This is a genomic window from Pseudomonas fluorescens group sp., assembly GCF_020093335.1.
GTDB classification, from domain to species: Bacteria; Pseudomonadota; Gammaproteobacteria; order Pseudomonadales; family Pseudomonadaceae; genus Aquipseudomonas; species Aquipseudomonas petroselini.
Genome location: NZ_JAIOKW010000003.1, coordinates 230,330 through 285,044 on the forward strand (window position 1 = coordinate 230,330; position 54,715 = coordinate 285,044).

The following is a 54,715-nucleotide window of genomic DNA, read 5'->3' on the forward strand; positions in this document are numbered from 1 at the left end:
CATGGCCGGCTTGCAGAGCCAGGGCCAGCGCTTCGATTTCCTCGGCCAGCAGGGCCGCGCCGTAGAACTCGACCATTTGCAGCGCACCATGCACCTGATGGATGCCGGCCAGGCATTCGCTGATCGCGTCGCCGTCAGTGGTTTCGACGTACGCATCCAGCGCCGACCGGGCCTGTTGCAGGGTTTCGGCAATGTCGCCCTTGACCCATTCGAGGGCCACGTAGTCGTGCCGATCAACCATAACTGCTCCGCTTAGAATTCGTGGGTTGCTGGTGGTGCGAGATCTCAAGACAGATAGAGATCAAATTTGGGACGGGCTTGCCCCCTCCCACATTGGTACTGCATTTCAATCATCGACCTGTTTGGGTGGCGGCAAGGTAAACCCCGACACCGACCGGCGCAGCTGGCTGGCCATTTTCGCCAGGTTGCCGATGCTTTCGGCGGTGGCCGTGGAGCCCGACGAGGTCTGGGTAGTGATCTGCTGAATCACGTTCATGGTCAGGGAGATCTGCCCCGCCGACGAGGTCTGTTGCTGCGCCGCGTTGGAAATACTCTGGATCAGCGCCGCCAGGGTTTTCGACACGCCTTCGATCTCTTCCAGCGCCACCCCGGCGTCCTGGGCCAGCCGCGCGCCGCGCACCACTTCGGTGGTGGTCTGCTCCATGGAGATCACCGCTTCGTTGGTGTCAGCCTGGATCGCCCGCACCAGGGTTTCGATCTGCCGGGTGGCCGCCGACGAGCGCTCGGCCAGCCGTTGCACTTCATCGGCCACCACCGCAAAGCCGCGCCCGGCGTCACCGGCCATGCTCGCCTGGATCGCGGCGTTGAGGGCGAGGATGTTGGTCTGGTCAGCAATGTCGTCGATCAGGCTGACGATGTCGCCAATCTCCTGGGACGACTCACCCAGACGCTTGATGCGCTTGGCGGTGTCCTGGATCTGTTCGCGAATGTTGTCCATGCCGTGGATGGTGTTGTGCACCACCTCGTTACCCTTGTTGGCGATCTCCACCGAGCGCTCCGCCACCGCCGAGGACTCGGCGGCGTTGGCCGACACCTGGTCGATGGACTGGGCCATCTGGTTGATCGCCGTGGACGCTTCGGCGATCTGCTGGGCCTGGTGCTCCGACGCCTGGGCCAGGTGCATCGCGGTGGCCTGGGTGTCCTGCACCGCACCGGCGACTTGCCCGGCGGTGAGGTTGATGGTGGCGACCAGGTCGCGCAGTTGATCGACGGAGTAGTTGATGGAGTCGGCGATGGTGCCGGTGAAGTCTTCGGTCACCGAGGCCGTCACGGTGAGGTCGCCGTCGGCCAGGTCTTCGATTTCATCCAGCAGGCGCATGATCGCGTTCTGGTTGCGTTCGTTCTTCTCGGCGGTTTCATGCAACTGGCGGTTGGTCTCGCGCACCATCACCAGGCCGATCAGGATGATCGAGGTCAGCGCCAACAGCCCCAGCACATAACCGCCGATAGTGTCGAAACTGCGCCCGCTGGCCAGGTTTTCAAAACCGGTGGCCAGGTGCGAGGCTTCATCGAGCAGGGTTTGCGACAGGTTGAAGATATTGCTCGCCGAGGCGCGGACCTGGAACAGTTGCGGCGAGGTCTCGAGGATTTCATCCACGGAGCCGGAGACAAATTCGAACAGCTCGGCGATTTCCGCCAGCCGCGCACGGGCGTCGCGGTCTTCGACCTGGGTGATGCGCAGGCCGGGGTTGCCCTGGAGCATGCCGTTGAGCACCTGGCCGAAGCGGTTGGCGTCACGGCCAAAGGCGTCGGCGGCCTGCACGGCGGTTTCGTCGCCGGCCAGTACGGTGTTTACCGCGCCAAGGATCCGTTCGGCCAACAGTGACTGGCGCTGGGCCAAGGCCACCTGGCTGGCCGGGGCGCCACGCTGCAGGAGGATATCGACGACCTTTTCCGACTCCATCTGCAACTGCGGCACGGTTTCGGCCAACGTCGCGGCGACCTGATGCAAGGACAACACGGTCTGTTCGCTGGCGAGGATGGCGTCTGTGTTTTTCAGCAGCGCTTCCCAGTCGGTCTGCACCGCGCGCATTTCGGCGCGCACGGCGTTGGGCGCGGCAGGCAGGCCGGTTTCCGGGTCACCTTTTTTCAGGTAGCCCCAGCGCTGGGCGAAGTCGTTGCGCGCATCGCCCAGCAGCTTGAACGCGGCGGCCTTGCCGGCGGCGGCTTCGGTGGCGTTCTTGGCGATGCGCTGGGACAGCACGCGCAGCTCACCGGCGTGGCCGATGTACTGTTTGTCATAGGTGGACTGGGTGTTGAGGTACGCAAAGTTGGCGAACAGCAACATGATGAACACGATCAGTGCGATGAACAGCACGATGATCTGCGAGCGGCTGCGCGAGCCGGCCTGGGGTTTTGGCGTGGTGGCGGTGGTCATGCGGCAACATCCATGAAGCCTGGTGCCTGGGCCAGGGCGAAGGGGCTGAAGACCTGCCACTGCTGGTCGCCCTCGAACTGGCCCTGGATAAACGGAACACCGGGCGCGGCGCTCGCCAGCAGTGCGTCTTGTGCGAAATGCTGCATCCCCACCACCTCGTCCACCAGCAGCCCGACAAACAAGTCGTTGAATTCCACCACCAATACGCGCCGCTGTTTGCGCGCCTTGGACAGTTCAAGCCCGAGAAACCCACCCAGGTCCATCACCGGCAACAGGCGTCCACGCAGGTTAGCCACGCCCTTGACCCAGGCCTTGACCCCGGGCATCAGCGTGCAGCGCGGTTCATGCAGGACTTCGGCAACTTCGCCCATGGGTGCCACATACCAGTGCGGCCCCAGGCGAAAACCGATTCCGCTCCAACGTTGCAAGCGGGCTTCCTGGGACGGCAGGTCGGCGGCCAGCAGGCGGCAGCGCCGGTCGATGTCCAACAGCAGCTCGAAGGCGGTTTGCGACTCGGTCATGATGGCGAACCGTCAGCCGGCCAACACCTTGTTCAGGGTGGCGATCAGGGTTTCTTCATCCACCGGCTTGGTCAGGTAATCCTTGGCGCCCTGGCGCGCACCCCAGATCTTGTCGGTTTCCTGGTCTTTGGTGGTGATGATGATGATCGGGATGCCGTTGGTTTCCGGCTCCTTGGACAGTTGGCGGGTGGCCTGGAAGCCATTGAGGCCCGGCATCACGATGTCCATCAGCACGGCGTCGGGTTTTTCCTGGCGGGCCAGGGCCACGCCGTCCGCACCGTTTTCGGCCTTGAGAACCTGATGGCCATGCTTTTCCAGCATGCCGGTCAGTTTGTACATTTCGGTCGGCGAATCGTCGACGATCAGAACACGTGCCATGGTTTTCCCCGCTACATAAGTTCGCGCCGACCCTCGTGAGGCGACGTCAGTGTGCTTGTTCTACTGCGGCGAAGCCGGGCACGTAGGCCTTGATCGCACTCAGCAGTTCTTCCTTGCTGAAAGGCTTGGTCAAAAACTGATCGACGCCGACGATGCGCCCCTTGGCCTTGTCGAACAGGCCGTCCTTGGAGGACAGCATGATCACCGGGATCGACTTGAACGCCGGGTTGTTCTTCACCAGGGCGCAGGTCTGATAACCATCCAGGCGCGGCATCATGATGTCGACAAAGATGATGTGCGGGTGATGATCGACAATCCGGGCCAGGGCATCGAAACCGTCGATGGCCGTGATGACATCGCACCCCACGTTCTTCAACAAGGTTTCAGCGGTACGGCGGATCGTCTTTGAGTCGTCGATCACCATCACTCTCAAGGCGTTGGAATGCTGTTCCATATCTGCTCTGCCATCGCCACAGCGAATCGGTTTTCGGTGTGTACTGCCTGATGTTGCACAGGATGAGCGCCGCAAGCCTTGGAATTCAAGGGCTGCTGCGCCGTGGCAGTCTTTTTAGCACAGTCTCCGGGCGCAATCTATCGAGCAACCGGCCAGGTGGTTTTTCCTTGACCCACAACAGCCACAGCGCCACTCTGACGCCACTTTTATGCGCCCTAATTTGCTAGAGGAAATCCCCCATGAGCGTTCGCGTCGGCATTGTCATGGACCCTATCGCCAGCATCTCCTATAAAAAGGACAGCTCGCTGGCCATGCTCCTGGCCGCCCAGGCCCGCGGCTGGACGTTGTTCTATATGGAGCAGCGCGATCTTTACCAGGGTGACGGCGAGGCCCGCGCACGCATGCGTCCGCTGCAGGTGTTTGCCAACCCTGAGAAGTGGTTCGAGCTGTCGGACGAAATCGACAGCCCGCTGAGCGATCTGGACGTGATCCTGATGCGCAAGGACCCGCCGTTTGACATGGAATTCGTCTACTCCACCTACCTGCTGGAGCAGGCCGAGCGCGCCGGCGTGCTGATCGTCAACAAGCCGCAGAGCCTGCGCGACTGCAATGAAAAGCTGTTCGCCACCCTTTTCCCGCAGTGCACCCCGCCCACCGTGGTCAGCCGCCGCGCCGACGTGCTGCGTGAATTCGCTGCCAAGCACGGCGATGTGATCCTCAAGCCGTTGGACGGCATGGGCGGCACCTCGATCTTCCGTCACCGCGCGGGCGACCCGAACCTGTCGGTGATCCTGGAGACCCTGACCGCCCTGGGCACCCAGCAAATCATGGGCCAGGCCTACCTGCCGGCGATCAAGGACGGCGACAAGCGCATCCTGATGATCGACGGCGAGCCGGTGGACTACTGCCTGGCGCGCATCCCGGCGGCTGGCGAGACCCGCGGTAACCTGGCAGCCGGCGGTCGTGGTGAAGCACGCCCTCTGTCGGACAAGGACCGTTGGATTGCCGCCCAGGTTGGCCCGACCCTGCGTGAAAAGGGCTTGCTGTTTGTCGGCCTGGACGTGATCGGCGAGAACCTGACTGAAATCAACGTCACCAGCCCCACCTGCATTCGCGAGATCGACAACGCATTTGGCACGAACATCGGCGAAATGTTGATGGCTGCCATTGAGCGCAAGCTACAAGCCAAGTGACATAGAACAGCCGGACACACACCAACATTGCGTTATCATGCGCCACCTGTGAAACGCGCGATGTTGGTTTTTTTGTCATGACGCTCCCGTCCGAACTGCCCCCCGAACTCTCCCATAGCGGCGTGCGCCCGGCTGATCGGCTCGGATTTACCCTGTTCCTCGCTGCACTGATTCACCTGGCCCTGATCCTCGGCGTGGGGTTCACCCTGGTCGAACCCAAGCAAATCAGCAAAACCCTGGAAATCACCCTCGCCACGTTCAAGAGTGAAAAGAAGCCCGAGAAGGCTGACTTTCTCGCCCAGGACAACCAGCAGGGCAGCGGCACCCTCGACAAGAAGGCCGTGCCCAAGACCACTGAAGTGGCGCCGTTCCAGGACAACAAGGTGAATAAAGTCACCCCGCCGCCGGCGCCCAAGCCCGAGGTGAAGCAGGCCGCGCCCAAGGCTGCGGTGACCACCGTCGCGCCCAAACCGCAAAAAGCCCCGACCCAGCGCGAAAAAACCAAGACCGAACCGACGCCCGAGCCCGTGAAGCCCGCGCCGACTTTCGACAGTTCGACACTCTCCGACGAGATTTCCAGCCTGGAAGCCGAGCTGGCCAACGAACAGCAGCTGTACGCCAAGCGCCCGCGCATCTACCGGCTGAACGCCGCCTCGACCATGCGCGACAAAGGCGCCTGGTATAAGGACGAGTGGCGCAAGAAGGTCGAGCGTATCGGAAACCTCAACTACCCGGATGAAGCGCGACGCCAGCAGATTTATGGCAATTTGCGCTTACTGGTGTCGATCAACCGCGACGGCACGTTATATGAAGTCCAGGTGCTGGAATCGTCCGGCCAGCCGCTGCTGGACCAGGCCGCCCAGCGCATCGTGCGCCTGGCCGCGCCCTTTGCCCCGTTCAGCGGCGACTTGAACGACGTCGACCGCCTTGAAATCATCCGCACCTGGAAGTTCGCCAAGGGCGACCGCCTGTCCAGCAACTGACCCGGGGTCCCTGTAGAAGCTGGCTTGTTGTGGCGAGGAAGCTTGCTCCCGCTGGGCCGCGCAGCGGCCCCAAAAAATGGGACTGCTGCGCAGTCCAGCGGGAGCAAGCTCCCTCGCCACAGCCTCGTGTCTACAGATGATCAGGCTTGTCAGTTCGCCCCTCCACCGCCACACTAGCGGACATGAAAAATGTCAGCCCGACCTACCTCAAGCACCAATTCCTGATCGCCATGCCCCATATGGCCGACCCGAACTTTGCGCAGACCTTGACCTACATCGTCGAGCACACCGCCAAAGGTGCCATGGGGTTGGTCATCAACCGCCCGCAAGAGCTGAACCTGGCGGATATCCTTGAGCAACTGCGCCCGGAGGTCGACCCTCCAGCCCGCTGCCAGGGCGTGCCGATCTACATCGGCGGGCCGGTGCAGACCGATCGCGGCTTTGTGCTGCACCCCACCGGGCCGAAGTTCCAGGCCACGGTCGACCTGGAAGGCGTGTCGCTGTCCACTTCACAGGACGTGCTATTCGCCATCGCGGACGGCGTGGGCCCTGAGCAAAGCGTGATCACCCTCGGCTACGCGGGTTGGGAAGCCGGCCAACTGGAAGCCGAGCTGGCCAGCAACGCGTGGCTGACCTGCCCCTTTGACGCCGAAATCCTGTTCAACACCCCCAGCGAACTGCGCTTGGAGGCAGCCGCGGCCAAACTGCGCGTCAACCTCAACCTGCTGACCAGCCAGGCGGGGCACGCCTGATGGCTTTGCGCTTAATCCTCGGTTTTGACTACGGCACCAAGCAGATCGGCGTAGCCGTCGGCCAGGTCATCACCGGCCAGGCTCGCGAACTGTGCACCTTGAAAGCCCAGAACGGCATACCGGACTGGAACCAGGTCGAGGCCCTCATTAAAGAGTGGAAGCCCGACGCCGTGGTGGTCGGCCTGCCCTTGAACATGGATGGCACGCCCAGCGACATGTGCCTGCGCGCGGAAAAATTCGCCCGACGCCTCAATGGCCGCTACAACATCCCCTTCTATACCCACGACGAACGCCTGACCACCTTCGAAGCCAAGGGTGAGCGCCGCGACCGTGGAGGCCAGAAGGGCAGCTACCGCGACAACCCCGTGGACGCCATCGCCGCCGCGCTGCTGTTGCAGGGTTGGCTGGACGAAAACACCGCTTTATTTGAATCCTGACTGACGCGGCTTGCCGCGTCTTTTTACGTTTGAGCCCGGACCTTGCCTGCGCCAAGGTCCTGAAGGAGCCTGCATGAGCTTGCCGAACCCCGCCGAACTGATCAGCCAAATGGCCAAAAACCTCACGGCCCATCTGCAACACCGTGCCATCAGCGAGCCACGTTTCATTGGCATTCGCACCGGTGGTGTGTGGGTGGCCCAGGCGTTGCTGGAAGCGCTGGGCAGCGACTCGCCCCTCGGCACCCTGGATGTGTCCTTCTACCGCGACGACTTCAGCCAGAACGGCCTGCACCCGCAAGTGCGTCCGTCGGCGCTGCCTTTCGAAATCGAAGGCCAGCACCTGGTGCTGATCGACGACGTGCTGATGAGCGGTCGCACCATCCGCGCCGCCATGAACGAATTGTTCGACTATGGCCGCCCGGCCAGCGTGACGCTGGTGTGCCTGCTGGACCTGGACGCCGGTGAGTTGCCGATCAGCCCGGATGTGGTCGGCGCCACCCTGTCGCTGCAAGCCCACCAACGGGTAAAATTGTCCGGTCCCACGCCGCTCGAACTCGAACTGCAAGACCTCGCCCTTTAAACCGCCTTGTAAAGAGTCCCCGCGATGACGCCTCTAGATGCCAAGCGCCCGCTGCAGCTCAATGCTCAGGGTCAGTTGCAACACTTCTTGTCCCTCGACGGTTTGCCCCGCGAACTGCTGACTGAAATCCTCGACACCGCCGACTCGTTCCTCGAAGTCGGTGGCCGCGCGGTGAAGAAGGTCCCGCTGTTGCGCGGCAAGACCATCTGCAACGTGTTCTTCGAGAACTCCACCCGCACCCGCACCACCTTTGAACTGGCGGCCCAGCGACTGTCGGCCGACGTGATCACGCTGAACGTGTCCACCTCGTCGGCGAGCAAGGGCGAAACCCTGCTCGACACCCTGCGCAACCTGGAAGCCATGGCCGCCGACATGTTCGTGGTACGCCACGGCGACTCCGGCGCCGCGCACTTCATCGCCGAGCACGTGTGCCCGCAGGTAGCGATCATCAACGGCGGCGACGGCCGTCACGCCCACCCGACCCAGGGCATGCTCGACATGCTCACTATCCGTCGGCACAAAGGCAGCTTTGAAAACCTCTCGGTAGCCATCGTCGGCGACATCCTGCACTCGCGGGTGGCACGCTCGAACATGCTGGCCCTGAAAACCCTGGGTTGCCCGGACATCCGCGTGATCGCGCCGAAAACCCTGCTGCCGATCGGTATCGAGCAGTACGGCGTGAAGGTCTACACCGACATGGCCGAAGGCCTCAAGGATGTGGATGTGGTGATCATGCTGCGCCTGCAACGCGAACGGATGTCCGGTGGCCTGCTGCCGAGCGAAGGCGAGTTCTACCGCCTGTTTGGCCTGACCACTGCACGCCTGGCCGGCGCCAAGCCGGATGCCATCGTGATGCACCCTGGCCCGATCAACCGTGGCGTGGAGATTGAGTCGGCGGTGGCCGACGGTAACCAGTCGGTGATCCTCAACCAGGTGACCTACGGCATCGCCGTGCGCATGGCGGTGTTGTCCATGGCCATGAGCGGGCAAACCGCGCAACGTCAATTCGAGCAGGAGAACGCCCAGTGAAGCTCAGCATCCTCGGCGCCCGCGTCATCGATCCGGCCAGTGGCCTGGATCACATCACCGACCTTCATCTGGAAGCCGGCAAGATCATCGCCATCGGCGCCGCGCCCGCAGGCTTCAGCGCCAGCGAGACCCTCGACGCCAAAGGCCTGGTGGCCGCGCCTGGCCTGGTCGACCTGAACGTCGCCCTGCGCGAGCCAGGCTACAGCCGCAAGGGCAACATCATCAGCGAAACCCGCGCCGCTGCGGCCGGTGGCGTGACCAGCCTGTGCTGCCCGCCGCACACCAAGCCGGTGCTGGACACCTCGGCGGTGACCGAGCTGATCCTCGACCGCGCCCGTGAGGCCGGCAATTGCAAAGTGTTCCCTATCGGCGCCCTGAGCAAAGGCCTGGAAGGCGAACAACTCGCCGAGCTGATCGCCCTGCGTGACGCCGGTTGCGTGGCCTTCGGCAACGGCCTGGAAAGCTTTCGCAGCACCCGGACGCTGTTACGCGCCCTGGAATACGCAGCCACCTTCGACCTGACGGTGATCTTCCACTCCCAGGACCGCGACTTGGCTGAAGGCGGCCTGGCCCATGAAGGCGCCGTGGCCAGCTTCCTCGGCCTGCCGGGCATTCCGGAAACCGCCGAAACCGTGGCCCTGGCCCGTGACCTGCTGCTGGTGGAACAAAGCGGTGTGCGTGCGCACTTCAGCCAGTTGACCAGCGCCCGAGGCGTCGCCCTTATCGCCCAGGCACAGGCTCGCGGACTGCCGGTCACGGCGGATGTGGCGTTGTATCAGTTGATCCTGACGGATGAGGCGCTGATCGACTTCTCCAGCCTGTACCACGTGCAACCGCCGCTGCGCACCCTGGCCGACCGCGAAGGTTTGCGTGCGGCGGTCAAGTCCGGTGTGGTCTCGGCGATTTCCAGCCATCACCAGCCCCATGAGCGGGATGCCAAGCTGGCACCGTTTGGCGCGACAGAGCCGGGCATCAGCAGTGTCGAACTGTTGCTGCCGCTGGCGATGACACTGGTGGAGGATGGATTGCTGGACTTGCCGACACTGCTGGCACGCCTCAGCGCAGGCCCGGCTGAGGCATTGCGCCTGCCGGCGGGTAAGTTGGCGGTGGGTTCGGCGGCGGACTTGGTGCTGTTTGACCCGGCCCGCTCCACGGTTGCCGGGGAGCACTGGCTGTCCAAAGGTGAAAACTGCCCGTTCATCGGCCATAGCCTGCCGGCGACGGTGCGCTACACCTTGGTGGATGGGCGGATCAGCTACCAGGCCTGAAAAATCCCACATCTAATGTGGGCATGATCAATGTGGGAGGGGGCTTGCCCCCTCCCACATGTTGATCTCCACCAGAAGTTAAAGATCAGCGGCCGCTGTTGCGCTCGGCATTGCGGATCGATATCTGTGTATTCAACGTCCAGAAGTCATACAACACCCCCACCAGGAACAAACCGCCGGTCAGCAGGTAGATCAGGCCGGTGATCCATTTGCCTTGGTACATGCGGTGCACGCCAAACACCCCGAGAAACGCCAACAGCACCCAGGCCACGTTGTATTCGATCGGCCCGGCGGTAAAACGCAGGTCCGCTTCACGGTCCATGGCCGGGATCAGGAACAGGTCGATCAGCCAGCCTATACCCAGCAAGCCAAAGGTGAAAAACCAGATCGTGCCGGTCACCGGTTTACCGTAATAGAAGCGGTGCGCCCCAGTAAAACCAAAAATCCACAGCAGGTAACCGATCACCTTGCTGTGGGTGTCTTGCTGCGAACCAATCTGCTGATAGGTGTTCATCGCGTACCTCTTTTGCCTCGATAGATAAATTTTTTCACTTTCTTTGTGACTTTTTTACAGGCGCCCGACGTACGGCAAATGGTATCTTCCCTGCCCTGAAAGCCTTATGCCACCTGACTTGTGTAGGACAATTGCGGCGAATCGTCGCGTTTTTCCTGATTTTGACGTCAAGGTTCAGTCGACAAACGGCCTGAGGACGACACAAAAAGCTGTTATAAAGTTGCGCGCAAACCCATAAGAGCCACGCCTAATGCGACCATTTTTCAAGACATGGCTAACCATTTGCCTATTAATGCCACTGGCCGCCCACGCCACCAATCGTGAGCAACGACTTCCTAACGTTAACGGTTTCACCCCTAAAGTTCACAGCACACCTAGCACGGCCAAATCGGTAAAGCTGACCGTCAACCGCCCGACTCAACTGAGCAAGGCCCACGGTAAAGCAAACCAGGCCCTGATGGCAGTCAACACCAAACAGAGCAGCACCGTCCTCAGCCGCGCCGTGAACGTGCTCGGTACTCCTTATCGTTGGGGCGGCAGCAGCCCAAGTAAAGGGTTCGACTGCAGTGGTTTGGTGAAATATGCGTTTAACGACGTAGCGGCCGTGGATTTGCCGCGCACCTCCAACGCCATGGCCGCCGGCCACGGGCAGAAGGTTGACCGCAAGGACCTGAAACCGGGTGACCTGCTGTTCTTCAAACTGAAGAGCCGCCAGGTGAACCACGTTGCCATCTACCTGGGCAACGACCGTTTCATCCACGCACCGCGCCGTGGCAAGGCGGTCAGCATCGACACGCTGAAGAAGCCGTTCTGGGACAAGAACTACGTGATCGCCAAGCGGGTGCTGCCGAAAGAGCAGAACAATCTGCGGGTCGTCCAGCGCTAAGCCTGCCGCAAAGCTATAGGCGGCTTGTTGTAGTGAGCGGGCTTCTGTGGTGAGCGGGCTTGCCCCGCGCTGGGGCGCGCAGCGGCCCCAATGAGGCCACCGAATTTCCGCAGATACAACTCGTCGCCTGGTTTTTGGGGCGGCTTCGCCACCCAGCGCGGGGCAAGCCCGCTCACCACAACAAGCCCGCTCTCATATATCTGCTGGCACCCTCGCCTTCTCCCGTGCGTCTTCACGACTGATCACCCCCTCCCCGACCAGCGCCTTCAAGCTCATATCCAACGTCTTCATCCCCAACGCCCCACCGGTCTGGATCGCTGAGACCATCTGCGCCACCTTGTCCTCGCGGATCAGATTGCGGATGGCCGGCGTGCCCAGCATGATTTCATGGGCCGCCACGCGCCCGCCGCCGACCTTCTTCACCAGGACCTGGGACACCACCGCCTGCAACGACTCCGACAGCATCGAGCGGACCATGGCCTTTTCCCCCGCCGGGAACACGTCCACCAGCCGGTCTACGGTCTTTGCCGCAGACGTGGTGTGCAGGGTGCCAAATACCAGATGCCCGGTCTCAGCCGCTGTCAGCGCCAGGCGAATGGTTTCCAAGTCGCGCAATTCGCCTACCAGGATTACGTCCGGGTCTTCACGCAGCGCCGAGCGCAGGGCGGTGGAAAAACTGTGAGTGTCACGGTGCACCTGGCGCTGGTTGATCAGGGCGGTCTTGGGCGTGTGGATAAACTCGATAGGGTCTTCGAGAGTGAGGATGTGCTGGCGCCGATGCTGATTGAGAAAATCGATCATCGCCGCCAGGGTGGTGGACTTGCCCGAGCCGGTCGGGCCGGTCACCAGCACCAAGCCTCGTGGCAGCAGGGCGATACGCCGGAACACTTCGCCAAGGCCAAGGCTTTCCAGGCTCTGCACCTCGCTGGGAATCGTGCGAAACACCGCCCCCATGCCACGGTCCTGCGTGAACACATTGGCCCGGAAGCGCGCCACGCCAGGCAGTTCGAACGCAAAATCCGTTTCAAGAGATGTTTCGAAATCCTTTTGCTGGTGCTGATTGAGCAACGGGCTCAATAAGTCCGCCACTTGCCGGGGTGAGAGTACCGGCCAATCCAACGGCCACACCTCGCCATCCACCCGCAACATCGGCGCCAGGCCGGCCGACAGATGCAGGTCGGAGGCGCCACGGCTTACGCTGGCCGCCAGCAATTCAGTGATATCCATAGGGCTTTCCATTTCCAGTAGAATGCCGCGGACTCCATATCCACGGGCGCATCTTGAATGTCGACGATAGCAGACAACATCGGCCAGGTTAGCCAGCGCATCCGCGCCGCAGCCGACGCCGTGCAACGTGACGCAAGCAGCATCCACCTGCTGGCCGTGAGCAAGACCAAACCCGCGCCAGCCGTGCGCGAAGCCTATGCCGCCGGAATGCGCGACTTTGGCGAGAACTATCTGCAGGAAGCCTTGGGCAAACAGGCCGAATTAACCGACCTGCCCTTGAGTTGGCACTTCATCGGCCCCATTCAATCGAACAAGACGCGCGCTATCGCCGAGAACTTCGCTTGGGTGCATTCCGTGGACCGCCTCAAAATTGCACAACGCCTGTCCGAACAACGCCCGGCCGACCTGCCACCGCTGAACATCTGCATCCAGGTCAACGTCAGTGGCGAAGCCAGCAAGTCCGGCTGTACGCCCGCCGACCTGCCGGACCTGGCCAATGCGATCAGCGCCCTGCCGCGCCTGAAGTTGCGTGGCCTGATGGCGATTCCTGAGCCGACTGAAGATCGCGCCGCGCAAGATGCAGCGTTTGCCGCTGTACGCGACCTGCAAAACAGCCTGAACCTGCCGCTCGACACACTTTCCATGGGCATGAGCCACGACCTTGAGTCGGCCATCGCCCAAGGCGCCACCTGGGTGCGGATCGGTACCGCCCTGTTTGGCGCCCGCGACTACGGCCAGCCATGAAATGGCTGACTTCCATCTGAGTAAGGACCTGTCATGAGCAACACGCGTATTGCCTTTATCGGCGCCGGTAACATGGCGGCCAGCCTGATCGGTGGCCTGCGGGCCAAGGGCCTGGGCGCCGCGCAGATCCGCGCCAGCGACCCCGGCGCCGACACCCGTGCCCGCGTCAGCGCCGAGCACGGTATTGAAACCTTTGCCGACAACGCCGAGGCCATCCGTGGCGTCGATGTGATCGTGCTGGCGGTGAAGCCGCAGGCCATGAAGGCCGTGTGCGAAAGCCTGCGCCCGAGCCTGCAACCGCAGCAACTGGTGGTGTCCATCGCCGCCGGCATTACCTGCGCCAGCATGAATAACTGGCTGGGCGCCCAGCCGATCGTACGCTGCATGCCCAACACCCCAGCGCTGGTCAGCCAAGGCGTGAGCGGCTTGTACGCCACCGCCGAAGTGAGCGCCGAACAACGCAACCAGGCGCAAGCGCTGCTGTCCGCCGTGGGCACCGCCCTGTGGTTGGAACACGAGCAGCAGCTGGACGCGGTCACCGCCGTGTCCGGCAGCGGCCCGGCGTATTTCTTCCTGTTGATCGAAGCCATGACCGCCGCCGGGGTGAAGCTGGGACTGTCCAAGGACGTTGCCGAGCAACTGGCCGAGCAGACCGCCTTGGGCGCCGCGCACATGGCGGTTGCCAGCGATGTGGACGCGGCCGAGTTGCGCCGTCGCGTGACCTCCCCCGGCGGCACCACACAGGCGGCCATCGAGTCGTTCCAGGCCGGGGGCTTTGAAGCCCTGGTGGAAAAAGCATTGAGTGCCGCTGCGCACCGCTCGGCGGAACTCGCCGAACAACTGGGCAAATAAGGAGCCAACATGATTGGTTTGAACACCGCAGCCGTCTACGTGCTGCAAACCCTCGGCAGCCTGTACCTGCTGATCGTACTGATGCGCTTTGTGCTGCAACTGGTACGCGCGAACTTCTACAACCCGCTCTGCCAGTTCATCGTCAAGGCCACCCAGCCGCTGCTCAAGCCGTTGCGTCGGATCATCCCGAGCCTGTTCGGCCTGGACATGTCGTCGCTGGTGCTGGCGATCCTGGTGCAGTTGGCCTTGATGGCGCTGACCCTGCTGCTGACCTACGGCACCACCGGCAATTTCGTACAGTTGCTGATCTGGGCGATCATCGGCGTGACCGCGCTGTTCCTGAAGATCTTTTTCTTCGCCTTGATCATCAGCGTGATCCTGTCCTGGGTCGCGCCGGGTAGCCACAACCCTGGCGCCGAGCTGGTGAACCAGATCTGCGAACCGGCCCTGGCGCCGTTCCGCAAGCTGCTGCCGAACCTGGGCGGCCTGGATATCTCGCCGATCCTGGCATTCATGGTGCTCAAGTTGCTGGATATGCTGGTGATCAACAACCTGGCGGCGATGACCATGATGCCGGACATTCTGCGTTTGCTGATCTAACGCGGATCAAATGTGGGAGCAAGCCTGCTCCCACATTTTCGAACTGCACACTGAATTCAATCCGCGCAGGCCTTTGCTTGCCGCTGGGGTTCGCGCTCTTTAGACTTACGCCTCATTTAAACGAGAGCAGGGTCGATGCCAACTGCCTTTCCCCCCGATTCTGTTGGACTGGTCGTGCCCCAAATGGCGCACTTCAGCGAACCGCTGGCCCTGGCCTGCGGCCGTTCGCTGCCTGCCTACGACCTGATCTATGAAACCTACGGCCAACTGAATGCCACGGCGAGCAACGCCGTGCTGATCTGCCACGCCCTGTCCGGCCATCACCACGCTGCCGGCTTCCACTCGGTCGACGAGCGCAAACCCGGTTGGTGGGACAGTTGCATCGGCCCCGGCAAGCCCATCGACACGAACAAGTTCTTTGTGGTCAGCCTGAACAACCTCGGCGGCTGCAACGGCTCCACCGGCCCGAGCAGCCTCAACCCTGAGAACGGCAAGCCGTTCGGCGCAGACTTCCCGGTGCTCACCGTGGAAGACTGGGTGCACAGCCAGGCGCGCCTGGCCGACCTGCTGGGCATCGACCAATGGGCCGCCGTGATCGGCGGCAGCCTGGGCGGCATGCAAGCGCTGCAATGGACCATCACTTACCCCGATCGCGTGCGCCATTGCCTGGCCATCGCCTCGGCCCCTAAATTGTCGGCGCAGAACATCGCCTTCAACGAAGTGGCGCGCCAGGCGATCCTGACCGACCCTGAGTTCCACGGTGGTTCGTTCCAGGAAGCCGGTGTGATCCCCAAGCGCGGCCTGATGCTGGCGCGGATGGTCGGGCACATCACTTACCTGTCCGATGACTCCATGGGCGAGAAATTCGGCCGTGGCCTCAAGAGCGAGAAGCTCAACTACGACTTCCACAGCGTCGAGTTCCAGGTAGAAAGCTACCTGCGTTATCAGGGTGAGGAGTTCTCGGGGCGTTTCGACGCCAACACCTATTTGCTGATGACCAAGGCGTTGGACTACTTCGACCCAGCCGCCAACTTTGATGACGACCTGGCGAAAACCTTCGAAGGCGCCACGGCCAAGTTCTGCGTGATGTCATTCACCACCGACTGGCGCTTCTCGCCGGCGCGCTCCCGCGAGCTGGTGGATGCACTGATGGCTGCGCGCAAGGACGTCTGCTACCTGGAGATCGATGCACCGCAAGGCCACGACGCCTTCCTGATCCCGATCCCACGCTACTTGCAGGCCTTCAGCAATTACATGAACCGCATAACTTTGTGAGAACGCCATGAGAGCCGACCTGGACATCATCCAAGACTGGATCCCCGCCGGCAGCCGCGTGCTCGACCTTGGCTGCGGCGATGGCGAACTGCTGAGCTGGCTGCGCGACCACAAGCAAGTCACCGGCTACGGCCTGGAAAACGACCCGGACAACATCGCCCAGTGCGTGGCCAAGGGCATCAACGTGATAGAGCAGGACCTGGACAAGGGCCTGGGCAACTTTGCCAGCAACAGCTTCGATATCGTGGTGATGACCCAGGCCCTGCAGGCGGTGCACTACCCGGACCGCATCCTCGACGAGATGCTGCGCGTAGGTCGCCAGTGCATCATCACCTTCCCCAACTTCGGGCATTGGCGCTGCCGCTGGTACCTGGCCACCAAGGGCCGCATGCCGGTGTCGGACTTCCTGCCGTACACCTGGTACAACACGCCGAACATCCACTTTTGCACCTTCGAAGATTTCGAAGCCCTGTGTGGCGAGCGTGAAGCCAAGGTGATCAACCGCCTTGCCGTCGATCAACAGCATCGCCACGGCTGGGCGAGTAAGCTATGGCCCAATCTGTTGGGCGAAATCGGTATTTATCGGGTCAGCAGTCCTGGCCTCACGGACCACAAGATTGCCGTCTAATCATTTTCAAGAGGGACGATCATGAGTCGTTTGGCTGTTTTTCTATTGACCGCATGCCTGGGTGCCAGCGCCATGGCCGCGGACGCTATCGACGCTAATCGCAAGAAAGACTTCGGCGATATCACCGTTCACTACAACACGTTCACCTCCAGCTTCCTGCAACCGGAAACCGCCCAGAAAGTCGGCGTGGTGCGCAGCAAGGAGAAGGGTTTGATCAACGTGACCGTGATCAAGGGCGTGACCCCGGTGGCCGCGCAAGTGACGGGCACCATCAAGGATTTGGGTGGCAAAAGCGAGATCCTCACCTTCAAGCAAATCAACGAAAAAGGTGGCATCAATTATCTCGCGCCCTATGCCGTGACCCAGCGCGAATACAAGACCTTTACCATCAACGTTGAAACCGGCGGCAAAGCCCATAGCTTCCAATTCAACCAGGAACTGTTTCCGGCGGAATGATGAACCTTACCCAACTCGTACTGGCCAGCCATAACGCCGGCAAGCTTAAAGAACTGCAAGCCATGCTCGGCGACTCCGTGCAGTTGCGCTCGATCGGCGAGTTCAGCCAGGTGGAGCCGGAAGAGACCGGCCTGTCGTTCGTCGAGAACGCCATCCTCAAGGCGCGCAATGCTGCGCGTATCTCCGGCCTGCCAGCGCTGGCGGACGACTCGGGCCTGGCGGTGGACTTCCTCGGCGGTGCGCCGGGCATCTACTCGGCACGCTACGCCGATGGCAAGGGCGACGCCGCCAACAACGCCAAGCTGCTGGATGCGCTCAAGGGCGTGCCCGACGCCGAGCGCGGCGCACAGTTCGTCTGCGTGCTGGCCTTGGTGCGGCATGCCGATGACCCGCTGCCGATCTTGTGCGAAGGCCTGTGGCACGGGCGCATCCTGCACGCGGCCAGTGGTGAGCACGGTTTTGGCTATGACCCGCTGTTCTGGGTGCCGGAACGTAACGTTTCCAGCGCCGAACTGAGCCCGGCCGACAAGAACCAGATCAGCCACCGTGCTCGCGCAATGGATTTGCTGCGCCAACGCCTGAGCCTGAAATGACCCAGAACACCTCTGCGCAGCCACTGATCCACGGTGGCGCGCAAACACTTCGGGCGGCCTTGCCTGTGCTGCCGCCTCTGGCGCTGTATATCCATATCCCGTGGTGCGTGCGCAAATGCCCCTATTGCGACTTCAACTCCCACACCGCCAGTAAAGTGCTGCCGGAAGAAGAGTACGTGGACGCCCTGTTGGCCGACCTCGATCAGGACCTGCACGCGGTTTACGGTCGCGAACTGAGCTCGATCTTTTTTGGTGGCGGTACGCCGAGCCTGTTCAGCGCCGCAGCGTTGGGCCGTTTGCTCAAGGGTGTGGAAGCGCGCATCCCGTTCGCCAGTGATATCGAGATCACTCTGGAAGCCAACCCCGGGACGTTCGAGCAGGAAAAGTTCGTGGCGTACCGCAAGCTGGGGATCAATCGCCTGTCCATCGGTATCCAGAGCTTCCAGCAGCAAAAGCTTGAGGCTCTGGGCCGTATTCATAACGGCGATGAAGCCGTACGCGCTGCCGGTATGGCACGCCAGGCCGGGTTCGATAACTTCAACCTGGACTTGATGCACGGTTTGCCCGATCAGTCCCTGGAAGACGCTTTGAGCGACCTGCGCCAGGCCATCGCGCTGAAGCCAACGCACTTGTCCTGGTACCAGCTGACCCTGGAACCCAACACCGTGTTCTGGAACCAGCCGCCCGCGCTGCCGGAGGACGACACCTTGTGGGATATCCAGGAAGCCGGCCAGGCACTGCTCGCCGAACACGGTTATGCGCAATATGAAGTGTCGGCTTATGCCCAACCGGGCCGCCCGGCGCGGCATAACCTCAACTACTGGAGCTTCGGTGACTTCATTGGCATCGGCGCCGGTGCCCACGGCAAACTCAGCCACCCCGACGGGCGCATTGTACGTACCTGGAAGACCCGAGCACCGAAGGACTACCTCAACCCGGCCAAAAGCTTCCAGGCCGGCGCGAAAGAACTGACTAACGAGGAACTGCCGTTCGAATTCCTGATGAACGCCTTGCGCCTGACCGAAGGCGTCGAAGCGAAGCTCTACGCTGAGCGCACCGGGCTGGCGTTGTCGAGCCTGGATGAAGGCCGCCGCGAGGCAGAACAAAGTGGCTTAATGCAGGTCGAACCGTCACGCCTGGCGGCGACCGACCGCGGGCAACTCTTTCTCAATGACCTGTTGCAGAAGTTTTTGAGCTGACGCTCTAAGGAAATCGAATGGATTTGGTACTCGACCTGCTCGCCACCGTATCCCGTTGGAGCCGTAGCAACCTGTCGGAAATCTCCCTGGCCCTCGTCGGCTGCCTGCTGGTGCTGTTTGGCGCCGATATCAAAGGCTGGGTGGAAGCGCGCTTGGGCAGCATCGCAGGCGCATTGCGCGTCCCGTTAATGGCGTTGGTGTGCATGATCGGCAGCGGCGCGGCGTTGATCTACGCCACGCCGTGGATTGTACGGGGGTTGAGCCAGTTCAATAACTACAGCCTGGCGCCGGTGTTGATCGTGGTACTGGTACTGATCGGTGTAGTCGCCGACCGCCGCTGATCCTGAGCAAAACGTCGATACAAATGTGGGAGGGGGCTTGCCCCCGATGGCGGTGGACCAGTCACTGTTTGTGGTGACTGACACTCCGCTATCGGGGGCAAGCCCCCTCCCACATTTGATTGCATTTCAAGCTAATGGTGAGTTACGCCAACTTCTCGAACTTCAGATCCCACACCCCATGCCCCAACCGCTCGCCACGGCGTTCGAACTTGGTGATCGGGCGTTCAGCCGGGCGTGGCACGCATTTGCCGTCTTCCGCCAGGTTGCGATAGCCGGGGGCGACGTTCATCACTTCCAGCATGTATTCCGCGTAGGGTTCCCAGTCGGTGGCCATGTGCAGGATGCCGCCAACCTTGAGCTTGCTGCGTACCAGCTCCGCGAAGGAGGCCTGGACGATGCGGCGCTTGTGGTGGCGGGCTTTGTGCCATGGGTCCGGGAAGAACAGCATCAGGCGGTCGAGGCTATTGTCGGCGATGCAGCGGTTGAGCACTTCGATCGCGTCGCAGTCGTAGACCCGCAGGTTGGTCAACCCTTGGGTCAACACACCATTGAGCAGCGCGCCAACACCGGGGCGGTGGACCTCCACGCCGATGAAGTCCTGGTCCGGCGCGGCGGCCGCCATTTCCAGCAGGGAGTGGCCCATGCCGAAGCCGATTTCCAGGGAACGCGGGGCCGAACGGCCGAACACTTGGTCGTAGTCCACCGGCGCGTCGGCTAAGGGCAACACGAACAGGGGCGTACCTTGCTCCAGGCCCTTTTGCTGGCCTTCGGTCATGCGACCGGCGCGCATCACAAAACTCTTGATGCGGCGGTGCTTGGACTCGTCGCCTGCTTCCGGGGTGTTCGGCGTTTCGTTTGATTCAGTCATCAATGGCTCTTACTTGATCAGACCATCCAGCGGCGAAGAGGCGCTGGCGTAGAGTTTTTTCGGCATGCGACCGGCGAGGTAGGCCAGGCGGCCCGCGACGATGGCGTGGTTCATGGCTTCGGCCATCATGATCGGTTGCTGGGCATGGGCGATGGCCGAGTTCATCAGCACTGCGTCGCAGCCCAGCTCCATGGCGATGGTCGCGTCGGAGGCCGTGCCCACACCCGCATCCACCAGCACCGGGATCTTGGCTTCTTCGAGGATGATCTGCAGGTTGTACGGATTGCAGATACCCAGGCCGGAACCGATCAGGCCGGCCAGCGGCATCACGGCAATACAGCCGATTTCCGCCAGTTGCCGCGCGATGATCGGGTCATCGCTGGTGTAGACCATCACGTCGAAGCCTTCCTTGACCAGGGTTTCAGCGGCCTTGAGGGTTTCGATCACGTTGGGGAACAGGGTCTTTTGGTCGGCCAGCACTTCCAGCTTCACCAGGTTGTGGCCGTCGAGCAGCTCACGGGCCAGGCGGCAGGTGCGCACGGCTTCGATGGCGTCGTAGCAACCGGCGGTGTTCGGCAGGAAGGTGTAGCGATCCGGCGACAGCACTTCGAGCAGGTTCGGCTCGCCTTCGATCTGGCCGAGGTTGGTGCGGCGCACGGCGAAGGTGACGATCTCGGCGCCCGAGGCTTCGATGGCCAGGCGGGTTTCTTCCATGTCGCGGTACTTGCCGGTGCCGACCAGCAGACGGGACTGGTAGGTACGACCGGCCAGGACGAAGGGCTTGTCGCTACGAACGATGCTCATGGGAAATCCTCGAAATGGGGTGAGGTTCTGCAGAATTCAGGAAGCTGCGCGATCAGCCGCCGCCGATGGCGTGGACCACTTCGACCTGGTCACCTTCGGTGAGCGCGGTCTCGGCGTGCAGGCTACGCGGGACGATATCCAGGTTGAGTTCCACTGCGACGCGACGCCCGGTGAGGTCCAGGCGGGTCAGCAGGGCCGCAACGGTTTCACCGTCGGGCAGTTCAAAGGATTCGCCGTTCAACTGAATGCGCATGCCACGGGCCGCCATCGTTTTTAGGGGCCCGCATTCTAGCCCGATCAAGGTTGATGACCCAAGTCCCTCGGTCAGATCGCCTGCAAGCGCCAGGCAGCCAGCCCCAGGAAAAACCAGCCCAGCAAGAACGCCAACCCGCCAAATGGCGTGATGATGCCCAGCTTGCTGATGCCCGTCATCGTCAGCACATACAAGCTGCCGGAGAACAACAGGATGCCGACAGTAAAGGAGATGCCCGCCCAGCTGACCAACCGACCAGGAATATGCGCGGCCAGCAGCGCTACGCCGAACAGCGCCAAGGTATGTACCAGTTGGTAGGTCACCCCGGTATGGAAGATCGCCAGGTACTCGGCGCTCAAGCGGTTTTTCAGGCCATGGGCGGCGAACGCGCCAAGGGCCACACCGGTGAAGCCAAAAAAGGCAGCCAGCATTAGAAAGCTACGCAGCATCAGGAACTCCAGTCAGACTCATCGGGCAGGGTCTGTATAATGGCCCGCTCAACGGGTTCGGCCAAGCCATCTCTATGCTGCGTCTCCTCTTCAAACGCTTTCTCAATGTCGTTAAATGGTTTGCCATCGCCAGTGTGCTGTTGGTACTGCTGTTTCGCGTCGTCCCGCCGCCCTTCACCGCGCTGATGGTGGAGCGCAAGGTCGAATCCTGGTTCGACGGCGAACCCATTGACCTGCAGCGCAGCTGGGTGCCGTGGGACGAGATCTCCGATGACCTCAAAGTGGCGGTGATGGCCGGTGAAGACCAGCGTTTCCCGCAGCACTGGGGCTTTGATTTCGGCGCGATCCAGGCGGCTATCCAGCACAACGAGCGCGGTGGTTCGATACGCGGCGCCAGCACGTTGAGCCAGCAGGTGTCGAAAAACCTGTTCCTGTGGGCCGGCCGCAGTTATTTGCGCAAAGGCCTGGAGGCTTGGTTTACCGGGCTGATCGAGGTGTTGTGGCCCAAGCAGCGGATTCTTGAGGTGTACCTCAACAGCGTGGAGTGGGATGAAGGCGTCTTCGGCGCGGAAGCAGCGGCGCGGCATCACTTTGGGGTGAGTGCCAAAGGGTTATCGCGGCAGCAGGCAAGCTATTTGGCCGCGGTGTTGCCGAACCCTCGGGTGTGGAGTGCCAGTCATCCGACGGCGTATGTGGCAAGGCGCGCGGCGTGGATTCGGCAGCAGATGAGCCAGCTGGGTGGTGATGGATATCTGGTTGAGTTGAATAACGCCCGCAAAGCCCCTTGGTCCGACTGAACCAACACAAAAACAAATGTGGGAGGGGGCTTGCCCCCGATAGCGGTGGATCAGTCAGCTTATTTGTAGCTGACCCACTGCAATCGGGGGCAAGCCCCCTCCCACATTTTTATTGACCGCGTCGCGTGTTAGGCGGCGATCGACAACTTCAGCTTATTCATCGCGCTTTTCTCAAGCTGACGAATCCGCTCGGCCGACACGTTGTACTTCTGTGCCAGGTCGTGCAGCGTGGCTTTTTCTTCCGCCAGCCAGCGCTGGTAGAGGATGTCACGGCTGCGGTCGTCCAGCACTTCCAGCGCTTCGTGCAGGTTATGGTTGGAGTTGTCACTCCAGTCCGCATCCTCCAGTTGACGCGCCGGGTCGTACCGGTGGTCTTCCAGGTAGTTGGCAGGCGATTGGAAGGCGCTGTCGTCGTCCGCTTCGGCGGCCGGGTCGAAGGCCATGTCATGGCCGGTCAGGCGGCTTTCCATCTCGCGCACTTCACGCGGCTCCACGCCCAGGCTTTCGGCCACGCGATGGACTTCTTCGTTGTTCAGCCACGCCAGGCGTTTTTTCTGGCTGCGCAGGTTGAAGAACAACTTGCGCTGGGCCTTGGTGGTCGCGACTTTCACAATGCGCCAGTTGCGCAGGATGAACTCGTGGATTTCCGCCTTGATCCAGTGCACGGCAAACGACACCAGGCGCACACCCATCTCAGGGTTGAAGCGCTTTACCGCCTTCATCAGGCCAACGTTGCCTTCCTGGATCAGGTCAGCCTGGGCCAAGCCGTAGCCGCTATAGCTACGGGCGATATGTACGACAAAACGCAGGTGGGCGAGCACCATCTGCCGAGCCGCCCCCAAATCCTGCTCATAGTAGAGACTCTCGGCCAGTTCACGCTCCTGCTCGGGCGTCAGCAATGGAATGCTGTTGACCGTGTGCACATAGGCTTCCAGGTTCGCACCCGGGACCAAGGCATAAGCAGGTTGCAAAGAAGTGGTCATACGAAAAAACCTCCGACTCACATAACTCGTGCAGTTCAGCACTGCGAAAATTGACCGGGAACCGTAGGACAAGTTCCCTAAACCACTGATACGGTCAATACAAACGAAACCACATTAATCTGACATTAACTACTTCGGTGCCAGCTCACGTAAATGCCGAGCGACCGCAATCCAAGCACCGATATACCCCAACAATACCGCGCCAAGCAAGAGACTAAGACCATCGGCTACCGGCACACCGGCCAGCGCGAAATCGCTGCCGTAGAGTCCGGCCAGCCCGACCACCGCGTCGTTCAGCCAGTCCAGGCCAAATGCCAGCACCCCCCAGGACAAAATCCCCGCACCGAAGCCATAAAGCGCGCCCATGTACAGAAATGGACGACGCACATAGCTGTCCGTGCCGCCGACCAGTTTAATCACTTCTATCTCTGTGCGACGGTTTTCAATATGAAGACGAATGGTATTACCTATCACCAAAAGTAATGCAGACACCAACAGCACCGTCAGGCCGAACACAAACCGGTCGCCGAGCTTGAGGATCGCCGCCAGGCGCTCTACCCAGACTAGATCAAGTTGTGCCTGCTGCACCTTCGGCATCTCTGCGAGCTTTTGTCGCAGGGCCTCCAGCGCCGGCTTGTCGACTTCATTCGGCGTCACCAGCACCACGCCCGGCAGCGGGTTCTGCGGCAACTCCTTGAGCGCCTCGCCCAGGCCGGATTGTTGCTGGAACTCTTCCAGCGCCTGATCGCGGCTGATGTACTCGGCATCCGCCACGCCGGGCAGGTTCTTGATGTCATCGCGCAAGGACTCGCCGTCTTTAGCGCTGGCGTCGATGTTCAAGTACAGCGAAATCTGCGCCGCGCGCTGCCAGGAGCCGCCCAGGCGCTCCACATTATTAAGCAGCAGCGACAGGCCCATCGGCAGGCTCAGGGCCACCGCCATCACCAGGCAGGTGAAAAAGCTGCCGATCGGCTGTTTGCCCAGGCGGCGCAGGCTGTCGAGCAGGCTGGCGCGATGGCTTTCGATCCAGGCGCGCAGCAAGGTGCCGAAGTCCGGACCGTCGTCATCGTGATCGTGTTTTTTCTTCTGCGGTTGCGGGTCGGCCGGTTTCGGCGCCACGCGCTCGGAGACTTTAGGGCTGCGTGTTGCACTCATACGCCGGCCTCCCCGTCGCCGATCAGGCGGCCGCGTTGCAGGGTCAGCATGCGATGGCGCATGCGTGCGATCAGCGCCAGGTCGTGACTGGCGATCAGCACGCTGGTGCCCAAGCGATTGATGTCTTCGAACACCCCCATGATCTCGGCCGCCAGGCGCGGGTCGAGGTTACCGGTGGGTTCGTCCGCCAGCAGCAGGGCCGGGCGGTGGACGATGGCGCGGGCGATGCCGACGCGCTGTTGCTGACCGGTGGAGAGGTCGCCAGGGTAGAGATCGGTCTTGTCCGACAGCGCCACGCGCTCCAGGGCCGAATCCACGCGCTTGACGATCTCAGCCTTGGACAGCCCGAGGATCTGCAACGGCAGCGCCACGTTGTTGAACACGGTGCGATCGAACAGCAACTGGTGATTCTGGAACACCACGCCGATCTGGCGGCGCAGGAACGGGATTTGCGCATTGCTGATGGTTGCCAGGTCCTGGCCGGCCAGCAGCAGTTTGCCGGTGGTCGGGCGCTCCATGGCCAACAGCAGGCGCAGCAACGTACTTTTACCGGCGCCGGAGTGGCCGGTGACAAACAGAAATTCACCGCGACGCACTCGAAAGCTCAGCTCATGCAAGCCGACATGCCCGTTGGCATAGCGTTTACCGACCTGTTCGAATCGAATCATGAACGCTCCCGCTCGGCAAAGAGTGCCTGTACAAAGGGTTCGGCTTCAAAGGTGCGCAGGTCATCAATGCCTTCACCGACACCGATATAACGAATCGGCAACCCGAACTGTTTGGCCAGGGCGAAGATCACGCCGCCCTTGGCCGTGCCGTCGAGCTTAGTCAATGCCAGGCCGGTCAGTTGGACCGTCTGGTTGAATTGTTTGGCCTGGCTGATGGCGTTCTGGCCGGTACCGGCATCCAGCACCAACAGAACCTCGTGCGGCGCGTCTGCGTCGAGCTTGCCGATCACGCGACGGACTTTTTTCAGCTCTTCCATCAAATTGTCTTTGGTGTGCAGGCGACCGGCGGTATCGGCGATCAGCACATCGATGTTCCGTGCTTTGGCGGCCTGCACCGCATCGAAGATCACCGAGGCGGAATCGGCGCCGGTGTGCTGGGCGATGACCGGGATCTTGTTGCGCTCGCCCCAGACCTGCAGCTGTTCAACCGCTGCGGCACGGAACGTATCGCCCGCCGCCAGCATCACCTTCTTGCCTTCGGACTGCAGCTTTTTGGCCAGCTTGCCGATGGTGGTGGTCTTGCCGGCGCCGTTAACGCCCACCACCAGGATCACAAACGGCTTTTTCGGGGTGATCACCAGCGGCGCTTCCACCGGCTTGAGCATGGCGGCCAGCTCGGCCTGCAGGGATTTGTACAGCGCGTCGGCGTCGGTCAGTTGCTTGCGCGCGACCTTCTGGGTGAGGCTCTGGATGATCACGGCGGTGGCTTCGACACCCACATCGGCGGTGAGCAGGCGGGTTTCGATGTCTTCCAGCAATTCGTCATCGATGACCTTTTTACCCAGGAACAGGCTGGCCATGCCTTCGCCGATACTGGCGCTGGTCTTGCTCAGGCCTTGCTTGAGGCGGGAGAAAAAGCCGGCTTTGCTGGTTTCAACAGGGGCAACGGGTTGCTCGATGACCGCAGGAGCGGCAACCAATGGCTCGACCGCCACGGGTGCTGGTGCTGGTGCTGGTGCTGGTGCTGGTGCTTCAACGATAACCGGCTGCGGCTCAACGATCACCGGAATCGGTGGAACCACATGCTCGGCCTGCACATCTTCAACCAGTGCCACGGGCTCTTCAGCCACCGGCAGTTCCAGCCATGGCTTGTGCTCGGGTTCCGGCTCAGGTTCCGGCTCCGCCTCGGCGACCGGCTGCAATACCGGCTCAGCCATCGGCAATACCACCGGCGCAGGGGTTTCGGCGACCGGTTCGGCTTCTACTATAGGCTCGGGGATCGGTTCGGCTTGAACCTGCGGTTGTTCGTCAACGGTTTCCTGCGGCTTTTTGCGCAGCCATCCGAACAGGCCTTTTTTCTCGCCAGCCGGGGCTGGGGTCTTCTTGTCGTCGTTGGAACCAAACATGGAGACGGCTATCTCAAGGTAGCGATGCGCCAGGGCGCCTCGGTAAATAAATTCGATGCAGAACAGACTGCTTTAACGCCCGCTTGTTCATGCGCAACATTTTGTAAGGCGTAAATAAAGGCCTCAACAAATCGACTCAATATAGGACTGAAGCGACAAAATCGGCGAAAAGTGGAAGATCATCGGGGAAACCCTCCATCTATCCCAACATTCCTACGACCGGATTCGGGACAAGATGACTACCGCAGTGGCCGTCCCTAAATCGGATCAGTATCCTAGCACCTCCTCGCCCGCCGACGCTAAGACCAAGCGGGCAGCCCAACAGGTTTAAAAACGAATGAATGCTCTAGCCCGCCGCGCCGCAGGCCTGCTGTTCAGCACAGTTTGTCTGCCTCTTTCAGCCTTGGCTGCCGACCCACAACCCACCCACGAATTCACCCTGGACAACGGCCTCAAGGTCGTCGTGCGCGAAGATCATCGCGCCCCGGTGGTGGTTTCCCAGGTCTGGTACAAGGTCGGTTCGAGCTATGAAACCCCGGGCCAGACCGGTTTGTCCCACGCCCTGGAACACATGATGTTCAAGGGCAGCGCCAAGGTCGGCCCCGGCGAAGCCTCGCTGATCCTGCGCGACCTGGGCGCCGAAGAGAACGCCTTCACCAGCGATGACTACACCGCTTACTACCAGGTGCTGGCCCGCGACCGCCTGGGCGTTGCCTTCGAGCTGGAAGCCGACCGCATGGCCAGCCTGCGCCTGCCGGCCGACGAGTTCAGCCGCGAGATCGAGGTCATCAAAGAAGAGCGTCGCCTGCGCACCGACGACAACCCGATGTCCAAGGCCTACGAGCGTTTCAAGGCCATGGCATTCCCCGCCAGCGGCTACCACACGCCGACCATCGGCTGGATGGCTGACCTGGACCGCATGAAAGTCGAAGAGCTGCGCCACTGGTATCAATCCTGGTACGTACCGAACAATGCCACCCTGGTCGTGGTCGGCGACGTCACCCCGGACGAGGTGAAGAACCTCGCCCAGCGCTACTTCGGCCCGATTCCCAAGCGCGACGTACCACCGGCCAAGATCCCGATGGAACTGGCCGAACCCGGCGAGCGCCAGCTGACCCTGCATGTGCAGACCCAACTGCCGAGTGTGATGCTGGGCTTCAACGTACCCGGCCTGGCCACCGCCGACGACAAACGCTCGGTACAGGCTCTGCGCCTGATCTCCGCCTTGCTGGACGGCGGCTACAGCGCACGTATCTCCGAGCAGCTGGAGCGCGGTGAAGAGCTGGTCTCTGCTGCATCCACCAACTACGACGCCTATACCCGCGGTGACACCCTGTTCATGTTGAGCGCCACACCCAACCAGCAGAAAAAGAAAACCGTCGCCCAAGCGGAAGCCGGCCTGTGGCGCCTGCTGGACGAGCTGAAGGCCAAGCCGCCGACCGCCGAAGAACTGGAACGCATCCGCGCCCAGGTCATTGCCGGCCTGGTCTACCAGCGTGACTCCATCACCAGCCAGGCCACGGCCATTGGCTCCCTGGAGACCGTCGGCCTGTCGTGGAAATTGATGGACACCGAACTTGCCGACCTGCAAAGCGTGACGCCGGAAGACATCCAGAAAGCCGCACGCACCTATTTCACCCGCGAACGTCTCAGCGTCGCCCATGTCCTGCCTCAGGAGACCGCTCATGAGTGATCGCAAAAGCAGCCGCCTGATCCTGCCTGGCCTGATCGTCGTTACCCTGATCGCCGCCGGTGCCGTGTACTTCCTGCGCCCGAACGAATCCGTCGCCAGCCAGGCCTTGGAAAAAGCCCAATCGAGCAACCAGCTGCAATCCCTGGCGGAACTGGACGGCAAAGCGCCGACCAACCGCAAGCTCGATGTGCAAACCTGGACCACCGCCGAAGGCGCCAAGGTGTTGTTCGTCGAAGCCCATGAACTGCCGATGTTCGACGTGCGCATCCTGTTCGCCGCCGGCAGCAGCCAGGACGGCAACGTACCGGGCCTGGCGCTGATGACCAACGCCATGCTCAACGAAGGCGTGCCGGGCAAGGATGTGAGCCAGATCGCCCGCGACTTCGAAGGCCTGGGCGCGGACTTTGGCAATGGCGCGTACCGCGACATGGCGCTGGTGTCCCTGCGCAGCCTCAGCGACAGCGACAAACGCGACGCGGCGCTCGCGCTGTTTGACGACGTGATCGGCAAACCGACCTTCCCGGCCGACTCCCTTGCGCGGATCAAAAACCAGATCCTGGCCGGCTTTGAATACCAGAAGCAAAACCCCGCCAAGTTGGCCAGCCTTGAACTGTTCAAGCGCCTGTACGGCGATCACCCTTATGCACACCCCACCGAAGGCACGCCAGAGAGCGTCCCGAAGATTACCCTGGCACAGTTGCAGGCCTTCCACGCCAAGGCATACGCAGCGGGCAACGCGGTGATTGCGGTGGTCGGCGACCTGACCCGCGCCGAAGCCGAAGCCATGACGGCCAAGGTTTCCGCATCGCTGCCCAAGGGCCCGGCCCTGGCAAAAATCGCCCAACCGACCGAACCCAAACCGGGTTTGAGCCGTATCGAGTTCCCGTCCAAGCAAACGCACCTGCTGTTCGCGCAACTGGGCATCGACCGCGCCGACCCGGACTACGCCGCCTTGTCACTGGGTAACCAGATCCTCGGCGGTGGTGGTTTCGGCACCCGTTTGATGAGCGAAGTGCGCGAGAAACGTGGCCTGACCTACGGCGTGTACTCCGGCTTCTCGCCGATGCAGGTACGCGGACCTTTCATGATCAATCTGCAAACCCGCGCAGAAATGAGCGGCGGCACCTTGCGCCTGGTCGAGGACGTGGTGGCCGACTACCTCAAGACCGGCCCGACGCAAAAGGAGCTGGATGACGCCAAGCGCGAGCTGGCCGGTAGCTTCCCACTGTCGACCGCGAGCAACGCCGATATCGTCGGGCAGTTGGGCGCCATGGGTTTCTATAACCTGCCGCTGAGCTATCTGGAAGATTTCATGAAACAATCCCAGGCCCTGACCGTAGATCAGGTCAAGGCTGCAATGAACAAACACTTGAGTGCCGACAAAATGGTCATCGTGACCGCCGGCCCGACCATTGCGCAAAAGCCACTACCGCCCCCCACTGATAAACCCGCCGAGCAGCCGCTCGGGGTTCCGGAGCATTAATGGCCAGTTCATCTCGCCCGAAAAAACCTGTCCACAACGTGCATAACGGTGTGGGCCAACTGCGCATCATTGGCGGTGAATGGGGCAGCCGCAAGCTGAGCTTCCCTGACGTCGTAGGCCTGCGCCCGACGCCGGACCGCGTGCGTGAAACCCTGTTCAACTGGCTTGCGCCGTACATCGCCGGCGCCAAGGTGCTGGACCCGTTCGCCGGCAGCGGCGCGCTGTTCCTGGAGGCGTTGTCCCGCGGTGCCGCACTGGCTCAGGCGCTGGATGCGAGCAATGTCGCAGTCTCCAGCCTCAAGGAACACCTGGGCACCCTGCGCTGCACCAACGGTCAGGTGCAAACCGCCGACGCGCTGCGTTACCTCGAAACCCAGGCCGCCAGCGAGTACGACGTGGTGTTCCTCGACCCGCCGTTCAACCAGAACCTGCTGCCGACCGTGTGCGCACTGCTGGAAGAACGTCAATGGCTGGCACCGGACGCGTGGATCTACACTGAAAGCGAGACCGCGCCTTCTACCCTGGGCTTACCGGGCGCATGGCGCCTGCACCGAGAGCAGAAGTCCGGGCGGGTGTATTACGCGTTGTGGCACCGCTTGGTCGAGAGCGCTGCGTGATCTTTCAGGCTGAACTCAATGGTGGCGAGGGAGCTTGCTCCCGCTGGGCTGCGTAGCGGCCCCAAAATCTGCAATCGTGTTCTGACTGAATAAATGCGGCGTTCTTGATGGGGCTGCTACGCAGCCCAACGGGAGCAAGCTCCCTCGTCACAGTGAGTTCGTTGCCCACCGAGAGTGTCATGACCCCTTCCGCCCACCTGTTCACCCCCGCCTTCGGCCTCGGCAACCCCCACCTGCAAACGCTGTGGGGCCCGCTGTGGCGACCCACCACCCACATCGAACGCCAACGCGAACGTCTGTGGCTGGAAGACGGCGACTTCCTCGACCTTGACTGGCATGGCCCCCACGACGCGCAAGCGCCGTTGGTGCTGGTGTTGCACGGGCTGACGGGCTCCTCCAACTCGCCCTACGTGGCCGGCCTGCAAAAAGTCCTTGCCGCGCAAGGCTGGGCCAGCGCGGCGCTGAACTGGCGCGGGTGCTCAGGCGAACCGAATCTGTTGGCGCGCAGCTATCACTCGGGCGCGAGCGAAGACCTGGCAGCGACGATTGCCCATCTGCGGGCCAAGCGGCCGTTGGCACCGTTGTACGCCGTGGGTTATTCACTGGGTGGCAATGTGCTGCTCAAGCATTTGGGCGAAACCGGCGAGGCGTCAGGGCTGCAAGGTGCGGCGGCGGTGTCGGTGCCGTTTCGCCTGGACCAGTGTGCGGACCGTATCGGCCTGGGCTTTTCGCGGGTTTACCAGAAGCATTTCATGCGTGAAATGCTGGCGTATATCCGCGTCAAACAAAGCCGCTTTCTACAGGATGGGCGGGCGGATGGGCTGAAAACCCTGGAAGCCCTGGGCTCATTGGAGAAGATGCGCACGTTCTGGGATTTCGATGGCCGGGTTACCGCGCCACTGCACGGCTTCTTGAGTGCAGAGGACTATTACCGCCGCGCATCGAGCCGCTATTACCTGGGCGATATCCGCACACCCACCCTGATCATCCAGGCAGCGGATGACCCGTTTGTGTTCACCCACAGCCTGCCCGAGGCACATGAACTGTCGGCGTGCACGGAGTTTGAACTGCTGGCCAAAGGGGGGCATGTCGGCTTTGTCGATGGAACCCTGAAGCGCCCCGGTTATTACCTGGAGCGCCGCATTCCTGACTGGCTGCTCAGTCGCCGGTAGCGATTGCCCGCGCCGGATCGTTAATCCACTCACTCCACGACCCCGCATACAACTTGCCCAACGGATATCCCGCCAGGCTCAAGGCGAACAGGTTGTGGCACGCCGTCACCCCCGAACCGCAATACGCCACCAGCTCATCTGGCGAGCGCCCCTGCAATTGGGTGGCGAAGCGCTGCTTGAGCTGCTCAGCCGGCAGGAAGCGGCCGTCGCTGCCGAGGTTTTCGTTGAACGCCGCGCACTGCGCGCCAGGGATGTGCCCGGCAATCGGGTCGATGGGCTCCACTTCACCGCGAAAGCGCGGTTGGGCGCGGGCATCGATCAGGGTCAGGCCGGGTTGGCCCAGGCGTTCTAGCAGGTGTTCGGCGTCCAGCACCATTCGATTATCCGGCGTACCGACGAAAGCGCCCGGCTCAACCACCGGTGCGTCCAGGCTCAACGGGAACCCCGCCGCATGCCAGGCCTTGAGGCCGCCATCCAGAATAAACACGCCATCACGCTTGCCCAGCCAGGCCAGCAACCACCAGGCCCGCGCGGCATAGGCGCCAGGGCCGTCGTCGTAGAGCACCACGTCGGTGTCGGCATTGACGCCCCAGGCCCGCAATTGCTCGGCGAAGGCATTCGCTGCCGGCAATGGATGACGGCCGGTCACGCCCTTGGTCACCGGTCCGCTGAGGTGGCGCTCCAGATCGGCATACTGCGCGCCTTCGATATGCCCTTCGGCATAGCTGCAGCGCCCGTAATCCGGGTCTTCCAAGGCAAAGCGGCAATCGAGGATCACCACACCGCCGGCCTTCTGGCGTTCGGCCAATTGCTGGGGGCTGATCAGTTGGGCAAGCGGCATGACGGACTCCTATGAACAGATTCGGGAAAGGTCCTACTTCACTTCTTCCAATGCCTGATTCAACGGCACATAAAATTCTTTGAACAATGCATCCACTGCCTCTTTGGCCTGGGGCGTGACAAACCCAGCCTCCAGCACCAGCACCTGATACACCCCACGCTTGATCGCCTCGGCGCTCAAGTGGGCGGAGTTTTCGTTGGTGGTGCACAAAAAACGCACCCAAGAGGTGAGGATGATCCAGGCATTGAGGGTCAGGGCTTCGGTTTGCACCGGGTCCATATTGAGAATACCGGCGTCGACGAACCCCTGGTAAATGGCGCCGCCCTGGACCAGGCAGCGTTGGGAAAAGCGCCGATAACCAGTGGCCAGTTCCGGGTCGCTTTCCAGCAGGTGTTCGAGGTCGCGGTGCAGGAAGCGGTAGCGCCACATGCCGGCCAATACGGCTTGCAGGTAGAAACGTTTGTCTTCGACAGTGACGGCGCGGCCTTGGGGCGGGCGCAGGAAACTGTCCACCAGGGCTTCGTATTCGCGAAACAGCAAGGCGATGATCGCCTGCTTGTTGGGGAAGTGGTAGTACAGGTTGCCCGGCGAAATTTCCATATGGGCGGCAATATGGTTGGTGCTCACACTGCGCTCACCCTGCTGGTTAAAAAGCTCCAGGCTGGTTTGCACAATGCGCTCGCTGGTCTTTACTCGTGGTGCCATAGGGGATCAGCTTCTGTACACGTGATGGGGCATCTTACGGCCTATTCTCGTAGGGATAAATCCGCATGTAGGCGTAATGACATTTGACAATTTAGAGTAATGACTCTAAAAATCCAGGCAGACCTATAACAATCGGGAACGCCGCCATGTCCGCCAACGTTGCCTACCTGCAAGATACCCAGGCGCTGGATCAACTCCAGCACCTGTTCGACACCCAGCGCCGTGCCTACGCAGCCAACCCGATGCCGCCAGCGGCCCAGCGCCAGCAATGGCTCAAGGCCCTGCGCGATCTGCTAAGCAACGAGCGCCAGGCGCTGATTAACGCGATCAGCCAGGACTTCAGCCACCGCAGCGCCGACGAAACCCTGTTCGCTGAACTGATGCCCAGCCTGCATGGCATTCACTACGCCAGCAAACACCTCAAGGGCTGGATGAAACCTTCCCGCCGCGCTGTAGGCATTGCCTTCCAACCCGCGTCAGCCAAAGTCATCTACCAACCGCTGGGCGTGGTCGGGGTGATCGTGCCCTGGAACTACCCGCTGTACCTGGCCATCGGCCCCTTGGTTGGCGCGTTGGCGGCGGGTAACCGGGTGATGCTCAAGCTCAGCGAATCCACTCCCGCCACCGGCGAACTGCTCAAGGCGCTGCTGGCAAGAATCTTCCCCGAGGACCTGGTGTGCGTGGTGTTGGGTGAAGCGGAAGTCGGCATGGCCTTCTCCAAACTGCCCTTCGATCACCTGCTGTTCACCGGCGCCACCAGCATCGGCAAGCATGTGATGCGTGCAGCGGCCGAACACCTCACGCCGGTCACTCTGGAATTGGGTGGCAAGTCGCCCGCCATCGTGTCGGCCGACGTACCACTCAAGGACGCCGCCGAACGTATTGCCTTCGGTAAAGCGTTGAACGCCGGCCAGACCTGTGTCGCGCCAGACTACGTGCTGGTACCGGAAGACCGGGTCGACGCGTTCGTCGCGGCCTACACCCAGGCCGTTCGCGGATTTTATCCGACCCTGGTCGACAACCCGGACTACACGGCCATCATCAATGAGCGGCAACTGGCCCGGCTGAATGCTTACGTCAAGGACGCCACCGACAAAGGCGCCACCTTGATCCCGCTGTACGACCAGGGCCAGGCACGGCGCATGGCCCACAGCCTGTTGCTGAATGTCAGCGATGACATGACGGTGATGCAGGACGAAATCTTCGGCCCGGTGCTGCCGATCGTGCCGTATCGCGGCCTTGACCAGGCCTTTGCCTACATCAACCAGCGCCCTCGCCCACTGGCCCTGTACTACTTCGGCTACAACAAGGCCGAGCAGAACCGCGTACTCCACGAAACCCATTCCGGCGGCGTGTGCCTGAACGACACCCTGCTGCACGTGGCCCAGGACGATATGCCGTTTGGCGGAATCGGCCCGTCGGGCATGGGCCACTACCACGGTCATGAAGGTTTTCTCACCTTCAGCAAGGCCAAGGGCGTGCTGGTGAAACAGCGCCTGAACGCGGCGAAGTTGATCTACCCGCCCTACGGCAAGTCCATTCAGAAATTGATCCAGAAGCTGTTCGTTCGCTGAAACCGCCACCCACGGGACAACAATAACAATGAACCCTAGCCTGACTGATTCACCTGCGCTGTCGCGGCGCGGCGTCTTGAAAATCGGCCTGTGCGCCAGCGCGTTCCTGGCCACCGCCGGGTTGGGCGCCAGCCTCAGCGGTTGCTCCAGCAGCACCCCGGCCAGCGGCTTTGCCCTGTTGCGCAGCAGTGACTTGCCGTTCTTGCGCGCGATCGTCCCGGTACTGCTCGAGGGCGTAGCCAGCGCTCAGGAAGTCGCCAGCGGGGTGGAAGACACGCTTAAAAAGCTCGACTTCAGCCTGCAGCGCCTGTCGCCGGAAATGTTCAAGCTCACCCAGCAATTGTTCGACGTATTGAGCATGGGCATCACCCGCGGGCCGTTGACCGGGATCTGGGGCAGTTGGGAAAACGCCAGCGGCGAGCAGATCCGCAACTTCCTGCACCGCTGGGAGAACAGCTACCTGAACCTGCTGCGCATGGGCCAGGGCTCGCTGCTCAAACTGGTGATCATGGCCTGGTACTTCCAGCCGGCGTCCTGGGCCCACTGCGGCTACCCTGGCCCGCCGAAGATCTAGCCTTGATAACCGCCCCCCTGTGGGAGGGGATGTGCAGTGTTTTCCCGAACTCAACTTCGTACAAAAATAAGAGTGCATTCCTATGCCCGTACCTGATCTGTTCCGCGACGGCATGGCCCGTGGCTGGAAAACCCACAATGGCGCCGCCCTCGACAACGACCTGACCCTGGAAGCCGACGTGGTGATCATCGGCAGCGGTGCGGGGGGCGGCACCACCGCTGAAACCCTCAGCGCAGCGGGCTACAAAGTGCTGCTGATCGAAGAAGGCCCGCTCAAGACCAGCAGCGATTTCAAGCTGCTCGAAGACGAGGCCTACACCAGCCTCTACCAGGAAGGCATCGGCCGCATGAGCAAGGACGGCGCGATCACCATCCTGCAGGGCCGGGCCGTGGGCGGCACCACGCTGATCAATTGGACGTCGAGCTTTCGTACCCCGGACGCCACCCTCGCCCACTGGGCCAGCGAATACGCTGTGAAAGGCCACAGCAGTGCCGAAATGGCACCCTGGTTTGAAAAAATGGAACAACGCCTGGGCATCGCGCCCTGGGCTCTGCCGCCCAACCCCAACAACGATGTGATCCGCAAAGGCTGCGAAAAGCTCGGGTACAGCTGGCATGTGATCCCACGCAACGTGCGCGGCTGCTTCAACCTGGGGTATTGCGGTATGGGCTGCCCGGTCAACGCCAAGCAGTCGATGCTGGTGACCACGATTCCGTCGACCCTGGAGAAGGGTGGAGAACTGCTCTACCTGGCCCGTGCCGAACGCCTCATCTACAGCGGCGACACCATCAGCAGCCTGGAATGCGTGGCCATGGACGCCCTGTGCGTGGCGCCGACCGGACGCAGGATCACGGTGAAAGCCAAGCATTACGTGCTCTCGGGCGGCGGCATCAACAGCCCAGCACTGCTGATGCGCTCGGACGCGCCCGACCCGCACTCACGGCTGGGCAAACGCACCTTCCTGCACTTGGTGAATTTCTCCGCCGGGCTGTTCGATGAGGTGATCAACCCGTTCTACGGCGCGCCGCAGTCGATCTATTCAGACCATTTCCAGTGGCAGGACGGCACCACCGGCAAAATGTCCTACAAGCTGGAAGCACCGCCTTTACATCCAGCGTTGGCTAGCACCTTGCTCGGCGGCTACGGCACCCAGAACGCCCTGGACATGAGCCAATTGCCTAACACTCACGCGATGCTGGCGCTGCTGCGCGACGGCTTCCACCCTGACAGCCCGGGCGGCAGCGTGGAGCTGCGCGGCGATGGCACGCCGGTGCTTGACTATCAGGTGTCGGACTACGCCTGGGATGGCTTGCGCCGTGCCTTCCACAGCATGGCCGAGATCCAGTTCGCCGCAGGCGCCACGTCGGTCAAGCCGCTGCATCACGATGCGCGCTACGTGAAAACCTTGGGAGAAGCGCGCGCGATGATTGAAGGCCTCAACCTGGAATTGCACCGCACCTGCCTGGGCAGCGCCCATGTAATGGGCGGATGTGCCATGGGTGAGGACCCCAAAAATGCGGTGGCCGACAGCCTCGGGCGCCATCACCAGTTGCGCAACCTGTCGATCCACGATGGGTCGCTATTCCCCACCAGCATTGGGGCCAATCCACAATTATCGGTGTACGGCTTGACCGCGCAACTGGCGACGGCATTGGCCGAACGTCTGAAAACGGCATGAAAAAACCGTCGATTAACGGCATGTATCTCCATAAGTCGACTTGGCCGACCGGGATGGCTGCGATACCATCCGATTCCCCAACGGACTCCGCCAGGACGACGCGATGAACCGAGTGTTGTACCCAGGTACCTTCGACCCGATTACCAAAGGCCATGGCGATCTGGTCGAACGTGCCTCACGCTTGTTCGACCATGTGATCATCGCGGTCGCGGCCAGCCCCAAGAAAAACCCGCTGTTTCCCCTGGAGCAGCGCGTGGAGCTGGCGCGTGAGGTCACCAAACACCTGCCCAACGTGGAAGTGGTGGGTTTTTCCACGCTGCTGGCGCATTTCGCCAAAGAGCAGAACGCTAACGTGTTCCTGCGCGGCCTGCGCGCGGTGTCGGACTTCGAATACGAATTCCAGCTGGCCAACATGAACCGCCAACTGGCGCCGGACGTTGAAAGCCTGTTCCTCACCCCGTCGGAGCGTTACTCGTTCATTTCCTCGACGTTAGTCCGTGAAATCGCCGCTTTGGGCGGAGATATCACCAAGTTCGTGCATCCGGCCGTGGCCGATGCGCTGACGCTGCGCTTCAAAAAATAATTCTGATGAGCGGTCCAGTTGTAGTCATCGGGCTTGCTGTGGTGAGCGGGCTTGCCCCGCGCTGGGCTGCGCAGCAGCCCCTCTGAACACACCTTGCACTGTCGGTTACACCTTGCCGTCAGGGTTTAGGGCCGCTTCGCGCCCCAGCGCGGGGCAAGCCCGCTCACTACAGACAAGCACCTACCTCAGGCTCGCACTGCGGGCGCCAATGCGGCACAATTGCGCGCATTAGTTTTCAGATGCCTTGGCTGACAGCCCTGGCAGGAGTTTCCATGTCCTTGATCATCACCGACGATTGCATCAACTGCGACGTCTGCGAACCCGAGTGCCCGAACGCCGCGATTTCCCAAGGCGAAGAGATCTACGTGATCGACCCCAACCTGTGCACCCAGTGTGTCGGTCACTATGACGAGCCGCAGTGCCAGCAGGTTTGCCCGGTGGATTGCATTCCGCTGGATGAAGCTCATCCGGAGACGGAAGAGCAACTGATGGAGAAGTACCGGAAGATTACCGGTAAGGCCTGACGCTGTTTAGCGCCTGTCATGGCCTCGTCGGGGGCAAATGTTCGCAATTCAAATGTGGGAGGGGGCTTGCCCCCGATGGCAATATCAGCCATCACATAGAATCAGCGCTGGCACCTAGGGCAAAACACACTCGCCCGCTGCCCCAGCACCACGTTGCGCAACTCGGTCCCGCAGACCTTGCACGCCTCCCCTCCCCGGCCGTAGACGAACAGTTCCTGCTGGAAATACCCCGGTTGCCCGTCGCCGCCGATAAAGTCTCGCAACGTGGTGCCACCGCGTTCGATGGCAGCCGCCAGCACACGCTTGATCTCGATCGCCAGCTTCAAATAGCGCCCACGTGAAATACCGCCTGCGGCCCGACGTGGGTCAATCCCCGCCGCGAACAGCGCTTCAGTCGCATAGATATTACCCACGCCCACCACCACCGCGTTGTCCATGATGAACGGCTTCACCGCCATCGACTTGCCACGCGACAGCTGGAACAAACGATCACCGTCAAACAGCTCGGTCAGCGGCTCCGGCCCCAGGCGAAGCAGCAGTTCGTGATTGTGCGGGTCCTGGCTCCAGAGCATCGCGCCAAAGCGACGCGGGTCGGTGTAGCGCAGGGCCATGCCCGATTCCAGTTCGATATCCACATGTTCATGCTTGGCCGCCGGCAGGCCGACCTCCACCAGGCGCAGGTTGCCCGACATGCCCAAGTGGCTGATCAAGGTGCCCACTTCGGCATTGATTAGCAGGTACTTGGCGCGCCGCTCCACCAACACGATGCGCTGGCCGGACAGGCGCACATCGAGGTCTTCCGGGATCGGCCAACGCAAGCGCCGCTCACGCACCACCACGCGGCTGACCCGCTGGCCTTCCAAGTGCGGGGCAATCCCGCGCCGGGTGGTTTCGACTTCTGGTAACTCGGGCATGTGTACCTCTTGCAAGAAGGATCAGTGGGCGCCGAGCTCGCGAATCGACAACTTCAAGCTCTCGAAGTCGTAGTCCGACAGGCCCACGTAGTCCAGCACCAGGTGGCTAATGGCATTCCACTCATGGTCCACCGCCTGGTTGCCCAGTACGCGGTAGGACGAGCAAATGTGCTCGGCCATTTTCAGGATCGCCAGCAGGTTTTTAAGCTGCGGATTGCGCGACGACTCGTCGCTGAAAATCGCCAGGGCATTGTGGTGGTTGGCGATCGCGTCGGTCACATGCTCCGGCAGGCGCCAGGACTTGGCGGTGTAGTAACCCACCACGGCATGGTTGGTATTGAACGCGTTGTTCTCGGTGTCGACCACGCGGCAGTCGGGGCCGGCATTCGCATACGCCTGTTCCAGCACCGACATATAGCTGGGAAAGCGCTTGAGCATCAGCGGTACGCCACAGTCGTGGAACAACCCCAGCGCGTAGGCCTCATCCACCGCCTGGGCGCCGGTGCGCTTGGCCAAGGTGAGGCAAGTCATGGCCACATCCTGGGCGGTGTCCCAGAAACGGTTGAGCGTGACGATGGTGTCGTCGCTCATCTCGCCTTTGATCGACAGGGCGTTGATCAGGTTGATGATCGACCGGCTGCCCAGCAAATTCACCGCTCGCTGGATCGAGGCAATCTTGTTGCTCAGTCCGTAGTACGACGAGTTGACGATCTTCAGCAGCGCGCCGGACAGGCCGGGGTCCTGGGAGATCAACCGCGCGATCACTTCCAGGTCCGGATCGGGCATGTATTGCTCCATTTGCAAATCCACCATGATTTGCGGCTGGGGCGGCACGCTGATGCCTTGCAGGGCCTGTTGGATCTGTTCGGCGGAAAGCTCTTGGGACATAAGTACACACTCTGGGCTAGGCAGGGATTCTAACCCCTAAGCAAAGCTGACTGACACCTCAAAACCCGAATTGAAACCGGATCAAATGTGGGAGCTGGCTTGCCTGCGATGCAGGCGCCTCGGTGTAACAGTCAAACCGAGGTGAGGCTATCGCAGGCAAGCCAGCGCCCACATGTCCGGCGGCGCCACCGAGCCCTATACAAAAAGGTATACTCCCGCTCTTTTTTCCGGAGCGACGTCATGTCCCTGCCAAGCCTGCGTCTCAAAGCCAACGCCGATCGTCGTTTGCGCAACGGCCACCTGTGGGTCTACAGCAACGAAATCGACGTGGCCGCCACCCCACTTCACGGCTTCCAGGCGGGCGACCAGGCCATCCTCGAAGCGGCCGGCGGCAAGACCCTGGGCATCGTGGCCATGAGCCCGAACAACCTGATCTGCGCCCGCCTGCTGTCGCGCGACATCAAGTTGCCGCTGGACAAGTCGCTGCTCGTGCACCGCCTCAACGTTGCGCTGTCCCTGCGTGACCGCCTGTTCGACAAGCCGTTCTACCGCCTGGTCTACGGTGACTCCGACCTGCTGCCAGGCCTGGTAGTCGACCGTTTCGGCGACATCCTCGTGGTACAGATCGCCTCGGCGACCATGGAAGCCCATAAAGAAGACGTGATCGCCGCCCTGACCCAAGTGCTCAAGCCGAGCGGCATCCTGTTCAAGAACGACTCCGCCGCGCGCGACGCCGAAGGCCTCAACCGCTACGTCGAAACCGTGTTCGGCCTGGTGCCGGAGTGGGTGGCGCTGGAAGAAAACGGCGTGAAATTCGAAGCCCCGGTGATCCAGGGCCAAAAAACCGGCTGGTTCTACGACCACCGCATGAACCGCGCCCGCCTGGCCCCCTATGCCAAAGGCAAACGCGTGCTGGACCTCTACAGCTACATCGGCGGCTGGGGCGTGCAAGCTGCGGCCTTTGGCGCCAGTGAAGTGTTCTGCGTCGACGCGTCGGCCTTCGCCCTCGACGGCGTGGAGCGCAATGCCGCACTGAACGGCGTTGCCGAGAAAATGACCTGCATCGAAGGCGACGTGTTTGAAGCCCTCAAGGAACTGAAAGCCAGCGAAGAGCGTTTCGACGTAATCGTCGCCGACCCGCCGGCCTTCATCAAACGCAAGAAAGACATGAAGAACGGCGAAGGCGCCTACCGCCGCCTGAACGAGCAAGCCATGCGCCTGCTCAGCAAGGACGGCATCCTGGTCAGCGCCTCGTGCTCCATGCACCTGCCGGAAGACGACCTGCAGAACATCCTGCTGACCAGCGCCCGCCACCTGGACCGCAATATCCAGATGCTGGAACGCGGCGGCCAGGGCCCGGACCATCCGGTGCACCCGGCGATTGTCGAGACGCGGTATATCAAGAGCATTACGTGCCGGTTGTTGCCTAATAGCTGATGCCGTTGGCCTGTAGGAGCCTCCGGGCTCCTACGAGCTTTCAGGAAGTTTCGCACCGCACCAGGTTTTGACTTTCCTCTGCTCAGGCTCGATCCTCGACCCCCTCACGGAATCGAGGCTCGCGCATGTCGGCAGCAATCACACACGCTGAAAAACCCTTCATTGTTTTCTGGCTGATGACCATGACCTTGCTGGGCGTCTTCCCGCTTGACGTCGTGCTGCCGTCCTTTCCCGCCCTGGCGGAACACTTCTCCACCTCGACCACCCAGATCGCCCGCTCAGTCAGCCTATTCGCTATTGGGTTTTCCTGCTCCATGCTGTTGATCGGCCCGCTGTCCGACAGGATCGGCCGCAAAAAACTGCTACTGGCCAGCATGGTCGTTGCAATCATTGGCGCGGCCGGGTGCTTGGCGGCCAGCAACACGCCCCAATTCCTGTTTTTCCGTGTCATCCAGGCCATGGGCTGCGGCGGCTTCATACTGTCCCAAGCGCTGGTACAGGACCTGTTCTTCGGCAGAGAACAAGAGCGGTTGCGGATCGCAATGGTCACGGCCGGAGGAATCTTCATTTCGATTTCCCCGCTGCTGGGCGCGTGGCTGCAACTGCACTGGGGATGGCAAGCAAGCTTCTATGTGTTTATAGCGCTTTGTGCCGCAACCTTGATCATGGCTCACCGGCTACTCCATGGCGGCTTGCCTCAAGCGTCAGCGAGCCAGCAGAGCATGTTCAAGGCCTACGCCAAGGTCTTCGCCAACCGCCACTTCGCCAGCTATGCCACGATCTCGGCGATTACTTTCGCCTGCCATTTCTCGTTCATCGTGGTTTCACCGCTGATTTTCATGGACCAGCTACAGCTGTCGCCCCACGAATACTCCTTGACCTTGCTTCTCTACGGCGCCGCTTACGTATCGGGCGGAATCTGTGCAGGCTTCCTGCATAAACGGCTACCGGCTGCGACCCAGATGGCCATCGGGCTGGTACTGATCGCGATCTCGGGCGTGGTCATGCTGTCCCTGGCCTATCATTTCGGCCTATCAACACTGACCGTGCTGGTGCCCATGCTGCTCTGCACTGCTGGCACCACAATCACCCGGCCCATTTCTAACTCCAAGGCCATGAGCTTGTTTCCAGACAACGCAGGTACGGCGGCTTCAGCCGTTGCAGCGGTACTATTCATTGCCGGCGGCCTTATCAGTGCATTCATCAGCACCTTTACGCACCACCTGAGCACTGCGCTGGGTCTGTGCTTTCTGATCCTGAGCATCGCCGCCCTGGTCCTGAACGCATGGGCACGGCGCCACCCGCACGTCCCGTAGCCGTTATCTTCACGGTTTCGGCCATTCCCTCCAGCCTCTAGCGGTGTAGAATCGGCCTATTCATCGCCAGTCATCCCCCGGCGGGTTTATGAGCTCGAGGCCCAAGCAAGCGGCGATCCCGCGACGCGAGTGGCAACTTCCGGACACACGGCTATTTTCGGGTGTTCCAGTCGTCAATTAGAAGCTCACTCCCCAGTAGTACCTGATAGTAGTTACTTGATTAGCCGCCCGGAGTGCTCCATGCCAGATTACCGCTCGAAAACATCCACCCATGGCCGCAACATGGCCGGCGCGCGCGCACTGTGGCGTGCCACGGGGATGAAAGATGACGACTTCAAGAAGCCGATCATCGCGATTGCCAACTCGTTCACCCAATTCGTACCGGGCCACGTCCACCTCAAGGACCTGGGCCAACTGGTCGCCCGTGAGATCGAACGTGCTGGCGGCGTAGCAAAAGAATTCAACACCATTGCCGTGGACGACGGCATCGCCATGGGCCATGACGGCATGCTGTATTCCCTGCCGAGCCGCGAGATCATCGCCGACTCCGTGGAGTACATGGTCAACGCCCACTGCGCCGACGCCATCGTATGCATCTCCAACTGCGACAAAATCACCCCTGGCATGTTGATGGCCGCCCTGCGCCTGAACATCCCGGTGATCTTCGTCTCCGGCGGCCCGATGGAAGCCGGCAAGACCAAGCTCGCCTCCCACGGCCTCGACCTGGTCGACGCCATGGTCATCGCCGCCGATTCCAGCGCTTCTGACGAGAAGGTCGCGGAATACGAGCGCAGCGCCTGCCCGACCTGCGGCTCGTGCTCCGGCATGTTCACCGCCAACTCGATGAACTGCCTGGTGGAAGCCCTGGGCCTGGCGTTGCCGGGCAACGGTTCCACCCTGGCCACCCACAGTGACCGCGAGCAGCTGTTCCTGCAGGCCGGCCGTACCATCGTCGAGCTGTGCAAGCGTTACTACGGCGAGAACGATGAGTCGGTGTTGCCGCGCAATATCGCCAACTTCAAGGCGTTCGAAAACGCCATGACCCTGGACATCGCCATGGGCGGTTCCACCAACACCATCCTGCACTTGCTGGCCGCCGCCCAGGAAGCCGAGATCGATTTCGACCTGCGCGACATCGACCGTCTGTCCCGTCACGTGCCACAACTGTGCAAGGTCGCGCCGAACATCCAGAAGTACCACATGGAAGACGTGCACCGCGCCGGCGGGATCTTCTCAATCCTCGGCTCGCTGGCCCGTGGCGGCCTGCTGCACACCGACCTGCCGACCGTGCACAGCAAGTCCATCGCCGAAGGCATCGCCAAGTGGGACATCACCCAGACTGACGATGAAGCCGTGCACACCTTCTTCAAGGCTGGCCCGGCGGGCATCCCGACGCAAACCGCGTTCAGCCAGTCGACCCGTTGGGACACCCTGGACGACGACCGTGAAAACGGCTGCATCCGCAGTGTCGAGCACGCCTACTCGCAAGAAGGCGGCCTGGCCGTGCTGTACGGCAACATCGCCCTGGATGGCTGCGTGGTGAAAACCGCCGGCGTGGATGAGTCCATCCACGTCTTCGAAGGCCGCGCCAAGATCTATGAAAGCCAGGACAGCTCGGTACGCGGCATCCTCGCTGACGAAGTGAAAGAAGGCGACATCGTGATCATCCGCTACGAAGGCCCGAAAGGCGGCCCGGGTATGCAGGAGATGCTCTACCCGACGTCGTACCTGAAGTCCAAGGGCCTGGGCAAAGCCTGCGCCTTGCTGACCGACGGCCGTTTCTCCGGCGGCACCTCGGGCCTGTCCATCGGCCACGCTTCGCCGGAAGCCGCTGCCGGTGGCGCGATTGGCCTGGTGCAGGATGGCGACAAGGTGCTGATCGACATTCCAAACCGCTCAATCAACTTGTTGATCAGCGACGAAGAACTGGCTGCACGCCGGGTCGAGCAGGACAAGAAAGGCTGGAAGCCGGTGGAGAAGCGTCCACGTAAAGTGACCACCGCGCTGAAGGCCTATGCCTTGCTGGCTACCAGTGCCGACAAAGGGGCGGTGCGTAACAAGGCGATGCTCGACGGCCTGTAAGCCTCGCCCATAAAAATGCCCCGCCAGGTGCGGGGCATTTTTTTGCCTGAAGCAACGCTCCAAAACAATGGAGATCAAATGTGTGCGGGCGCTCTTTAAAACTGTGGGGTGTAGGTCATGGTAAACATCACATTGCGCGGGTCGCCATAGTAGTTACTGCCCCAGTTTGCGTTGTACGCCGGGATGTAATACTTCTTGTCGAACATATTGTTCAGGTTCGCCGCGACGGTGAACTCCTGGTTGATCTTGTAGGCCACCCGCGAATCCCACAGCGCATTGCCGGGCACGCTGAACGTGCGGTCATAGGCGACGGTGCTGCTTTGTGCGGTCACGCCGGCGCCGACGCTGACGTTGCTCCAGTCCCCCGGCAACTGGTAGTCCCCCCAGACCTTGAGCAGGTGCTTGGGCGTCCAGGTGCTGAAGATCTTGCCTTCGTAGGTGTCGTCCTTGAGGAATTGAGTGGTGTTGTAGGTGTAGCTGGAGACCAGCTGCAGCCCCGGCAGCACTTCACCGCTCAACGTAGCCTCAAAGCCCTGGCTACGGACCTTGCCGGAGGCGAGCGAGCAGTACCAGCCGCCGCAGACTTTACCGCCTTGCAGGTCTTGAGCCGCCCGGTTTTCCTGGTCATAGCGGAAGAGAGCGAACGAGGTATTGAGCCGACCGTCCGCCAGTTCGCCCTTCAGGCCCAGCTCGTAATTCTGGCCTTCAATGGGCTTGAGCACGGTCAATGAGGTGGTCAGGTTGGTTTGTGGCTCAAAGGCATCGGTATAGCTGGCGTAGGCCGACCATTGCTCGTTGAGTGCATAAACCAGGCCAGCGTAGGGCGTGACGTGGCCATTGCTGTGCGTGGTGCTCCGGGTTGGGTCGCCGTACACACCCTGGAACCCGCTCTCGTCCCTGTAGGAATAGTCATACCAACTGGTGCGCGCACCGAGGATCAACGTCAGCGGGTCCGCTACCTTGACACGCCAGGTGCCATAAATGCCCTTCTGGCGAATGTCATACCAGCTCTTTGTCGCATTCCCCGCCTGGAACAACTGATTCCTGTCGCGCTGCGGCCGGTTGTGGTCGATGTTGAAAATATCTGCACCCGGCGTCGCCGCGCGCGCCCAGAAATCATCCGTGGTGAGTTTGGAATAGTTGGCGCCCAGAATCATTTCCTGCTGGAAACCCAGGCCTTCGAACTTGCCGTCGACATACACATCGACACCACGGCTCTTGGTGTTGAAGTCAGTGACCCAATCGACATACCGCACGATGCCGATGTCGCCGGGGTTGGGGATGGTGTCCCACGTCGCCTGGTAGGTCGCGTCATTGTGTTCGTCCATCGCCACCAGGGCGGCCTTCACTTTCCAGTCATCGTTGAAGCGATGCTCGATATCGGCAAACACCTGGGTCTGGTTATTGACGTTGCGGTTCCAGCTGGCGCCGACGAAGGTCGATCGCGACAAGCCGATGTCACTGCCGTTGGCGTAACGCGGCAGCGACATGAAGTTGGGGCGCGAATGCCCCTTCTGGTTGCTGATGCCCACGCCAACGGTGGTGTCTGGCGTGAAGTCGTAGTCCACTGCTGCATAGACCGTCTGATTCCAGCCGCCCGCGTAATCGACGAAGGAATCGGTGGTGTCGTAATCCGCCACAAACCGGCCGCGCAACGTGCCTTCGGTATTGAGCGGGCCGCCGGCATCGACTTGGGTACCGTAATGGTCCCACGAGCCGGCCTTGGCGGTGATGGTCACGGTCGGTGCCTGTTGCCCGCGCTTGCGCACCAGGTTCATGGTGCCGCCGGGGCTGTTCGCGCCTTGCAGCAAGGCGGCTGGGCCGCGCAGGGTTTCCACACGGTCGTAGATCGCCATGTTTTCGGTGAGGTAACTGCCCAACGCGTAGGTGTTACGCGGAATGCCGACGCCGTCGTATTGCAGGGTGCCGACTTCGAAACCCCGGGAGAAGATGAACATCCCAGGGCCGGGGGATTTGGTCGCCGTCAGGCCGGGCGTGCGCTTGACCACCTCGGAAAGCTTGGTGGTGTTCTGGTCATCCATCTGCTTGCGGGTCATGACGCTGACCGATTGCGGGATGTCCTTGAGCTTCTGCTCACCCTTGCCCAAGGTCACGGCGCCCGTGGTGTAGGAGCCGGTGCCTTCGGTGGTGGCCCCCAGGCGTTCGGCGCTGATGGTGGTGGCGCCGACTTCGAGGGCGCCGCCTGTGTCGACACGTTTTTCCAGGGTAACGGTATCGGCATTGATAAAAGCGGCGCTCAACCCTGTGCCGCCCAACAACTGGCCCAACGCCTCGCGCTGACCCAGAGTGCCACTCACACCGGGCGACACCACACCCTGTGTCAACTCACCGGACACCAACACCTGAACCCGCGTGACCGCCGAAAACGCCGCCAGCGCACCGTCCAGGCTCTGCCCTGGAATATCGAAGCGGTAGGCTTGGGCCTGGGTGCTTTCAGCCGCTTGCAAATACAGCGGCGCAGTGCCGCAGGCCAAGGAAATGGCCAGTGCCAGCAAGGGCCGTGCGGCGAATCGGTGTGCCATGGATGGTGCTCCCCGGTGCAAAAAGTCTGTGATCGGCGCCGCACTACTTGAGAGTGCTTACTATTTACGCCTCAGTGATCAAGGACGATGGCTTGCGGGGAAACCCTGAAAATATTTTGAAAAAGTTGCTGTCAGGACGCTTTGCCTTCGCGCAACACCAGTAAATACGGGGTGTAGTGCTCGGCGCGCAGGTTGAGGGTGTATTCCAGCGCCTTGATCACGGCCTCGGGCTTGTCGATCTCGAACACGCCGGACACCACGCGATTGCGCAGCGCATCACCGAGCACCAGGGTCTTGCCCGGCCAATAGCGGTTCAACTCGCTGACCACTTCGGACAGCGGTTGTTGACGGAACACCAACTGCCGCTGACGCCAGGCAAAGCCGCTGGCTGGATCGAAACCGTGGACGTCGGCGAGGCGCTGGCCCTGATACTCCACCGCCCGTCCCGGTTCCAAATAAACCGCCGTATCACCGCCGGAACTGACCTGCACCTTACCCTGCGCCACCTGCACTCGCGTCTGCGCATCGCGCCGTGCCACGCTGAACTGAGTGCCGACCACCTTCACCCAGCCATCGCCGGACTGCACTACGAAGGGCCGCGCCGGGTCTTTGGTGACGTCGAAAAAGCCTTCTCCACGCAGCAAACGAATCTGCCGCTCACCGGCACTCATGCGGACCTGCACGGCGCTGTCGGTGTTGAGCTGCAAGTGGGAACCGTCAGCCAGTTCGACCGTGCGCGATTCGCCGGTGCCAGTGGCGTAGTCCGCGCGCAGGCGGTCGAGCCAGGGCGTGTTCTGCACGGTCAGCCCCACCGCCAGCAACACAACGGCGGCGCAGGCCCAACGCCGGGCGGGTTTGCGCCAGGCAGCCTGTTCGGCGCGGCGGATCAGGCGTGCCGGTTCACGTAAGCCGCCGAGCATCGCCTGCACTTCCTGCCAGGCGTCATCCTGGGCCTGGCCCTGCCCGAGCCACGCGGCAAAGGCGTCCATTTCAGCCGGGGTTACATCCTCAGCCTGCAGGCGGAAATACCAGCCGGACGCTTCTTCGAATAGGTCGTCGGCAGTGTGTGTGGCAGTCATGACCGACGTCCTTGTGTTTCGCAGGCAAGCCGCGTCTTGATGTAAGCGCGGCATTCAATCAAGGCGCGACGCAATTGGTATTCCACACTGCGCGGGGTGATCGACAGGCGCTCACCAATTTCGCGGTAGGACAGTTCGTCGACATGATAGAGCAGGAAGATCTGCCGAGTCGCTTCGGGCAACGCCAGGATCGCGTCCTGCATGAGTTGCTCCTGTTGGTAGGCGGCCAATTGTTCGTCGGCACCTGGGTTGCCGCACGGCAACTCTTCGCTGGGCTCACCGGCATCCAGCCGTTCACGGCGGATGGCCTGGCGCTGGTGATCGCGCACCAGATTACTGGCAATGGTGAAGAGGAAGGCCGGGAGGTTGTCGATCTTCTCGCCGGAGTCCAGGCGCGCCAGGCGCAGGAACGACTCCTGGGTCAGGTCGGCGGCCACCTGGGCGCTGCCGGTGCGGCGGGTGACGAAGGCTTCGAGGGCTTTCTTCTGCTCCGCGAACAGGCGCGCGATCTGCGAATTCCAGGAGGGCACAGCACTACCTTGAGAAGAACGGAGGGTTCAGGAAGTGCGCACGCTAGCAGAGGATGAGATTGGTTCGCAATTGATATCTATTTTAGCCAAGGCTTTGCGGTGTCAATCAAATAGCTATCGGGGGCAAGCCCCCTCCCACACTGACTGCATTCTCATGTTGGAACTCGGTCAAATGTGGGAGGGGGCTTGCCCCCGATTAAAGCCACCTCAGGCTTACTGAATTTCGTCAGGTTTGACGATCACCCAGTTTTTGTCCGCCGTCACCGGCAACCCTTCCTTGGCCTGCGCCGCCGCGTGCTTGGCGATCATGCCGTTCAGTTGGGTCATGTATTTGTCTTTACGGTTGATCCACAGGTGGATGCCGCCCTTGGCCACATCCACATCGTGGAACAGCATGTAGCCGTCGCTGGTCGGTGTGTCACCGCCAACGATCACCGGCTTCTTCCATTCGTCGATGTAGGTGAGGATCGCCGCGTGCTTGCCCGCCATCCAAGTGGCCGGAGTCCACAGGTACGGGGTCAGTTCCAGGCCTAGGTTGGCCTTCTCGTCATATTTGCCGGCGGTGATCTGTTTGCGCGCGGTGGTCAGCTCACCGGTCTTGCGGTCCTTGAGCAAGGTGCTCACGCCGATGACGTTCTCGGGTTTGACGTTGTAGCCATACTTCGGATCGGCGGCGACCATGCGCACCAGCTCCTCGGAAGCGGCGGTCATCACATACACCTCGATGCCGTTTTCCATCAGCTTGTTGTACAGCTCGGCCTGGCCGGTGAAGACTTTCGGCGGTTGCACTTCGGACTGCTTCACCACGTCGCCGTCAAAATAACTGACGGGCACGGGCTTGCCGGAGGCCATCAGCTCATCGACCTGCACTTTGAGCTCCTTGAGGGTGAAGCCCGAGAACACTTGGGCGACCCACGGGTAGCAAACCATGTCGTCCACTTCGCAGAGGCGATAGTAGTAACTGAACAGACTTTCCTTATGGTCGGCGGTGTCTTTGAACGGCATAAGCTTGAGCGACGGATCAAGGCTGTCGCGGGTGATCAGGCCCTTGTTTTCCATGTAGGGCAGCAGGGACTCTTCGAGGTCGTAGCGGTAGCTGGTGTTGTCCATGTCGAACACCGCGAAGTTACCCTTGTTGGCATTGGCGGCGATCATTTCATTGAGCTGCTTGGCGGCAGGCGCCGGCCAGTGTTTCAACTCGGTGGCGGCGAACGCCTGGCTGATGAGTCCGAGGCAGAATGCGGCGGCTAGTAATTTCGGCGCGAACTTCATAGGCGGTGTCTCCCTGAGTGAAAGATACCGACGCTAACAAATCCCTGTGACAGTTCCCACGTTGAGCACGACCGTACGCGTCCTGATCCCGTCACCCTCATGTGCCTGAGCGTCAGGTGCTTATTCCAAAAACGACAGCCACCATTCCATATCGATATTAAATCAATATATTTCAAGCTGTTAGGCTTGCCGGTTCGCAGTCGCAGGCTCGCGCGATTGGCTGCCCTCTCAACGGAGTTTCAATGAATCTTCCCCTGATTCTCAATTTACTGGTGTTCGCGGCCCTCTTGCTGGGCCTGGCACAAACCCGCCGCACAAACTGGAGCCTCGCCAAGAAGGTCCTGTTTGCGCTGGTTCTCGGCGTGGTGTTCGGTGCCGTTCTGCACACGATCTACGGCGACGGCAATCCTGTGCTCAAAGCCTCCATCGGCTGGTTCGACCTCGTCGGTAACGGCTACGTACAACTGTTGCAAATGATCGTGATCCCGCTGGTATTCGCCTCGATCCTCAGCGCCGTGGCACGTCTGCACAACGCCTCATCACTCGGCAAGATCAGCTTTTTGACCATCGGCACGCTGCTGTTCACCACCGCGATTGCGGCGCTGATCGGTATCGCGCTGACCAACCTGTTCGGCCTCACCGCCGAAGGCCTGGTGGCCGGCACCCAGGAAATGGCGCGCCTGCAAGTGATCCAGAGTGACTACGCCGGTAAGGTCGCCGACCTGAATATCCCGCAATTGCTGCTGTCGTTCGTGCCCGCCAACCCGTTCGCCGACCTGGCGCGGGCCAAGCCGACGTCGATCATCAGCGTGGTGATCTTCGCCGCCTTCCTGGGGGTTGCCGCACTGCAACTGCTCAAGGATGACGTGGAAAAAGGCCAGAAAGTGCTCAACGCCATCGACACCCTGCAAGCCTGGGTGATGCGCTTGGTGCGCCTGGTCATGAAGCTCACGCCCTATGGCGTGCTGGCACTGATGACCAAAGTCGTCGCTGGCTCCAACCTGCAAGACATCATCAAGCTCGGCAGTTTTGTGGTCGTGTCATACCTGGCGCTGGGCCTGATGTTTGTGGTGCATGGCCTGCTGCTGTCGCTGGCGGGGATCAACCCGCTGCGCTTCTTCCGCAAGGTGTGGCCGGTGCTGACCTTTGCCTTCACCAGCCGCTCCAGCGCGGCGGCGATCCCGCTGAGCATTGAAGCGCAGACCCGTCGCCTGGGCATCCCGCAATCCATCGCCGGTTTCGCCGCGTCGTTTGGCGCGACCATCGGCCAGAACGGCTGCGCGGGTCTCTACCCTGCGATGCTGGCGGTGATGGTTGCACCGACTGTCGGTATCAACCCGCTGGATCCGCTGTGGATCGCGACCTTGGTGGCGATTGTGACCCTGAGTTCGGCCGGTGTGGCGGGCGTGGGCGGCGGGGCGACCTTCGCCGCATTGATCGTACTGCCGGCGATGGGCCTGCCGGTGTCGCTGGTGGCGCTGCTGATTTCCGTGGAGCCGCTGATCGACATGGGCCGTACGGCGCTGAACGTGAATGGTTCGATGACGGCGGGCGCGATTACCAGCCAGATCATGGGGCAGACGGATAAAGAACGGTTGAATGCGGATGAGCATGCTGAGTTAGCGCAGGCCTGATAGACCGCAATCGGGGGCAAGCCCCCTCCCACATTGGACCGCGTTCTTCAAAACCACTCGGTCAACTGTGGGAGGGGGCTTGCTCCCGATGCTCTTCAGCTTTTTCCCAAACTTCGAAGCTGTACGCTGGCTTATCACCCTCAGCCGCATTCTCGACATTCGATACCAGCGTCCACTGGCCCGCATCAAACTGCGGAAACCACGCATCCCCTTCCGGGCTCAGCGCCACCCGCGTCAAATACAGGCGATCCGCCTGCTCCAACCCCTGCGCATACAACTGCGCACCGCCGATCAGCATCAGCTCATCCACGCCCTGCTCCAACGCCCACGCCTCGGCGCGTTCAACCGCAGCATCCAGTGACGGAAAAACTTCCGCACCTTCGAGCGCCAGATCGGTCTGACGGCTAACCACCAGGTTCAGGCGCCCCGGCAGCGGTCGGCCCAGGGAATCCCAGGTCTTGCGCCCCATGATGATCGGCTTGCCGAGCGTGGTGGCCTTGAAATATTTGAAATCCCCCGGCAAATGCCAGGGCATGCTGTTGTCGACGCCGATCACACGGTTTTCACCGAGGGCTGCGATCAGGCTTAAAGGGAGAGTTTTTTTCATGGCGACGAGAATACCAGAGCCGCAGGTCTGCGGTTATGCTCCAACCTCACTTGCTCAACAGGACAGCGCGTGACTGCACTGAACCCCCTGCAAAAACTCTGGCTGACAGAAACCGTACGCCTGCGCGAAGAACACGCCGGCAACCTGGAAGACCTGGAAGCCAACCGCCTGGCCCGCACGGCCGGCGGTGACCTGCCGACGCGCATCCAGCAGCGCGCCCTGCACCTGGCCGAGCGCGATGGACTCACCGCCGCCCTCACCCGCTGGCTGCAAGGCGCGCGTTTGGCGCTGGTGCTGCTGGTCATCGTCGCCGTGATCAGCGGCGCCGGACTGGCCTTTGCTGCGCTGGGTAACGGCCTGACCCCGGTGAATGTGTTCTGGGCCTTGGGCAGCCTGCTCGGCTTGAACCTGATCCTGCTGATCAGTTGGGCGCTGGGTCTGATGTTTGCCGGCGAACACAGTGCCAGCCTGGGGCGACTGTGGTTGTGGCTCAGCGAAAAACTCGCCCGTGACGCTAAAGCGGCCCAACTGGCACCCGCGCTGTTACTGCTGCTGCAACGGCAGAAACTCAATCGCTGGGCGGTGGGTGTGCTGGTCAACAGCCTGTGGTTGTTAGCGTTGCTCAGTGCGCTGGTGATTCTTCTTACGCTGCTCGCCACCCGCCGCTACGGCTTTGTGTGGGAAACCACCATTCTTGGTGCCGACACTTTTGTCGCCGTCACCCAGGCCCTTGGCACCCTGCCCGCGTTGCTCGGCTTCAACGTGCCGACCGTCGAGATGATCCGCGCCAGCGGCGACTCGGCGCTGAATATCGAAAGCGCCCGCCAAGCCTGGGCCGCCTGGCTGGTGGGCGTGCTGCTGGTCTACGGCCTGCTGCCCCGCCTGGTCCTCGCGCTGCTGTGCCTATGGCGCTGGAAACGCGGGCGCGCGGCATTGCGCCTGGACCTGAACCTGCCGGGCTACAGCCAACTGCGTGAGCGTTTGATGCCGAGCAGCGAGCGCCTCGGCGTCAACGACGCCGCACCCGAACAGCTGCATCACGTCAGCGGCGGCGTCAGTGAACTGGAAAGCGACGGCGCGCTGGTGGTCGCCATCGAATTGGACGATCAACACGCTTGGCCACCCAAACTGCCGGCCAGCGTGAAGAACGCCGGCATCCTCGACAGCCGCGAATCGCGCCACAAACTGCTCGAACAACTGACGCGCTTTCCGCCCGCACGCCTGGCCATTGCCTGCGACCCGCGCCGTTCGCCCGACCGTGGCAGCCTGGCGCTGATCGCCGAGTTGGCGCGCAGCGCCACCGCCACCCGCGTGTGGTTGCTGCAAGCCCCGTCCGGCCAGGCCTTGGACGCCGAACGCTTGGGCGACTGGCACGCCGCATTGCAACAGCTTGAGCTGCCGTTCGCCGATTGTGCGCCATTGAACTGGCTGGAGAGCGGTCATGACTAAGCCCCTGAAACTCGCCGTGGTCGGCCACACCAATGTCGGCAAGACCTCGCTGCTGCGCACCCTCACGCGTGACGTGGGCTTTGGCGAAGTCTCCCACCGCCCCAGCACCACGCGGCATGTCGAAGGCGCGCGTTTGTCGGTGGACGGCGAAGCCTTGCTGGAGCTGTACGACACGCCCGGACTGGAAGACGCCATCGCCCTGCTCGATTACCTGGAGCGCCTGGATCGCCCCGGCGAACGCCTCGACGGCCCGGCACGCTTGGCGCGCTTTTTGGAGGGCAGCGAAGCCCGCCAGCGCTTCGAGCAGGAAGCCAAAGTGCTGCGCCAACTGCTGGCCTCCGACGCCGGGTTGTACGTGATCGACGCCCGCGAGCCGGTACTGGCCAAGTACCGCGATGAGCTGCAAGTGCTGGCCAGCTGCGGTAAGCCGCTGCTGCCGGTGCTCAACTTTGTCAGCAGCAGCGACCACCGCGAGCCGGACTGGCGCGAAGCCCTCGCCCGCCTTGGCCTGCATGCGCTGGTGCGCTTCGACAGCGTGGCGCCGCCGGAAGACGGCGAACGACGCTTGTATGAAAGCCTTGCCTTGCTGCTGGAGAACGCGCGGCCACAGCTGGAGCGGTTGATTCTCGACCAGCAAGCCCAACGCCAGGCCCGTCAGCAAAGCGCCGCGCGCTTGATCGCCGAGCTGCTGATCGACTGCGCCGCCTGCCGCCGCAGCGTGCTCACCGAAGATGAACAGCAAGCCATCGGTGACCTGCGCAAAGCCGTACGCCAACGCGAACAAAAATGCGTGGAAGCCTTGCTCAAATTATTCGGCTTCCGCCCGCAG

General features: G+C 61.7%; 57 protein-coding genes (2 of these 57 cut by a window edge). 33 read left to right on the forward strand and 24 right to left on the reverse strand.

The features are described from left to right. The 5 genes from K7431_RS05625 to pilG all read right to left on the reverse strand — a co-directional run. A protein-coding gene (locus K7431_RS05625; RefSeq protein ID WP_015886333.1) for an Hpt domain-containing protein crosses the window boundary here: on the reverse strand, positions 1-241 show its 5' end (the start). It extends 5,579 nt beyond the left edge of the window; the window shows 241 of its 5,820 coding nt (coding positions 1-241); it begins with the start codon at positions 239-241; its stop codon lies beyond the left edge, outside the window. A gap of 105 nt (positions 242-346) precedes the next feature. Continuing rightward, a complete protein-coding gene (locus K7431_RS05630) occupies positions 347-2,398 on the reverse strand; it encodes a methyl-accepting chemotaxis protein (RefSeq protein WP_015886334.1) in 2,052 nt (683 codons plus the stop codon). Further along, positions 2,395-2,919, reverse strand: coding sequence for a chemotaxis protein CheW (locus tag K7431_RS05635; RefSeq protein WP_015886335.1), 525 nt, complete (start codon positions 2,917-2,919; stop codon positions 2,395-2,397). Before K7431_RS05635 ends, K7431_RS05630 begins: the two co-directional genes overlap by 4 nt. Before the next feature lie 12 nt (positions 2,920-2,931). Then, positions 2,932-3,297: a twitching motility response regulator PilH gene (gene pilH / locus K7431_RS05640; RefSeq protein ID WP_014720320.1), complete on the reverse strand. Its 366-nt coding sequence runs from the start codon at positions 3,295-3,297 to the stop codon at positions 2,932-2,934. A gap of 46 nt (positions 3,298-3,343) precedes the next feature. Continuing rightward, positions 3,344-3,751 carry a twitching motility response regulator PilG gene (gene pilG, locus K7431_RS05645; protein WP_003176671.1) on the reverse strand — a complete coding sequence of 136 codons (408 nt, stop codon included), beginning with the start codon at positions 3,749-3,751 and terminating at the stop codon, positions 3,344-3,346. 239 nt (positions 3,752-3,990) lie between these two features. Between pilG and gshB the strand changes: the two genes are divergently transcribed. The 7 genes from gshB (at position 3,991) to K7431_RS05680 (ending at position 9,993) form a co-directional block, all read left to right on the forward strand. Next, positions 3,991-4,944, forward strand: a complete 954-nt coding sequence (gene gshB, locus K7431_RS05650) for a glutathione synthase (protein ID WP_005792255.1) — start codon at positions 3,991-3,993, stop codon at positions 4,942-4,944. A gap of 77 nt (positions 4,945-5,021) precedes the next feature. Beyond that, entirely contained in the window at positions 5,022-5,927 is a 906-nt protein-coding gene (locus K7431_RS05655; RefSeq protein WP_015886336.1) for an energy transducer TonB, read from the forward strand. A 182-nt stretch (positions 5,928-6,109) separates the two neighbouring features. After that, positions 6,110-6,679 (forward strand): YqgE/AlgH family protein, encoded by a 570-nt coding sequence (locus K7431_RS05660; protein ID WP_015886337.1) that lies wholly within the window; start codon positions 6,110-6,112, stop codon positions 6,677-6,679. Next, positions 6,679-7,116, forward strand: coding sequence for a Holliday junction resolvase RuvX (gene ruvX, locus K7431_RS05665; protein ID WP_003176676.1), 438 nt, complete (start codon positions 6,679-6,681; stop codon positions 7,114-7,116). Before K7431_RS05660 ends, ruvX begins: the two co-directional genes overlap by 1 nt. Positions 7,117-7,189: 73 nt before the next feature. After that, positions 7,190-7,696 (forward strand): bifunctional pyr operon transcriptional regulator/uracil phosphoribosyltransferase PyrR, encoded by a 507-nt coding sequence (gene pyrR, locus K7431_RS05670; RefSeq protein ID WP_015886338.1) that lies wholly within the window; start codon positions 7,190-7,192, stop codon positions 7,694-7,696. A gap of 24 nt (positions 7,697-7,720) precedes the next feature. Beyond that, the gene (locus K7431_RS05675) at positions 7,721-8,725 is read left to right on the forward strand and encodes an aspartate carbamoyltransferase catalytic subunit (protein ID WP_015886339.1); all 1,005 of its coding nucleotides are present in this window, start codon (positions 7,721-7,723) and stop codon (positions 8,723-8,725) included. Continuing rightward, entirely contained in the window at positions 8,722-9,993 is a 1,272-nt protein-coding gene (locus K7431_RS05680; RefSeq protein ID WP_015886340.1) for a dihydroorotase, read from the forward strand. The genes K7431_RS05675 and K7431_RS05680 overlap by 4 nt, the downstream gene beginning before the upstream one ends. Positions 9,994-10,078: 85 nt before the next feature. Here K7431_RS05680 and K7431_RS05685 read toward each other — a convergent pair whose 3' ends face one another. Next, positions 10,079-10,489 (reverse strand): NINE protein, encoded by a 411-nt coding sequence (locus K7431_RS05685; RefSeq protein ID WP_163825880.1) that lies wholly within the window; start codon positions 10,487-10,489, stop codon positions 10,079-10,081. 268 nt (positions 10,490-10,757) lie between these two features. On the opposite strand from K7431_RS05685, the gene K7431_RS05690 reads away from it, so the two are divergent. Beyond that, positions 10,758-11,393 (forward strand): C40 family peptidase, encoded by a 636-nt coding sequence (locus K7431_RS05690; RefSeq protein WP_015886342.1) that lies wholly within the window; start codon positions 10,758-10,760, stop codon positions 11,391-11,393. Between the two features lie 192 nt (positions 11,394-11,585). On the opposite strand, the gene K7431_RS05695 is transcribed toward K7431_RS05690, so the two are convergent. Further along, entirely contained in the window at positions 11,586-12,620 is a 1,035-nt protein-coding gene (locus K7431_RS05695; RefSeq protein ID WP_015886343.1) for a type IV pilus twitching motility protein PilT, read from the reverse strand. A gap of 57 nt (positions 12,621-12,677) precedes the next feature. On the opposite strand from K7431_RS05695, the gene K7431_RS05700 reads away from it, so the two are divergent. The 9 genes from K7431_RS05700 (at position 12,678) to K7431_RS05740 (ending at position 19,308) form a co-directional block, all read left to right on the forward strand. Further along, on the forward strand, positions 12,678-13,364 hold the full coding sequence (locus K7431_RS05700; protein ID WP_015886344.1) for a YggS family pyridoxal phosphate-dependent enzyme: 687 nt from the start codon (positions 12,678-12,680) through the stop codon (positions 13,362-13,364). A gap of 33 nt (positions 13,365-13,397) precedes the next feature. Then, the gene (gene proC, locus K7431_RS05705; RefSeq protein WP_015886345.1) at positions 13,398-14,216 is read left to right on the forward strand and encodes a pyrroline-5-carboxylate reductase; all 819 of its coding nucleotides are present in this window, start codon (positions 13,398-13,400) and stop codon (positions 14,214-14,216) included. A gap of 9 nt (positions 14,217-14,225) precedes the next feature. Then, positions 14,226-14,816 carry a YggT family protein gene (locus K7431_RS05710; RefSeq protein WP_015886346.1) on the forward strand — a complete coding sequence of 197 codons (591 nt, stop codon included), beginning with the start codon at positions 14,226-14,228 and terminating at the stop codon, positions 14,814-14,816. A 135-nt stretch (positions 14,817-14,951) separates the two neighbouring features. After that, positions 14,952-16,091 (forward strand): homoserine O-succinyltransferase MetX, encoded by a 1,140-nt coding sequence (metX, locus tag K7431_RS05715; RefSeq protein ID WP_015886347.1) that lies wholly within the window; start codon positions 14,952-14,954, stop codon positions 16,089-16,091. Between the two features lie 7 nt (positions 16,092-16,098). After that, the gene (gene metW, locus K7431_RS05720) at positions 16,099-16,719 is read left to right on the forward strand and encodes a methionine biosynthesis protein MetW (protein ID WP_003234603.1); all 621 of its coding nucleotides are present in this window, start codon (positions 16,099-16,101) and stop codon (positions 16,717-16,719) included. A gap of 21 nt (positions 16,720-16,740) precedes the next feature. After that, complete coding sequence (locus K7431_RS05725; protein WP_015886348.1) at positions 16,741-17,175, forward strand: DUF4426 domain-containing protein; 435 nt, start codon at positions 16,741-16,743, stop codon at positions 17,173-17,175. Then, positions 17,172-17,768, forward strand: coding sequence for an RdgB/HAM1 family non-canonical purine NTP pyrophosphatase (rdgB, locus tag K7431_RS05730; protein ID WP_043206037.1), 597 nt, complete (start codon positions 17,172-17,174; stop codon positions 17,766-17,768). Before K7431_RS05725 ends, rdgB begins: the two co-directional genes overlap by 4 nt. After that, complete coding sequence (gene hemW / locus K7431_RS05735; RefSeq protein WP_043206038.1) at positions 17,765-18,967, forward strand: radical SAM family heme chaperone HemW; 1,203 nt, start codon at positions 17,765-17,767, stop codon at positions 18,965-18,967. The genes rdgB and hemW overlap by 4 nt, the downstream gene beginning before the upstream one ends. 17 nt (positions 18,968-18,984) lie before the next feature. After that, positions 18,985-19,308 (forward strand): DUF3392 domain-containing protein, encoded by a 324-nt coding sequence (locus K7431_RS05740; protein ID WP_015886351.1) that lies wholly within the window; start codon positions 18,985-18,987, stop codon positions 19,306-19,308. Positions 19,309-19,450: 142 nt separating this feature from the next. On the opposite strand, the gene trmB is transcribed toward K7431_RS05740, so the two are convergent. From trmB to K7431_RS05760, 4 genes are all read right to left on the reverse strand, one after another. Further along, entirely contained in the window at positions 19,451-20,176 is a 726-nt protein-coding gene (trmB, locus tag K7431_RS05745) for a tRNA (guanosine(46)-N7)-methyltransferase TrmB (protein WP_015886352.1), read from the reverse strand. Between the two features lie 9 nt (positions 20,177-20,185). Next, positions 20,186-20,980 carry a thiazole synthase gene (locus tag K7431_RS05750; RefSeq protein WP_015886353.1) on the reverse strand — a complete coding sequence of 265 codons (795 nt, stop codon included), beginning with the start codon at positions 20,978-20,980 and terminating at the stop codon, positions 20,186-20,188. 52 nt (positions 20,981-21,032) lie between these two features. Then, positions 21,033-21,233, reverse strand: a complete 201-nt coding sequence (thiS, locus tag K7431_RS05755) for a sulfur carrier protein ThiS (protein WP_015886354.1) — start codon at positions 21,231-21,233, stop codon at positions 21,033-21,035. A 71-nt stretch (positions 21,234-21,304) separates the two neighbouring features. Next, the gene (locus K7431_RS05760; protein ID WP_015886355.1) at positions 21,305-21,682 is read right to left on the reverse strand and encodes a DUF423 domain-containing protein; all 378 of its coding nucleotides are present in this window, start codon (positions 21,680-21,682) and stop codon (positions 21,305-21,307) included. Positions 21,683-21,756: 74 nt separating this feature from the next. Between K7431_RS05760 and mtgA the strand changes: the two genes are divergently transcribed. Continuing rightward, positions 21,757-22,479, forward strand: coding sequence for a monofunctional biosynthetic peptidoglycan transglycosylase (gene mtgA, locus K7431_RS05765; protein WP_015886356.1), 723 nt, complete (start codon positions 21,757-21,759; stop codon positions 22,477-22,479). A 128-nt stretch (positions 22,480-22,607) separates the two neighbouring features. Here the strand turns inward: mtgA and rpoH are convergent, their stop codons facing one another. The 4 genes from rpoH to ftsY form a co-directional block, all read right to left on the reverse strand. Continuing rightward, a complete protein-coding gene (gene rpoH / locus K7431_RS05770) occupies positions 22,608-23,462 on the reverse strand; it encodes an RNA polymerase sigma factor RpoH (RefSeq protein ID WP_003176698.1) in 855 nt (284 codons plus the stop codon). A gap of 129 nt (positions 23,463-23,591) precedes the next feature. Next, the gene (gene ftsX, locus K7431_RS05775) at positions 23,592-24,617 is read right to left on the reverse strand and encodes a permease-like cell division protein FtsX (protein WP_015886357.1); all 1,026 of its coding nucleotides are present in this window, start codon (positions 24,615-24,617) and stop codon (positions 23,592-23,594) included. Beyond that, the gene (gene ftsE, locus K7431_RS05780) at positions 24,614-25,285 is read right to left on the reverse strand and encodes a cell division ATP-binding protein FtsE (RefSeq protein WP_003234627.1); all 672 of its coding nucleotides are present in this window, start codon (positions 25,283-25,285) and stop codon (positions 24,614-24,616) included. Before ftsE ends, ftsX begins: the two co-directional genes overlap by 4 nt. Further along, on the reverse strand, positions 25,282-26,691 hold the full coding sequence (gene ftsY, locus K7431_RS05785; protein ID WP_015886358.1) for a signal recognition particle-docking protein FtsY: 1,410 nt from the start codon (positions 26,689-26,691) through the stop codon (positions 25,282-25,284). The genes ftsE and ftsY overlap by 4 nt, the downstream gene beginning before the upstream one ends. A 337-nt stretch (positions 26,692-27,028) precedes the next feature. On the opposite strand from ftsY, the gene K7431_RS05790 reads away from it, so the two are divergent. From K7431_RS05790 to K7431_RS05805, 4 genes are all read left to right on the forward strand, one after another. Next, complete coding sequence (locus tag K7431_RS05790) at positions 27,029-28,384, forward strand: M16 family metallopeptidase (protein ID WP_015886359.1); 1,356 nt, start codon at positions 27,029-27,031, stop codon at positions 28,382-28,384. Beyond that, entirely contained in the window at positions 28,377-29,867 is a 1,491-nt protein-coding gene (locus tag K7431_RS05795; protein WP_015886360.1) for a M16 family metallopeptidase, read from the forward strand. Before K7431_RS05790 ends, K7431_RS05795 begins: the two co-directional genes overlap by 8 nt. Next, positions 29,867-30,484, forward strand: a complete 618-nt coding sequence (gene rsmD / locus K7431_RS05800; protein WP_015886361.1) for a 16S rRNA (guanine(966)-N(2))-methyltransferase RsmD — start codon at positions 29,867-29,869, stop codon at positions 30,482-30,484. The genes K7431_RS05795 and rsmD overlap by 1 nt, the downstream gene beginning before the upstream one ends. Before the next feature lie 179 nt (positions 30,485-30,663). Beyond that, the gene (locus tag K7431_RS05805; RefSeq protein ID WP_015886362.1) at positions 30,664-31,656 is read left to right on the forward strand and encodes a hydrolase; all 993 of its coding nucleotides are present in this window, start codon (positions 30,664-30,666) and stop codon (positions 31,654-31,656) included. On the opposite strand, the gene K7431_RS05810 is transcribed toward K7431_RS05805, so the two are convergent. Then, positions 31,643-32,497 (reverse strand): sulfurtransferase, encoded by an 855-nt coding sequence (locus tag K7431_RS05810; RefSeq protein WP_015886363.1) that lies wholly within the window; start codon positions 32,495-32,497, stop codon positions 31,643-31,645. The two genes, K7431_RS05805 and K7431_RS05810, sit on opposite strands and share 14 nt — an antisense overlap. Before the next feature lie 33 nt (positions 32,498-32,530). Continuing rightward, complete coding sequence (locus tag K7431_RS05815) at positions 32,531-33,202, reverse strand: TetR/AcrR family transcriptional regulator (RefSeq protein ID WP_015886364.1); 672 nt, start codon at positions 33,200-33,202, stop codon at positions 32,531-32,533. Positions 33,203-33,348: 146 nt separating this feature from the next. Between K7431_RS05815 and K7431_RS05820 the strand changes: the two genes are divergently transcribed. The 5 genes from K7431_RS05820 to K7431_RS05840 all read left to right on the forward strand — a co-directional run bounded on the left by K7431_RS05820 (position 33,349) and on the right by K7431_RS05840 (position 38,135). Continuing rightward, the gene (locus tag K7431_RS05820) at positions 33,349-34,776 is read left to right on the forward strand and encodes a coniferyl aldehyde dehydrogenase (protein ID WP_015886365.1); all 1,428 of its coding nucleotides are present in this window, start codon (positions 33,349-33,351) and stop codon (positions 34,774-34,776) included. A gap of 28 nt (positions 34,777-34,804) precedes the next feature. Next, positions 34,805-35,350 (forward strand): hypothetical protein, encoded by a 546-nt coding sequence (locus K7431_RS05825; RefSeq protein ID WP_015886366.1) that lies wholly within the window; start codon positions 34,805-34,807, stop codon positions 35,348-35,350. An 82-nt stretch (positions 35,351-35,432) separates the two neighbouring features. Then, a complete protein-coding gene (locus tag K7431_RS05830; RefSeq protein ID WP_015886367.1) occupies positions 35,433-37,028 on the forward strand; it encodes a GMC family oxidoreductase in 1,596 nt (531 codons plus the stop codon). Between the two features lie 103 nt (positions 37,029-37,131). After that, positions 37,132-37,611, forward strand: a complete 480-nt coding sequence (gene coaD, locus K7431_RS05835) for a pantetheine-phosphate adenylyltransferase (protein ID WP_003176711.1) — start codon at positions 37,132-37,134, stop codon at positions 37,609-37,611. Between the two features lie 272 nt (positions 37,612-37,883). Next, positions 37,884-38,135: a YfhL family 4Fe-4S dicluster ferredoxin gene (locus K7431_RS05840; RefSeq protein WP_003195146.1), complete on the forward strand. Its 252-nt coding sequence runs from the start codon at positions 37,884-37,886 to the stop codon at positions 38,133-38,135. A gap of 101 nt (positions 38,136-38,236) precedes the next feature. Here K7431_RS05840 and mutM read toward each other — a convergent pair whose 3' ends face one another. Together mutM and K7431_RS05850 are read right to left on the reverse strand one after the other, a co-directional pair. Next, positions 38,237-39,049: a bifunctional DNA-formamidopyrimidine glycosylase/DNA-(apurinic or apyrimidinic site) lyase gene (mutM, locus tag K7431_RS05845; RefSeq protein ID WP_015886368.1), complete on the reverse strand. Its 813-nt coding sequence runs from the start codon at positions 39,047-39,049 to the stop codon at positions 38,237-38,239. A 21-nt stretch (positions 39,050-39,070) separates the two neighbouring features. Beyond that, on the reverse strand, positions 39,071-39,883 hold the full coding sequence (locus tag K7431_RS05850; RefSeq protein ID WP_173390415.1) for an HDOD domain-containing protein: 813 nt from the start codon (positions 39,881-39,883) through the stop codon (positions 39,071-39,073). Between the two features lie 294 nt (positions 39,884-40,177). On the opposite strand from K7431_RS05850, the gene K7431_RS05855 reads away from it, so the two are divergent. The 3 genes from K7431_RS05855 (at position 40,178) to ilvD (ending at position 44,772) form a co-directional block, all read left to right on the forward strand. Beyond that, entirely contained in the window at positions 40,178-41,374 is a 1,197-nt protein-coding gene (locus tag K7431_RS05855; protein ID WP_015886370.1) for a class I SAM-dependent rRNA methyltransferase, read from the forward strand. A gap of 125 nt (positions 41,375-41,499) precedes the next feature. Beyond that, a complete protein-coding gene (locus tag K7431_RS05860) occupies positions 41,500-42,690 on the forward strand; it encodes an MFS transporter (protein ID WP_015886371.1) in 1,191 nt (396 codons plus the stop codon). A 240-nt stretch (positions 42,691-42,930) separates the two neighbouring features. After that, complete coding sequence (gene ilvD, locus K7431_RS05865; protein WP_003195159.1) at positions 42,931-44,772, forward strand: dihydroxy-acid dehydratase; 1,842 nt, start codon at positions 42,931-42,933, stop codon at positions 44,770-44,772. A 95-nt stretch (positions 44,773-44,867) separates the two neighbouring features. On the opposite strand, the gene K7431_RS05870 is transcribed toward ilvD, so the two are convergent. The 4 genes from K7431_RS05870 to K7431_RS05885 form a co-directional block, all read right to left on the reverse strand. After that, positions 44,868-47,315 carry a TonB-dependent siderophore receptor gene (locus K7431_RS05870; RefSeq protein WP_015886372.1) on the reverse strand — a complete coding sequence of 816 codons (2,448 nt, stop codon included), beginning with the start codon at positions 47,313-47,315 and terminating at the stop codon, positions 44,868-44,870. A gap of 131 nt (positions 47,316-47,446) precedes the next feature. Beyond that, positions 47,447-48,394: a FecR family protein gene (locus K7431_RS05875; protein ID WP_015886373.1), complete on the reverse strand. Its 948-nt coding sequence runs from the start codon at positions 48,392-48,394 to the stop codon at positions 47,447-47,449. Then, entirely contained in the window at positions 48,391-48,924 is a 534-nt protein-coding gene (locus K7431_RS05880) for an RNA polymerase sigma factor (protein ID WP_015886374.1), read from the reverse strand. Before K7431_RS05880 ends, K7431_RS05875 begins: the two co-directional genes overlap by 4 nt. 213 nt (positions 48,925-49,137) lie before the next feature. Continuing rightward, entirely contained in the window at positions 49,138-50,196 is a 1,059-nt protein-coding gene (locus tag K7431_RS05885) for a hypothetical protein (protein ID WP_015886375.1), read from the reverse strand. Between the two features lie 242 nt (positions 50,197-50,438). On the opposite strand from K7431_RS05885, the gene K7431_RS05890 reads away from it, so the two are divergent. Then, on the forward strand, positions 50,439-51,830 hold the full coding sequence (locus K7431_RS05890) for an L-cystine transporter (RefSeq protein WP_015886376.1): 1,392 nt from the start codon (positions 50,439-50,441) through the stop codon (positions 51,828-51,830). A 61-nt stretch (positions 51,831-51,891) separates the two neighbouring features. On the opposite strand, the gene K7431_RS05895 is transcribed toward K7431_RS05890, so the two are convergent. Continuing rightward, complete coding sequence (locus tag K7431_RS05895) at positions 51,892-52,437, reverse strand: dihydrofolate reductase (protein ID WP_015886377.1); 546 nt, start codon at positions 52,435-52,437, stop codon at positions 51,892-51,894. A gap of 69 nt (positions 52,438-52,506) precedes the next feature. On the opposite strand from K7431_RS05895, the gene K7431_RS05900 reads away from it, so the two are divergent. Then, positions 52,507-53,886, forward strand: a complete 1,380-nt coding sequence (locus tag K7431_RS05900) for a DUF2868 domain-containing protein (RefSeq protein WP_015886378.1) — start codon at positions 52,507-52,509, stop codon at positions 53,884-53,886. Further along, a protein-coding gene (locus K7431_RS05905; protein ID WP_015886379.1) for a DUF3482 domain-containing protein crosses the window boundary here: on the forward strand, positions 53,879-54,715 show its 5' portion. Its footprint extends 522 nt past the window's final position; the window shows 837 of its 1,359 coding nt (coding positions 1-837); the start codon lies at positions 53,879-53,881; the stop codon falls past the right edge of the window. The genes K7431_RS05900 and K7431_RS05905 overlap by 8 nt, the downstream gene beginning before the upstream one ends.

What these genes read in the sequence shown, in the direction of transcription:
- K7431_RS05630 (WP_015886334.1), bottom strand. Translation starts at nt 2,398, where the DNA reads ATGACCACCGCCACCACGCCAAAACCCCAGGCCGGCTCGCGCAGCCGC.
- K7431_RS05635 (WP_015886335.1), bottom strand. Translation starts at nt 2,919, where the DNA reads ATGACCGAGTCGCAAACCGCCTTCGAGCTGCTGTTGGACATCGACCGG.
- pilH (WP_014720320.1), bottom strand. Translation starts at nt 3,297, where the DNA reads ATGGCACGTGTTCTGATCGTCGACGATTCGCCGACCGAAATGTACAAA.
- pilG (WP_003176671.1), bottom strand. Translation starts at nt 3,751, where the DNA reads ATGGAACAGCATTCCAACGCCTTGAGAGTGATGGTGATCGACGACTCA.
- gshB (WP_005792255.1), top strand. Translation starts at nt 3,991, where the DNA reads ATGAGCGTTCGCGTCGGCATTGTCATGGACCCTATCGCCAGCATCTCC.
- K7431_RS05655 (WP_015886336.1), top strand. Translation starts at nt 5,022, where the DNA reads ATGACGCTCCCGTCCGAACTGCCCCCCGAACTCTCCCATAGCGGCGTG.
- K7431_RS05660 (WP_015886337.1), top strand. Translation starts at nt 6,110, where the DNA reads ATGAAAAATGTCAGCCCGACCTACCTCAAGCACCAATTCCTGATCGCC.
- ruvX (WP_003176676.1), top strand. Translation starts at nt 6,679, where the DNA reads ATGGCTTTGCGCTTAATCCTCGGTTTTGACTACGGCACCAAGCAGATC.
- pyrR (WP_015886338.1), top strand. Translation starts at nt 7,190, where the DNA reads ATGAGCTTGCCGAACCCCGCCGAACTGATCAGCCAAATGGCCAAAAAC.
- K7431_RS05675 (WP_015886339.1), top strand. Translation starts at nt 7,721, where the DNA reads ATGACGCCTCTAGATGCCAAGCGCCCGCTGCAGCTCAATGCTCAGGGT.
- K7431_RS05690 (WP_015886342.1), top strand. Translation starts at nt 10,758, where the DNA reads ATGCGACCATTTTTCAAGACATGGCTAACCATTTGCCTATTAATGCCA.
- K7431_RS05695 (WP_015886343.1), bottom strand. Translation starts at nt 12,620, where the DNA reads ATGGATATCACTGAATTGCTGGCGGCCAGCGTAAGCCGTGGCGCCTCC.
- K7431_RS05700 (WP_015886344.1), top strand. Translation starts at nt 12,678, where the DNA reads ATGTCGACGATAGCAGACAACATCGGCCAGGTTAGCCAGCGCATCCGC.
- proC (WP_015886345.1), top strand. Translation starts at nt 13,398, where the DNA reads ATGAGCAACACGCGTATTGCCTTTATCGGCGCCGGTAACATGGCGGCC.
- K7431_RS05710 (WP_015886346.1), top strand. Translation starts at nt 14,226, where the DNA reads ATGATTGGTTTGAACACCGCAGCCGTCTACGTGCTGCAAACCCTCGGC.
- metX (WP_015886347.1), top strand. Translation starts at nt 14,952, where the DNA reads ATGCCAACTGCCTTTCCCCCCGATTCTGTTGGACTGGTCGTGCCCCAA.
- metW (WP_003234603.1), top strand. Translation starts at nt 16,099, where the DNA reads ATGAGAGCCGACCTGGACATCATCCAAGACTGGATCCCCGCCGGCAGC.
- K7431_RS05725 (WP_015886348.1), top strand. Translation starts at nt 16,741, where the DNA reads ATGAGTCGTTTGGCTGTTTTTCTATTGACCGCATGCCTGGGTGCCAGC.
- rdgB (WP_043206037.1), top strand. Translation starts at nt 17,172, where the DNA reads ATGATGAACCTTACCCAACTCGTACTGGCCAGCCATAACGCCGGCAAG.
- hemW (WP_043206038.1), top strand. Translation starts at nt 17,765, where the DNA reads ATGACCCAGAACACCTCTGCGCAGCCACTGATCCACGGTGGCGCGCAA.
- K7431_RS05740 (WP_015886351.1), top strand. Translation starts at nt 18,985, where the DNA reads ATGGATTTGGTACTCGACCTGCTCGCCACCGTATCCCGTTGGAGCCGT.
- trmB (WP_015886352.1), bottom strand. Translation starts at nt 20,176, where the DNA reads ATGACTGAATCAAACGAAACGCCGAACACCCCGGAAGCAGGCGACGAG.
- K7431_RS05750 (WP_015886353.1), bottom strand. Translation starts at nt 20,980, where the DNA reads ATGAGCATCGTTCGTAGCGACAAGCCCTTCGTCCTGGCCGGTCGTACC.
- thiS (WP_015886354.1), bottom strand. Translation starts at nt 21,233, where the DNA reads ATGCGCATTCAGTTGAACGGCGAATCCTTTGAACTGCCCGACGGTGAA.
- K7431_RS05760 (WP_015886355.1), bottom strand. Translation starts at nt 21,682, where the DNA reads ATGCTGCGTAGCTTTCTAATGCTGGCTGCCTTTTTTGGCTTCACCGGT.
- mtgA (WP_015886356.1), top strand. Translation starts at nt 21,757, where the DNA reads ATGCTGCGTCTCCTCTTCAAACGCTTTCTCAATGTCGTTAAATGGTTT.
- rpoH (WP_003176698.1), bottom strand. Translation starts at nt 23,462, where the DNA reads ATGACCACTTCTTTGCAACCTGCTTATGCCTTGGTCCCGGGTGCGAAC.
- ftsX (WP_015886357.1), bottom strand. Translation starts at nt 24,617, where the DNA reads ATGAGTGCAACACGCAGCCCTAAAGTCTCCGAGCGCGTGGCGCCGAAA.
- ftsE (WP_003234627.1), bottom strand. Translation starts at nt 25,285, where the DNA reads ATGATTCGATTCGAACAGGTCGGTAAACGCTATGCCAACGGGCATGTC.
- ftsY (WP_015886358.1), bottom strand. Translation starts at nt 26,691, where the DNA reads ATGTTTGGTTCCAACGACGACAAGAAGACCCCAGCCCCGGCTGGCGAG.
- K7431_RS05790 (WP_015886359.1), top strand. Translation starts at nt 27,029, where the DNA reads ATGAATGCTCTAGCCCGCCGCGCCGCAGGCCTGCTGTTCAGCACAGTT.
- K7431_RS05795 (WP_015886360.1), top strand. Translation starts at nt 28,377, where the DNA reads ATGAGTGATCGCAAAAGCAGCCGCCTGATCCTGCCTGGCCTGATCGTC.
- rsmD (WP_015886361.1), top strand. Translation starts at nt 29,867, where the DNA reads ATGGCCAGTTCATCTCGCCCGAAAAAACCTGTCCACAACGTGCATAAC.
- K7431_RS05805 (WP_015886362.1), top strand. Translation starts at nt 30,664, where the DNA reads ATGACCCCTTCCGCCCACCTGTTCACCCCCGCCTTCGGCCTCGGCAAC.
- K7431_RS05810 (WP_015886363.1), bottom strand. Translation starts at nt 32,497, where the DNA reads ATGCCGCTTGCCCAACTGATCAGCCCCCAGCAATTGGCCGAACGCCAG.
- K7431_RS05815 (WP_015886364.1), bottom strand. Translation starts at nt 33,202, where the DNA reads ATGGCACCACGAGTAAAGACCAGCGAGCGCATTGTGCAAACCAGCCTG.
- K7431_RS05820 (WP_015886365.1), top strand. Translation starts at nt 33,349, where the DNA reads ATGTCCGCCAACGTTGCCTACCTGCAAGATACCCAGGCGCTGGATCAA.
- K7431_RS05825 (WP_015886366.1), top strand. Translation starts at nt 34,805, where the DNA reads ATGAACCCTAGCCTGACTGATTCACCTGCGCTGTCGCGGCGCGGCGTC.
- K7431_RS05830 (WP_015886367.1), top strand. Translation starts at nt 35,433, where the DNA reads ATGCCCGTACCTGATCTGTTCCGCGACGGCATGGCCCGTGGCTGGAAA.
- coaD (WP_003176711.1), top strand. Translation starts at nt 37,132, where the DNA reads ATGAACCGAGTGTTGTACCCAGGTACCTTCGACCCGATTACCAAAGGC.
- K7431_RS05840 (WP_003195146.1), top strand. Translation starts at nt 37,884, where the DNA reads ATGTCCTTGATCATCACCGACGATTGCATCAACTGCGACGTCTGCGAA.
- mutM (WP_015886368.1), bottom strand. Translation starts at nt 39,049, where the DNA reads ATGCCCGAGTTACCAGAAGTCGAAACCACCCGGCGCGGGATTGCCCCG.
- K7431_RS05855 (WP_015886370.1), top strand. Translation starts at nt 40,178, where the DNA reads ATGTCCCTGCCAAGCCTGCGTCTCAAAGCCAACGCCGATCGTCGTTTG.
- K7431_RS05860 (WP_015886371.1), top strand. Translation starts at nt 41,500, where the DNA reads ATGTCGGCAGCAATCACACACGCTGAAAAACCCTTCATTGTTTTCTGG.
- ilvD (WP_003195159.1), top strand. Translation starts at nt 42,931, where the DNA reads ATGCCAGATTACCGCTCGAAAACATCCACCCATGGCCGCAACATGGCC.
- K7431_RS05870 (WP_015886372.1), bottom strand. Translation starts at nt 47,315, where the DNA reads ATGGCACACCGATTCGCCGCACGGCCCTTGCTGGCACTGGCCATTTCC.
- K7431_RS05875 (WP_015886373.1), bottom strand. Translation starts at nt 48,394, where the DNA reads ATGACTGCCACACACACTGCCGACGACCTATTCGAAGAAGCGTCCGGC.
- K7431_RS05885 (WP_015886375.1), bottom strand. Translation starts at nt 50,196, where the DNA reads ATGAAGTTCGCGCCGAAATTACTAGCCGCCGCATTCTGCCTCGGACTC.
- K7431_RS05890 (WP_015886376.1), top strand. Translation starts at nt 50,439, where the DNA reads ATGAATCTTCCCCTGATTCTCAATTTACTGGTGTTCGCGGCCCTCTTG.
- K7431_RS05895 (WP_015886377.1), bottom strand. Translation starts at nt 52,437, where the DNA reads ATGAAAAAAACTCTCCCTTTAAGCCTGATCGCAGCCCTCGGTGAAAAC.